This window comes from Nonomuraea maheshkhaliensis (assembly GCF_039529435.1).
In the GTDB taxonomy this organism is placed as follows: domain Bacteria; phylum Actinomycetota; class Actinomycetes; order Streptosporangiales; family Streptosporangiaceae; genus Nonomuraea; species Nonomuraea maheshkhaliensis.
In genome coordinates this window covers 1-47351 of the sequence record NZ_BAAAMU010000080.1, presented here as the reverse complement: position 1 = coordinate 47351, position 47351 = coordinate 1, and the positions used below count along the sequence as shown (strand labels likewise).

The window sequence follows — 47351 nt, the reverse complement described above, 5'->3', positions numbered from 1 at the left end:
CCCCGCCGGCCGGGGCCGCCCCGGGGGGCCGGCCGCCCCAGGGCGGACAGCGACGAGGGCCGGCCGGCCGCGATGGCCTCCCGGGCGCGCTCGGCGATGGCGGTGCCGGACGCGTACGCCTCCAGGCAGCCCAGCCGGCCGCACGAGCACCCGCGCCCGCCCGGCCGCACCATGACGTGGCCCAGCTCGCCGCCGTTGCCCGCCGCGCCCCGGTGCAGGCGTCCGCCGATGACCGAGCCGCCGCCGACGCCGGTGGAGACGGTGAGGTAGAGCATGGTGCTGGTGCCGCGCCCCGCGCCGTACCGGAACTCGCCCAGCGCCGCGGCCGTGGCATCGTTCTCAAGCACGGAAGGGACGCCGAACGCCTCGGAGGCCATCGCCCCGACGGGGACGTCGATCCACCCCGGCAGGTGCGGCGGGCACTCCAGCACGCCGGTCCTGGTGTCCAGCGGTCCGCCGCAGGAGATGCCGACCGCGGCCACCTCGGGCAGCCCGGCCTCCGCGACCGCCTTCCTGCCCAGGTCGAACAGCCGGTCCAGGACGCGCCGCGGCCCCTCGTCCCTGCGGGTGGGGGCGACCTGCCAGCCGTGGATCAGGCCGTCGCCGGTGACCACGCCGGCGGCGAGTTTGGTGCCGCCGATGTCGAGCGACAGGACGGCGGGACGATCGTGCTGCATGGGACCTCCGGCGGGACCTCCGAAGGGAACGGCCGCCACATCCGCTGTGACATCGTTCCCACACGGATCCTAGGTGGAATTTTCCCCATGGGTCAACGCGCGCCAGGCCGGAAAGGTCAGAGCGCGGGCGGCGGCGCGGTGGATTCGCGCTGGACGAGCCGCACGTTGAGCACGGTCGTGACGGAGTCGGACTCGGGCCGCTCGATCCGCTCGTCGAGCCGGCGCACCGAGGTCGCGCCCAGGTTGAAGGTGTCCTGCGAGACCGCGCTGACCGTCGGCGAGACCATGCTCATCCACGGCGCGTCGTCGAACGCGACGAGGCTGATGTCGGCGGGCACGCGCAGCCCGAGCTCGTGGATCGCCCGCCAGACGCCCTCGGCGAGCACGTTGTTGGCGGTGAAGACGGCGGTCGGGCGGTCGGGGCCGCGCAGGATGTCGAGGGCCCTGCGGCGGGAGTCGGCGACGTCCCAGCCGGAGGAGACGACGAGATCGGGATCGACCGTGATGCCGCCGGCCGACAGCGCCTCCAGGTAGCCCTGGTGGCGCTCGTAGCCCGTGGTCCAGTCGGTCTCGTCGATGAACAGCGCGATCCTGCGGTGGCCCAGCCCGACCAGATGGGCGGTGGCGGTGCGGGCGCCGACGCGGTTGCCGACCACCACGCCGTCGGTGGAGCCGGCCGCGAACTGCCGGTCCACCTCGACGACCGGGATGCCGTGGGAGGACAGGTAGGTGGACACGGCCGACGAGGTAGGCGTGACGATGACGCCGGCCACCCGGAGGGCGACCAGCGCCTCGGCGGCCTCGCTCTCGGCCTGCGCCGACAGGCTCGTGTCGAACAGCACCATGGTGTAGCCGCGTTCGCGGGCCTCGCTGCTGGCCCCGGCGGCAAGTTCGGCGTAGAACGGGTTGCGCAGATCGCTCACCAGGATCCCGACCGACCGGCTGACCTGCTGCTTGAGCGTGCGGGCCATGACGTCGGGGACGTAGCCCAGCTCGGCGGCGGCGCGCAGGACGCGCTCGCGAACGTCGCTGGCGGCGTAGCCGCGCCCGGTCAGCGCCCGCGAGACGGTGGAGCGCGAGACGCCGGCGGCCTCGGCCACGTCCTTGATCGTGGGACGGCGGGAACGGCTGAGGGGAGTGCTGCGCCGTTCTACGGTCATGTGTTCCCTTCCGGTACCACGTCCACCAGCGCCTCGGCGTGCTGTCCGAGCCGCAGGTCGCCGATGGTCAGGTCGACTGCGAGACGAACGCGGCGTCGCGGCACGGTGTCGGCGCCGAGACGGAGATGCACCTGCTCCACGCCCCCCGCGGGCAGCTTGAGCGTCAGTGATCCCCGTTCGCGCCTCCAGCCGGCCGGAACCACCGGTTCGATGGTCGCGACGGCCTTGTCCGGCCACGGGTTGCGCACGGTGGCCGTCAGCACGACCTCGCCGCCCGCGGGGACGCTCGTATAGTACGGCGTCAGTCGGCACAGCACCCCGTCGGCGCCGAGGTCGAGCCGGTCGAGCGGGAGCAGGTCGTGGTGCAGCGCCACCAGCTCCTCCCCTCGTCCGGTCAGGTGGCGCAGGTAGTCGTCGTCCACCCAGCGGGGCCGCCAGTGGCCGCTGACCATGAGGTCGGGGCGCAGGCGCCGGTACAGCGCGGCGCTCTTCCGGTAGTCCTCGATCTGGAATCTATTCTTGTACTGAAAATTCAGGATCTCCTGGCGTTCTTCCGGAATGCCCATTCCGTCCTGCTGGTCGCCGGTCACCAGCACCCGGTGCCCGTCCACCTCGAACTCGTACGCCGCCGCGAACAACGTGTGCCCCGGCAGGTCGTGCACCGTGATCTCGTACTCGCGCCAGCGCACCGTCTCCCCCAGCCCGAGCACCCGGTCGGCGGGGATGGGGTCGAACCACTGGCAGGGCAGGTCGTGGTGGAGCGGCGTGGCCAGGATGGGCGCGATGTGGGACGGCGCCCAGATCTCGGTGCCCTCGACGTCGCGCAGCAGCGGCATGCCCGCCACGTGGTCGTCGTGGTAGTGGGTGGGCACGGCCACCTCGACGTCGGTGACGCCGTAGTGCTCGCGCAGCGCGGGCAGCGAGGCCAGCCACGGCCGCCTGGCCTCGCGGGCCGTGCTCTTGACCAGACCCGTGGACATGTCGTAGCCGAAGTCGAACACCATGGCCGCGCCGGACTCCGACAGCAGCACGTAGCTGTAGGACTGGCTGCTCCTGTTCATCAGCAGATGCGGCGTGACCTGGATGAAGGGGTTCTCCAGCAGGCCGCGCACGTCCCAGGGGTGGGGGCGGCGGAAGTCCACGTACCGCTGCATCGCCGTCGAGAGCCGGGCGAGCGCGTCCTTCGGCTCCGTCATCGGGTCGCCGTGGGAGGGCAGCAGCACGTCGAGCTCCTCCCGCTGGAGCAGCTCGGCGCTGATGACGACCATGGCAGGGCCCTCGTTCTCGGTGTAGGACCACTGGGTGGCGGCCAGGGACCACACCTTGCCGGAGGCGTAGATCAGGTCGCCGGTGAAGGCGATCCGGCCGACCACGTACGTGACCGAGCCCGGCGTGTGCCCCGGCGTGGGCAGGACACGCACATCGACCCCGCCGTATCTGGCCGTCCGGTATTCCGGCACCACGCCCGCCACCGGCACGGGGTCGAGCAGGGAGAAGCGGTCGTCGCGCAGGTCGTAGTCGTTGAGGATCTGGCGCCCCTGCCACATCTCGCCGACCTTCTCGAACAGGTCGCGCTCGACCGGCGGCACGTGAACGGCGACGCCCGCCGCGGCCGCCCGGTGCAGGCCCTGCGCCTGGTCGCGGTGGTGGTGGGTCATCAGCACGTCGGTGATGCGATCGAGGCCGAGCTCGTCGAGCAGGTCGAGCACCCGCCCGGAGCCGAAGTCGATCGCGATCCCGGTACGCTCCTCACCCGGCCGGCCGGGAGCCCTGACGACGTAGACGTGACAGGTGTCCTCGACGCGGAGCACCCCGGGCGCGACTTCGATGACTTCCATCCTCACGACGCCGCATCCTATCCGGAATCGTTCCCACAGCCCATGCCCGGGAACGCCTCATCCCCGCCACCACTCCGCCACCCGGCGCAGGTCGGCGCCGGTGATCGGCTCGCCGGTGTTGTCGATGGACTCCACGTAGTACAGGGCGGGAACGCCCAGCTCAGGCTGGACCTCGGCGTACGCGAGCCAGTCGGCGCGGCTGGGCATGGGCCACTGGTCGGTGTCGATCAGGTGGCCCGGCATGGCGCGAGCGGCCACGGCATGGCGGTAACGGAGCTGGTCGACGGCGGGGACGAGGTCGCCGGCGACGTCGTACTCCAGCACGTCGTTGAGCCTGATCATGTCGCTGACGTCGGCGAAGGCCGGGTGCGGAGTGTGCGTGATCATGAGGGAGTCGGGTTTGACGGCCTTGGCGAGGTCGTACAGGGTGGCGAGCAGTTCGTGCAGGAGCGCCGGGCCCCAGGCGGAGCCGTACGCCTTCAGGTGCGCGCCGCTGGGCGACCACTGGGTGAAGTCGACCTTGAAGCCGTCTGCGCCGAGATCGCCCAGGAGGCGCTCCATGACGGCCCTGATCCGCCGCCGGTAGGCCGGGTTCGACGGGTCGGCGGCCACGGCCCGGCCGCCGGCGTCGGTCACGCACTCCTGCGCCGGCAGCCCCTCCGGCGACCAGGCCCGCCACCAGAGCAGCACCCGCTGGCCGCGCGCGTGCCTGGCGGCGATCCACGCGCTCAGGTCGGGCCACTTGGCCTGGTCCGGCTCGGGGTCGCCGTAGGTGAGCTGCCAGCGGTCGTCGATCACGATCGTGCCGGGCACGATGCCGTGCTCCTCGATCCTGGCCAGCCACTCGTCGTACAGATCCTGCCGGGACAGCTCGACCGGCGAGCGGCCGGCGGCCCTGGCGCACTGGGCGCCCCAGCCGCAGAAGATCGGCTCGCTCCACCACGCGTGCCGCTCCCGTGCGGGCCCGCGCGGTGCCAGGCCGTGGGCGACGAGGTCGTCGCGGTGGTGGGTGATCGCCTCCCAGGGCGAGGCGGCGGCGCGGAACACGACGGCCGGAGAGGTCCACGCCCCGCGCACCTCGGTGTGGCACTCGTAGTCGAACCGCAGCAGCGCCCCGCCGTCCAGCGGCTCGTACGCGAGCTCGGTGAAGGTCAGCTCGGCGATCCCGGCGCGTACGGAGGCGCCCAGCCACTCGCCGCCCGGCACGTCGGTGGCGCCGGCGGGGGCCTCCTTGCCGAAGGCCAGGACCAGCGGCGGCGGGGAGAAGACGGCGTGCAGCCGCCCCGGCGAGGCGTCGCCGACGACGGTGAGCGCGACCGGGACGGAAAGGGGCCGCACGACCTGGATCGGGTGCGCGGGCGTGGGGCTGAAGACGCCGCGCGCGTGCAGGCCCGTTCTGAACGTGCCCGACGCCCCGGTGTTGAGCACGGCCCGGCCGCCCATGAGGGTCACGTCGCTGAGCACGCCGTCCCCCTCGACCCGCACCTCCAGCGCGATGGTCTCGGGGGTGCAGGTCAGCCGGACCGTCTTGGCCTCCCACCCGGTCGTGCGCTGCGGGAAGTCGAAGACGACCGTGTCGCCGCGCTCGGCAAGGACAGGCGGCAGCGTCTCGTACGTCTCGTCGCGCCCGGCCGCGGTGCTGACCGAGGCGAGCAGGTTGAGCGTCATCCAGCCTTCGAGCTCGGCGCTGGGGTCGGTGCGGGAGACGGTCAGCCGGTAGTGGCCGCTGTCCAGGTGGTGAGCGGTGTCAGTGGTGGTGATGCGCATGGGTCGGCCGGATGCCTCGATCGTCGTGATGAGCTGGGCGGGGGTGGTCGTTCATCCCTTGCTGCCGGTGGTGGCGATGCCGCGCACGAAGTGCTTCTGGCCGAGGAAGAACAGGATGATCATGGGGATGGTGGTGATCACGCTGGCCGTCATGACGATCTCCCAGTGCCACTCGCCGCCGAACCCGAACTGGTCGAGCAGCGCCTTCAGCCCGCGCGGCACGGTGAACGTGCTGGAGTCGCGCAGGTAGATGAGCGGGCGCATCAGGTCGGTCCAGGCCGCCTGGAACTCGAACAGCAGCGTCACCACGATCGCCGGCCGGCACAGCGGCAGCGCGATCTTCGTGAAGATCTTCCAGTTGTTCGCCCCGTCCATCTTCGCCGCCTCGAACGGCTCGCGCGGCAGCCCGAGGAAGAACTGGCGCAGCAGGAAGATGTAGAACGCGCTGCCGAACAGGTTCTGGGCCCACAGCGGCGTCAGGGTGCCGACCATGCCGAGCGAGTTCCAGATGAGGAACACCGGCACCATGGTGACCGCGCCGGGCAGCATCATGGTGGCCAGCAGCAGGCCGAACAGCGGCCCCCTGCCGGGAAAGCGGAAGTAGGCGAAGCCCCAGGCCACCATGGCGCTGGTGACGGTCACCGCGACGGCGGCCAGCACCGTCACCAGCAGCGTGTTGACCAGCCACAGCGCCAGCGGCGCCTCCTGCCACACCCGGATGTAGTTGTCGAAGGTGAACGTCTCGGGCAGGATCCGGTGGTCGAACACCTCGCTGCGCGGCTTGAAGGAGGCGCTGAGCAGCCAGACGAACGGGTAGACGAACGCGACGGTGAACGCGCCCAGCACGGTGTAGGTCAGGATCCGCCTGGCCCGCCTCACGGGTTGCCTCCTTCGTAGTGGACGAACCGCCTGGTCACCAGGATCTGCACGCCGGTGATCGCCATGATCACGACGAACAGCAGCCAGGCCAGCGCGGAGGCGTAGCCCATGTGCAGGAACTCGAAGGCCTGCTGGAACAGGTAGATCGCGTAGAACAGCGCGGCGTCGTTGCTGTAAGTCGTGTTGCCCGCGCCGAAGAAGGCGGTGTACGCCTCGGTGAAGGACTGCAGGGCGTTGATGCTGTCCACGATGAACAGGAAGAACAGCGTGGGGCTGATCATCGGCACGGTGATCCGCAGGGTGCGCTTCCACCAGCCGGCGCCGTCCACGAGGGCGGAGTCGTACAGTTCCTGGGGCACGCCGCGCAGGGCCGCCAGGATGATGACCACCGAAGCGCCGACGGTCCACAGGCTCATCAGCACCAAGCCGGGCTTGACCCAGCCGGGGTCGGTGGTCCAGGCGGGGCCGTCGATGCCGAAGACGCCGAGGAGGCCGTTGATCAGGCCGCTCTGGCCGTTGAACAGCATCAGCAGCAGGATGCCGATGGCGACCGGCGGGGTCATCTTGGGCAGGAAGAAGGCGGTGCGGAAGAAGCCGGTGGCCCGGGCGGCGCTGTTGAGCAGCAGCGCCAGCCCGAGGGAGACGACGAGCTGGGTGGGCACCGACATCACGGTGAACAGGAACGTGTTGCGCAGCGCCAGCCCGACCTTGGGGTCCTCGAAGAGGGTCACGTAGTTGTCGAAGCCGACGAACGACGGGTCGTTGATGACGTCGTAGTCGGTCAGCGACAGGTACGCGCTGTTGATCACGGGCCACGCGGTGAAGATCAGGAACCCGAGGATCCACGGGCTGATGAACAGCAGCGCCGCCCTGGTCTCGATCCACTGCAACGACCGCCGGCGCGAGGCTCTGGTACGGGAGCGGGACATCTCAGTTCGTACGCTTCGTCCAGCCGGCCCATGCCTCGTCCAGCGCCTTCTGGGCCTCCTGCTGGGCCCGGTCGAGTGCGGCCTTCGGCTCGTCCTGGCCGTTGAGCACCCGGTTCACCGCGCCCTGCCAGGCGTCCTTGAACTCCTTGTCGGCCGGGTTCGCGGGCAGGCTGAAGGTGTTGTCGTTGGCCTCGTAGAAGGCCTTCACGCCGGAGTCCCACGGCTCGCCGCCGGAGGTGAGCAGCTTCTCGATCTCCTCGTCGGCCTTGACGTTGCCGGTGAGGATGCCGGTGAGGATGCCGGTGAACGGCTTGTCGTCCGCCTCGCGCTTGTCCAGCCGGGCCTGGGCGGCGGCCTTCCACGTGTCGACCAGGGTCATGGTCTTGGCGAAGCGGCAGGCGGCGCCGGGGTTCTCGGCGCCCTTCGGGATGGCCCAGGACGGGCCGGAGGAGTAGGCCAGCGGCTTGCCCTCGGGCGTGCGGAAGGTGTCGAAGACCATGGGCGCCTTGGGCGAGACGTCGTTGAGCACGTTGACGTACCACTGCTCCATGGGCATCGCGCCGAGCTCGTCGCCGGCGAACTGGTTGCCCTTGCCGAAGAAGTCGGCCGCGTCGCGCACGGCCTTGACCTTGGCGAAGCCGCCCTGCGCGTCGTAGATGGAGACGGCGAACTCCAGCGCCTTGACCACCTGCGGGGAGTTGAGCTGCGCGGTCCTGCCGTCGGCCGAGAGCAGGTCGGCGCCGAGGGACTTGGCCCACAGCGGCAGGAACTCCGGCAGCTTGCTGTCGTAGCCGATCACCCGGAGCCTGCCGCCCGGCGCCTTGAGCAGCTTCTTCGCCGCGGCGGTGATCTTGTCCCAGTCGGAGCCGTTGACGTCCGCGATGGTCAGGCCCGCGTCCTTGAGCAGGTCGGCGTTGGCCATGGTGATCTGGACCTGGTTGAACTCGGGGATGGCCCACACCTCGCCGCCGAACGTCACCTGGCTCAGCGCGTCCTTGTTGTACATCGAGGTGTCGATCCGCTCGCCCTGGACGCACGCGGTCAGGGGGATGATCGCGCCGCGCGAGGCGAAGGTGCCGATCTGGTCGCGGTTGGCGTAGATGAGGTCAGGCGGGTCGCCCGCCGCCACCGACGACAGGAACTGCTGGATGTCGAGATCGCCCTCGACGAGCTTCACGTCAGCGCCGCCGAGCGCCTTCTTGGCCAGGTCGACGCGGGTGCTCCCGATCTCGTCGGTCGCGCCGAAGCCCATCGCGGAGATGGTGCCCGAGTAGGTCGCGCCGGGGTTGAACTGGCCGGCCGAGGGGGCCGGGGCCGACGCTCCGCCGGTGCCCCTGGCACAGGAGGTGAGCGCGAGCGCCAGCGACACCGACAGCACCGACCAGCGGACGAGCGGGGTTCTCATGGGGGGTTTCGCCTCCACACTGATCAAGCGGGGCATCAAGCATGCTGATGACGGCCACGTGGCGCCAGGCCAGTGTGGCAACGTTCACACATCTGAGAACGTACCCATATCGCAGAAAAAACGTCAACCACTCCTTTCACTGCGTTTCCTTGTCGTTAAGGAGGTGCGACGGTGTGGAACGCCTGCGGAACGGCCGACGCCGCCTGCCCCGCGGTCGATCCCGCACACGCGAGAGGGCCCGGCCGGGAAGTCCGGCCGGCCCCTCATCGGGCAGGCGCCCCAGGGGCAGGGGGGTACGGGCGCCCTGTTGGTCGTCGGGTCCTGTTGATCAGGCCCCGCCGTGGTCGGGAAGGGTCAGTGCTTCGACGCCTTCTCCGCGCCGACGCCGGTGAGCGAGCGGACCTCGATCTCGGCGTACTTGGCCGCGTTGTACTCCTTGCTGAGCACGGTGCCGATCCAGCCGCACAGGAAGCCCAGCGGGATGGAGACGATGCCGGGGTTGCTCAGCGGGAAGATGGCGAAGTCGGCCGTCTTGAACAGCGCCGTCGGGCCGCCGGACACCACGGGCGAGAAGATCACCAGCACCAGCGCGGAGACCAGACCGCCGTAGATGGCCGCGACCGCGCCGGCCGTGTTGAACCTCTTCCAGAACAGGCTGTAGAGGATCGCCGGCAGGTTGCCCGAGGCCGCCACCGCGAAGGCCAGCGCCACCAGGAACGCCACGTTCTGGCCCTGGGCGAGGATGCCCAGGCCGATCGCGGCGGCGCCGATGACGAAGGCGGAGATGCGGGCCACCACGACCTCCTGGCGCTCGCTGGCCTGGCCGCGTTTGAAGACGTGCGCGTACAGGTCGTGCGAGAAGCTGGAGGAGGATGCCAGCGTGAGTCCGGCGACCACGGCCAGGATCGTGGCGAAGGCCACGGCTCCGATCAGCGCCAGCAGGATCGTGCCGCCCACCGAGCCGAAGATCTCCTCACCGATCCGTTGCGCCAGCATCGGCGCCGCGGTGTTGCCCGCCGCGTCTCCCTCGGCGATCGCCGTCTTGCCGACCAGCGCCGCCGCGCCGAAGCCGAGGACCAGGGTCAGGAGGTAGAAGACGCCGATGATGCCGATGCCCCACAGGACCGACTTGCGGGCGTCCTTCGCGGTGGGAACGGTGTAGAAGCGGATGAGGATGTGCGGCAGGCCCGCCGTGCCCAGCACCAGGGCCAGGCCCAGGCTGATCAGGTCGATCTTGCCCGCCAGGCCCTGGGCCTCGGTGCCGTACTTCAGGCCCGGGCTGAGGAAGGACTCGGGATTGGCCTTGGGGCCGCTGACCGTGGCGGCCTGGCCGAGCAGGGCCGACAGGTTGAAGCCGAACTTGCCCAGCACCAGCAGCGTCACCAGGGCGGCGCCGCTCATGAGCAGCACGGCCTTGACGATCTGCACCCAGGTGGTGCCCTTCATGCCGCCGAAGACCACGTACACGATCATGAGGGCGCCGACGCCGACGATCGTCCACGCCTTGCCGGCCGGGCTGTCGATGCCGAGCAGCAGGCCGACCAGCGCGCCCGCGCCCACCATCTGCGCCAGCAGGTAGAAGATGCTGACCACGATCGTGGACACGCCGGCCGCCGTGCGGACCGGGCGCGGGCTCATCCTGAACGCCAGCACGTCGGCCATGGTGAACTTGCCGGAGTTCCGCATCAGCTCGGCCACCAGCAGCAGCGCCACCAGCCAGGCGACCAGGAACCCGATGGAGTACAGGAACCCGTCGTAACCGGACAGCGCGATGATGCCCGCGATGCCGAGGAACGACGCGGCCGACATGTAGTCGCCGCCGATCGCCAGGCCGTTCTGCACGCCGCTGAACGACCGGCCGCCCGCGTAGTAGTCGGCGGCCGTCTTGGTCTGACGGCTCGCCCAGAAGGTGATCGCCAGGGTGGCGGCCACGAAGGTGAGGAAGAGGATCATCCCCAGGGTCGTCGAGGTCACTGGGTCTTCTCCTCCACCTCGTGGCGCAGCTTGTCGGCGATCGGGTCGAGCGCCTTCTCCGCGTGCCTGGCGTACGCCCACGCGATGAGGAACGTCGAGACGAACTGCAGCAGCCCGAAGACGAGCCCCACGTTGATCTCACCGATCAGCTCGATGGCCATGAACCCGCGCGCCCAGCCGGACAGCACCACGTAGAGCAGGTACCACACGAGGAACGCCACGGTCATGGGAAAAGTCCAGCGGCGGAAACGCCGTTTCAGTTCCTGGAACTCACTGCTCTCCTGCATTTGCTCATAGACCGATGCGTCATGTTCTTGTGTCGTCACGAGACCTCCACTGTGATGCGGATCACGCCCAACGTAAGAGCGCAACCTACCTGTCGTGGAGATCCGAAGGAGGGTTGTTCGCCGAGCCGCTGTGGGCGGGCGATTAGTTGGGGATGGCCTGCGGTGAAAGGTCCGTATGGCGCGATGAGCGGTCGGCTATCCCAATCACCCCTTTACGGCTCCCGCCGTCAGCCCTTCGACGATATAGCGCCGGATCGCGGCGAACAGCACCAGCGTGGGCACCACCGACACGACCGTGGCCGCGGCCATCGAGCCCCAGTCGATGTCGTACTGGGTGATGAAGGAGTTCATGGCCACGGGGATCGTCTTGGCGTCCTCGCTGTCGATGAACGTGATCGCCAGGAACAGCTCGTTCCAGCACTGCACGAACGCGAAGATGAACGTGGCCGCGATCCCCGGCAGCATCACCGGGATGACCACCCGCACCATCGCCACCAGCCGGGAGGCGCCGTCCACCTGCGCGGCCTCCTCCAGCGCCACCGGCACCCGCTCGTAGAAGCCGCGCATGATGATGGTGGCGAACGGCACCAGCATGGCCACGTACACCAGCATCAGCCCCGACAGGCGATTGAGCAGGTCGAGGTCGGACATCAGCAGGTAGAGCGGCCCGAGCGCGATGAACAGCGGGATCATCTGGGTGACCAGGAACGCCAGCATCAGCATGCCGCGCCCGGGAAAGGCGAAACGGGCCAGCGTGTAGCCCCCCAGCACGCCGATCGCGGTCACCGCCGCGGCGGCGGAGAGCGAGACGAGCAGGGAGTTGAGCAGGTACGCGCCGAAGTCGGCGAAGGAGAACAGCTCCGCGTAGTGCTCGAAGGTCGGGTTCGCCGGCCAGTACCGCAGCGGCACCGAGAAGATCTCCGGCTTGGGCTTCAGCGAGGTGACGACGATCCAGTACAGCGGGAACAGGGTGATCAGCAGCCAGGCGCCGAGCACGACGACCTTGGCCGCGAGCGCGAGCCGCCTCATCGGGCCTTCTCGAATCTCGTGGCGTTCAGGTAGAAGACGCTGAAGGCCAGCAGCAGGCCCAGGATGAGCAGGCCGACCGCGCCCGCCCGGCCGTAGTCGCCGCCGATGACCTGCTGGATGAGGAACGTGGTGATGATGTCGGTGCTGCCGGCCGGGCCGCCGCCGGTCATCGAGTAGATCAGGTCGGGGAAGTTGAGGATCCAGATGATCCGCAGCAGCACGATCAGCGCCAGAGTGGGCCTGATGTGCGGCAGCGTGACGTGCCAGAACTGGCGCAGCCGGGAGGCCCCGTCGACGGAGGCCGCCTCGTAGAGCTCCTTGGGCACCGACTGCAGCGCGGCCATGATCATGATGGCGAAGAACGTGACGCCGTACCAGATGTTGGCCACGATTACCGAGGTCATCGCCCAGCCCGGCGTGGCCAGGAAGCCGATGCGCCCGTCGATGAGCCCCGCCTTCAGCAGCAGGTCGTTGATCACGCCGAACTGGCCGTTGAACATCCACCGCCACAGCAGCCCGATCAGGAACCCCGACATCGCCCAGGGGAAGAACACCCACGCCTGGTACAGCCCCCGGCCCCGGAAGTGGCGCCGCAGCAGCAGCGCCAGCCCGAAGCCGAGGAAGAACTGGAAGAACAGCGACACGGCGACCCACGTGCCGGTGTTGCGCAGCGCCGTCCAGAACCGGTCCTCCCCCAGGACGGCCCGGAAGTTCTCCAGGCCGACGAAGGGCGTCGAGGTCAGGTCGAACAGGTTGTAGCGCTGGAACGCGATCACCGCGCCGCGGATCATCGGGTAGTACGTGAACAGCACCACGAACACCACGCCAGGCAGCAGGCACAGCGCGATGAACCGGGCCCTGCGGACGGTGAAGGCGCGGTTCACGACACCTTCTTGGCCTGGTCCGCCCAGAAGGCGTCCCACGCCTTCAGCACCTCGGCCGTGCTCTTCTTGCCGGTGATCAGGGCCTGGACATCACGGTCGGAGTCGACCAGGAACTGGCTCCAGCCGGGGTAGTCGACCGGCCTGATCGTGATCACCTGCTTGGGGTCCTGCTGCGCCTCCAGGTACGCCTTCCACGCGCCCTGCGAGAACTGCGGGTCGCTCTGGGCCTGCTTGGAGATCGGGATGAGCGAGTTGCCCTTGGCGAAGGCGATGCTCTGCTTGGCCTCCGACAGGAACTGCACCAGCTTGACCGCCTCCTTCGGGTGCTTGGTGAAGGAGGTCGCGCCCCAGCCGGCGTAGCCGACGGGCTGGTAGGCATACCCGCTGGGGCCCTTGGGGATGGGGGCGGTGGACCAGGCCGTGACTCCGCTCTCCTCGACCGTCTTGATCACTTCGGGGTCCTGGATGAGCATGCCGGTGACGCCCGAGGTGAAGCCCTGGACCATCTCCGGGTAGCCCCAGGAGACGGAGTCGGGGGGCGACGCCTCCTTGAAGATCTTCACGTAGAGGTCGAGGGCCTGGGCGGCCTCCGGGGTCGAGAAGATCGTCCGCTTGTCCTTCAGATAGAAGGATTTCTCAGGATCCAGGGCCTCACCGTTGTACGCGCTGATCATCATCACCGCGTAGTCGGCCCCGCCCTTGCCGCCCCTGAACGAGTAGCCGAAGCGGTCGCCCGAGGTCATCTGCTTGCCCGCCTCGTACAGCTCCTGCCAGGTGGCCGGGGGCTTGGTCATGCCGTAGTCGGTCCGGTAGAACAGGGTCCGCTGGTAGAACCCGTACGGGATCAGGTAGGGCTTCCCGCCGACCTCGACCGCCTTCTTCTGGGCCAGCTCGGTCAGGTCCGGCCAGCCGGCCCAGTCCGTGGTGGGCAGCTCGGCCAGCCAGCCGTTGTTGGAGAAGGACTTGGCCGTGTGGTCGCGCACTTCCAGCACGTCCAGGTCCTTCTTCGTCTGCAGGATCTGGGTGATCTTCTGGTCGGCGCTGTCGAGGGGCGGGGAGACGAGTTCGACGGTGACGCCGGGGTTGGCCTTCTCGAAGTCGGCGATCAGGGACTTGATGAGCTTCGTACGTTCCGGGCTGGTCAGGCTCTCGATCATCCGCAGCCGTACCTCGCCCGAGGACGACGAGCCGGAGCCGCCGCACCCGGCGGACACCAGCGTCACGGCGACCACGGCCGCCAGGAGGAGGGGGTTTCTCACGACGAGCCTCCCGCGATGGTTCAGACAGCGCTGTCAGTCACGCGCTGTGAGCCAACCTAGGCGACCAGCCCCTCAAGCGCCAGACCGAGGTCCTTGATCAAAGTGTCGGCGGGCTCCAGGCCGACCGAGAGCCGCACGAGACCGACGGGGATGCCCATCGTGGCCCGCACGCTCTCCTCGGTGGACAGCGCGGGTGCGTTCACCAGGCTCTCGAACCCACCCCACGACACCCCGATCCTGAAATGTCGCAATTTATCGAGAAAAGCTGCGACCTTCTCCCGCGACTCCGTGTCGAGCTCCACGCTGAACAGGCTGGAGAACCCCGACATCTGCCGCAACGCGATCGCGTGCCCCGGATGCGACGGCAGCCCAGGATGGTTCACCGCCCGCACCCCCGGATGATCGTTCAGGAAGGCCGCCACCGCCAGGCCGCGCTCCTGGTGCGCCGCCATCCGGACCGGCAGGGTGCGCAGGCCCTTGATCACCTTGGCCGCGTCGTGCGGCGACATGGCGGCCCCGTAGAGCTGGTACTCGGTCAGCGCCAGCGGCCTGACCAGCCGGGCGGACCCCACGACGACCCCGCCCACCAGGTCGCTGTGCCCGCCGATGTACTTCGACAGCGAGTGCACGACGAGGTCCACCCCCATCGTCAGCGGCTTCTGGAACAGCGGCGTGGACCAGGTGTTGTCCATCACCGTCACCAGCCCGCGCTCCCGCGCCCACGCGGTGATCCCGGCGATGTCCACGACCTGGTAGGCCATGTAGGAAGGGGACTCGAAGTAGAGTAGGCGGGTGCTCCCCCTGATTGCGCTGTCACATTGCGCGAGGTCCTCGACATGCGTGTGCGTGACCCCGAACTTCTCCAGATAGCGCAGGAACTGGGTGGTGGGTCCGTAGACCGCGCCCAGCACCAGCACGTGGTCGCCGGCCGACACGAGGGAGGAGATCGTCGCCGAGATGGCTCCCATGCCCGAGCCGAAACACTTCGCCCGCTCTCCCCGCTCGAGCGCCGCGAGCTTACGCTGGGCGAGGTCGACCGTCGGGTTGGTCCCCCGCCAGTAGACGTAGCGCTCGTCCTCGTTCTTGATCGCCTCGCCGAGCTCCTCCGCGGTCTCGAACGTGAACACCGAGTTCTCGTACACCGGCGGGTTGACCGCGCCCAGCACCCACGGCTCGTCCTCGCCCAACCGGCTACAGATCCAATCGTCATCCATGGGGGCAGACTATGACAGCTCGCACGCCGAAGCCGACGATGGCCGACGTGGCCCGGCACGCGGGCGTGAGTCTCAAGACCGTCTCCCGGGTGGTCAACCAGGAGCCGCACGTCAGGACGTCGCTGCAGCAGCGGGTGCAGGCGGCGATCAGCGCGCTCGGCTACCGCCGCAACGAGGCCGCCGCCCGGCTGGCCAGGGGCGCGACCATGCTGACGCTGGGGCTGGTCATGGAGAACATCTCCAACGAGTTCTACTCCCGCCTCGCCGCCGCCGTCGAGGCCGCCACCGCCGAGCACGAGGCGCTGGTCGTGTTCGGCTCGTACGAGGAGAGCGCCGCCAAGGAGCGCATGCTCATCGAGTCCATGTACGCGCGGGGCGTCGACTCCCTGATCGTCGTTCCCTCGGCGGCCGACCACGGCTGGCTGGCCGAGCACGCCGGCCTGACCACCGTGTTCGTGGACCGGGTGCCGTCCGGGCTGCAGGCGGCCGACGTCGTCCTGCTCGACGACGTGTGGGGCGGCCGGGCCGCCACCGAGCACCTGCTGGCCCACGGGCACCGCCGCATCGCGCTGATCTCCGACGACGACGGGCTGAGCTCGGTGCACGACCGGGCCATCGGCTACCGTACGGCGCTGGCCGGGGCCGGGGTGGCGGCCGACGACGAACTCGTGGTGTGCGGGGTCTTCGAGCCCGCGCGGGTCGCCCACGAGGTCACCAGGCTGCTCGGGCTGCCCGAGCCGCCGACCGCGTTCTTCGCCACCAACAACCGGGCCGCGATCGGGATCCTGCAAGCCCTGCGGGAGCGGCCCGAGCGGCCGGCGTACGTGGGGTTCGACGACTTCGCCCTCGCCGACGTGTTCAACCCCGGCGTCACCGTGGTCCGCTACGACGTCGCCCGGCTGGCCCGCAGCGCGGTCGACCTCCTGCTCAACCCCTCGCGGGTGGCGCGGCGGGTGAAGGTACCGGTCGAGCTCGTGGCGCGCGGCTCGGGAGAAATCCCGGCCTGACTCCAAGACGGAGTCAGGTCTCGGCATGCCCTCGTCTGAATCGTGCCCTGGGCGGGTAGCCACCCGGCTGTACGACTTCGGGGCCGGCTCAAGGAGAAGAGCGATGTCCGAGAGCGACGATGCCGAGACCTCGTGGGAGGCCGCCGATCCGGACGTCTACCTGGACGTGCCCATGGTCAAGGTCGAGGAGCTCGACCTTGACGTGCAGGACCTGCGGGCCAAGGTGTCGCTGCAGGCCGAGGTGCTGGACCTGCTCCGGCTGAACGTGGGCGCGGACGTGGTGCTGGGGAGCGTCAACCTGACCATCAAGGGCGTGGAGGCGCAGGCGGTGCTGCAGGTGCGGCTGGACAACGTCGCGCGGATCATCGACCGGGTGCTGACCACGATCGACGACAACCCGCAGATCCTTGAGCACGTGACGCGCGAGCTCGGGGCCGCCGTCCACGACCTCGGCACCGGCGCGGGGCACGCGGTGCGGGACGTGGGCGTGGGCGCCGGCCACGCCGTCCGCGATCTCGGGGCCGGCACAGGGGGCGCCGTACGGGACGTGGGGGCGGGCGCGGGCACGGCGGTCCGCGACGTCGGGGCAGGGGCGGGGGAGGTCGTCCGGGATGTGGGCACGGGCGCCGGTGGCGCGGTGCGGGACGTCGGCCCCGGAGCCGGAGAGGTCGTGCGGGACGTGGCGGCGGGGGCCGGACCTGTCGTCGAGAAGCCCGGCGGCACGAGGCCGGATGAGGGGACGGCGGCGGGGCACGAGGTGGAGGCGATGAGCGCGCCCGAGCTGGCCGCCGCCCTGGCCCGCAGGACCTTCAGGGCCGGCCGCGACTGGCTCGACCACCTCACCGGCGGCCCGGGACACGCGGCCAAGCGTCATCGCAGGCGCAAGTGAGGACTCACCGTGCCGGTGCCTGAGCGCCCGGAGGTGCCGGACGTCGAGATCAGGGCCTCGGTGAAGGCCCGCGAGCTCCGCTTCCGTGCACGCCCCGAGGTGCGCACGCACGCGGAGACGGAGCCGTCCGGGGAGCACGCCTCGGGCAGCGACCGCACGAACCTGCCCGCCCAGGTGGCGGCCGGCGTGACCTATCACGACATCCAGCTCGACTTCCGCATCGCCGCCCGCCTGACCGACCCCGATCTCTCATCCCCACATGCGGGCGAGCGTCACGCTGAGGCGCCTGAACCGGGATGAGTGGTGCGGCCGGCTTCGAACGCGTCGTGGAGGACCGTCGCCAGTTCGTCGGCCAGCTCCGCGCTGGCCGCCACCACGCCGCTCCAGCGCCGGGTCAGGTCGATGTCCAGGACGATCGGGCGGCCGAACACGTCCCTGACCGCCCCGCCGCCCGCCTCCGCGAGCACCACGGAGGCGGCGATGTCCACCAGCCGATGCGTGTCCGTGGCGGCGTCGGCGAAGGCGTCCGTCGCCCCCTGAGCGACCAGGGCGCCCTCCAGGCAGCTCGTGGACAGGATCCGTACGCGTCCCGCCCGGCGCGCCACCTCCCACCACGCCGAGGCCGCCCCCGGATCGGCGGGATGGGGGCGCAGCAGGGAGACGGCCGCGCCGGGCAGGGACGTGCGGCCGGTGGTGCGCAGCGGGGACGGCGTGCCCGCCCTCGCCCACCAGCTCCGCCCGGTGTCCAGCCAGACGGTCAGCCCCTCGGTGAACGTCCCGTCCACGGCCACGGCGGCCGAGAACGCGGACAGGGGCACGCCGGCGGCGGCGTTGTTGGAGCCGTCCACGGGGTCCATGACCAGGGTCAGCGCCGAGCCGTTGTCGACCCAGCCGGTCTCCTCGGTCAGCACGTTGACCGGATGGCGGGACAGCGCGGCCAGGATGGCGTTCTCCACCAGCAGGTCGATGCGCATGGTGGGCGTGCCGTCGGCGCCCTCCGCCACGACCTCGGCCAGGGTGGCGCGGTCGTGCTCGGCGGTGGCGGCCGTGTACTCCTCCAGCGCCGCCACCGCGGCCGCGGCCAGCGCGGGATGGGCCTGCGCGGGCACCCCGGCCACCCACCCGCGCCCCTGCGGCACCGAGGAGCCGATCCGCCTGCGCTCGGAGGAACCGCCGGCGTCCGGCACGGACGTACCACCGGTATGCGGCGCGGAGGAGCCGCCATCGTGCGGCGCGGAGGGATCGTGGTCCCGTGCCGCTGGAGCGGGGTTGGGATCGCCGGGTCGTTCGGGCCCGTCCGCTTCCGGCATCGCCGTCCTCCCTCTCCGAGAAGTCCGCCCCGGCAAAGCCGCTCCCCAGGAATCCGTCACGCGAAGTCCAGTCACATGGAGGCGGCCCCGCCCTCGTCATACCCCCGCAGTCAGCAGGGTCTCACTCACCGTGATGGCCATGCGTACCTCCGGGTCTCATGATCGGGGCGGCGGGGCGTCACCCGGCGGACTACAGTCGGATCGTGGCTCTTCTCCCCCCGGCGCTGACCCAGATCCTCCGCAACAGGCCCGAGCTCGCCGGGGTGCCCTCCGTAGACCTGCTCGAACGGCTGCTGAAGCGGCCCGAGCTGGCCATCCCCGCCCTGCTCGACCTCGACGCCGACTGCCACGTCGTCAGCCAGGCCGTCCAGGCGGCGGGCGGCGCGGCCACCCGCGAGACGCTGGCCGGCCTGCTGCACGACCCTCTCGGCCGGCTCGGCGAGGTGCTGGACACGCTGGCGGGGCACGGCCTGATGACGCTCGACGGCGGCCCAGGCGGCGGCCCCGATGGCGGCCCCGGCGACGACACCGTGCGCTCGCGTCACCCCGCCGGCCTCTGGCAGCATCCGTTCGGGCTGGGCCGGCCGCTGCGGGAGTTCGGGAAGACGGTCACGGCCGAGACGCTGAAGACGATCGTCAGGACGTTCGGCGGGCAGCCGGCGGGACGCAAGGCCGACCTGGTGCGCCAGGCCGAGGAGCTGCTGGCCGACGGCGCGGCGGTGCGTGCCCGCGCGGCCCGGCTGCCGGCGCAGGCGCGTGCCGTGCTGGAGTCCATGGCCGCGGGGCCTCCCGTGCTGGCCGGCACGCAGTTCGGCTACGGTCCCGTCCCCCGTTCGCAGCCTGTCGAGCGCCTGGTGCAGGCCGGGTTCGTGATCCGTGACGGCTGGGAGTACGAGCTGCCCAGGGAGATCGCGCTGGCCCTGCGCGGCGACGGCTCGAAGCCGGCGCTGACCGGGCCGCCCCACGTGCCGGCCGGCCCTCTCCCCCCGGGCGACGGCGTGGACACGGCGCTGGCCGCGATCGAGCGGGCGCGGGCCCTGGCGGAGCTGGCCGCGACGGAGTCCGTGGCCGAGCTGAAGGCGGGCGGCGTGGGCGTGCGCGAGGTCAGGCGGGTGGCCAAGGCGCTCGGCCTGCCGGAGCAGGAGGCGGGGCTCTGGCTGGACGTCGCCTTCGAGGCCGACCTGATCGGCTCGGAGCAGGGCGAGCGGCTGATCGCCACCACGTTCCTGGACGACTGGCTGGAGCGTCCTGCGGGCCGGAGGTGGCGGGTGCTGGCCGAGAGCTGGCTGAGGCTGCCGCAGGCGCCCACTCACCGCGTCGTGGGGTGCTGCGAGGAGCATATGACGCCGCTGCCGCCGCCGTACGGGTTCGCCTGCGAGGCGGGCCGGATCCGGCGCGCGGTGCTCCAGACGCTGCGTACACTGCCTCCCGGCTTGGGCGCGGAGGCGGACAGGATGCGCGAGGCGGTGGCCTGGCGCACGCGGGCGATGGCGGAGGTGCCGGAGGCGGCCGGCGCGTTCGTCGCCGCGGCCCTGCGCGAGGCCGAGTGGCTCGGCATCGTGTCCGGCGGAGCACTCACCACGCTCGGACGGGCCCTGCTCGACTCCGGCGACTCCGGCGGAGCGCGCCCGACATCCGGAAGCACCCGGCTCGACTCCGGCGAGACGCACACGACACCCGGACACACCCTGCCCGGCTCCGGCGACGTGGACGCGCTCTTCCCCGCCCCGGTCACGACCGTGACCCTGCAGAACGACCTGACCGCCGTCGTCACCGGCGTCCCCTCCCCGGAGCTGGCCGCCTTCCTCGACCTGGCCGCCGACCTCGAATCGCGCGACCGGGCGAGCGTGTGGCGCTTCTCGGAGTCGAGCGTGCGCAGGGCGCTCGACCAGGGCACGGGCGCCGAGACACTGCTGTCAGGGCTGGCCCGTTTCGCCGCCAAGGCGATCCCGCAACCGCTGAGCTACCTGATCACCGACACGGCCCGCAGGCACGGCACCGTCAAGGTCGGCGCGGCCCCGTCCGTCGTGATCGCCGACGACCCCGCCGTCATCGCCGAGTTGTGCGCCGCGAAGGCGCTGCGCAAGGCGGGCCTGCGGCGGATCGCGCCGACGGTCGCGCTCGGCCCGCTGCCTCCCGGCGAGACGCTGCGGCTGCTGCGGCAGGCCGGTCACGCCCCGGTCGGCATGGCCGCCGACGGGACGATCCAGGCCGAACGCCCCGAGCGCCGGCGCCTGCCCGTCGAGCCGGACCCCGGCGAGGCGGGCTTCGACGCCGAGGCCGCCGCCCTGCTCATGCTCGGGGGTCCCGGCCGGCCCGCGCCCGGCTCGGCCGAGCAGGCGCTCCAGGACGCGGCCGTGACCGGCGAGCCGATCGTGATCGTCTGGAAGCGGGGCGAGCACTACATGGACGACCTGGAGTTCGGGCCGGGCACGGTCATCGGCTACTGCCACGACTGCGACGAGGTCCACCGGATGGAGCGGGCCAAGATCAAGAAGGCGTACCTCCTGTAGGTCTACGACGAGCGGGGCCGCCAGTCGCCGCGGTCGAGGTCGAGGTTCTCCGGGGTGTGCAACCTGACCATGGTCCTGGCCGTGCCGGGCGGCACCCGGTGCGGGGTCAGGAAGGACACGGCCACCATCACCACGAACGCGATCGGCACGGTCCACGCCGCCGGCTGCGCGAGCAGGGCACCGGCCAGGCCCGACGCCGGACCGCCGATGATGGTCGCCAGCACCGCCGCGCAGGCCAGCCCGCCCCCGACGAAGAGCCCGGCCAGGGCCCCCGTCGTGGTCAGGCGGCGCCACCAGATGCCGAGGACGAGCAGCGGGCAGAACGACGAGGCCGCCACGGCGAAGGCCAGCCCCACCACGTCCGCCACCGGCAGCGCCCGCGCCCACAGGGCCAGGGCCAGCGGCACCGCCACCGCCATCAGGGTGGCGATCCTGAACGAGCGCACCCCGCCCTTGAGCAGGTCCTGGGCGATCACCCCTGCCACGGACACGGTGAGCCCCGAGGACGTGGACAGGAACGCGGCGAACGCCCCCGCGGTGACCAGCGCGGTGAGCAGGTCGCCGACGGTGCCGCCGATCATGCGGGCGGGCAGCGTGAGCACCACCGTGTCGGTGCGGACGAGGTCGGGGGCGTACATGCGGCCCAGCCAGCCGTACACGGCGGGCAGCAGGTAGAACGCGCCGAGCAGCGAGAGCACGACCAGCGTCGTGCGGCGCGCGGCCCGGCCGTCGGGGTTGGTGTAGAAGCGGACGAGCACGTGCGGCAGCCCCATGGTGCCCAGGAACGTGGCCAGGATCAGCGAGTACGTCGAGTAGAGCCCGTACTCCCTCACCCCGCCCAGCGGCGTCTGCCAGGTGAGCGCGTCCGCGGCGCTCACGGCGGGCGCGCCGTCGGCCCGCCAGGCCAGCAGCAGGAACACCAGCGGCACGGCCAGCGCGGTCAGCTTGAGCCAGTACTGGAACGCCTGCACGAACGTGATCGAGCGCATGCCGCCCGACAGCACGTTCACCGCCACGACGACGGCGACGAGCAGCCCGCCGACCCACACGGGCGCGCCGGTGATCGTGCGCAGCACGAGCCCGGCGCTCTGGAACTGCGGCATCAGGTAGAGCCCGCCGATGAGCACGACGAGCACGCTCGCCGTGCGGCGCACGGTCATCGACTCCAGCCTGGCCTCGGCGAAGTCGGGCAGCGTGTACGCCCCCGAGCGCCGCAGCGGCGCCGACACCAGCACCAGCAGCACCAGGTAGCCGCCGGTCCAGCCGACGGGCAGCCACAACATGTCCACGCCGAAGGACAGGATCAATCCGGCGATGCCCAGGAACGAGGCCGCCGACAGGTACTCGCCGCCGATGGCCGAGGCGTTCCAGAGCGGGCTGACCGTGCGGGAGGCGACGTAGAAGTCGGAGGTGGTGCGAGAGAACCTGATGCCGAACGCGCCGATGAGCAAGGCCCCCAGCATGACCACGAGCACCGCCGCCAGGCTCATCGGCGTTCGACCAGCTCGGCGAAGTGCCGCTCGTTGCGCTCGGCCTGGCGGACGTAGAGCCAGGCGCCGATGACGAAGGCGGGGTAGAGCAGCCCGCCCAGCACCGCCCACGGGAGCGGCACGCCGAGCAGGTGCACCTCGCGCAGGTCGGGCAGGAGCAGGAACAGCAGCGGCAGGCCGCCGATCACGCAGGCCAGCACCGTGCAGACGAACAGGGCCAGCCGGAACTGGGTGCGCAGCAGCGAGTGCATGTACACCTCGCCCAGCCGGGTCTGCTCGTCGATCTCGCGCAGGGCCGGATAGCGGGGCCGGCGGGCGGCGGCCGTCCTGGGGCTGGTGACGGTGACGCGGCGGGGCGCGTCGGCACGGCGGCGCGGTACCTGGCTCATTCCTGCCTGCCCTTCCTGGCCCGCCGCACCAGCAGGTCGCGCAGCTCGCGGGTGTGCCGCCGGCTGACCGGCAGCTCGGTCTCACCTACGCGCACGGTGCACCTGCCCGAGTCGATGTGCAGCTCCTCGATGTGTTTGACGGCCACCAGGTGGCTGCGGTGCACCCGGATGAAGCCCGCGGAGGCCCACCGTTCCTCCAGCGTGGCCAGCGGAATGCGGACGAGGTGGCTGCCCGCGGCAGTGTGCAGCCGCGCGTAGTCGCCGTGCGCCTCCACGTAGATGACGTCGGCGCTGGAGACGAATCGCGTCACCCCGCCCAGTTCGACCGGGATCGTGTCGCTCTCGCCGCCTTCGACGGGCACGTCGGCCGAAACCGCCACCCGCCTGATCGCCTCGGCCAGCCGCTCCGGCCGTACGGGCTTGAGCAGGTAGTCCTCGGCCTTGATCTCGAAGGCGTCCACCGCGTGCTCCTCGTACGCGGTCACGAACACCACGCGGGGCGGGTTGGCGAACTGCGACAGCAGCCGGCCGAGCACGACGCCGTCCAGGCCGCGCATCCTGATGTCGAGGAACACCGCGTCGATCGGCCGCCCGTCCGCGATGGCGCGGTCGAGCAGCCGCAGCGCGGCGGCGCCGTCCCTGGCCGTGGCCACCTCCCCGATGCGGGGATCGGCGCGCAGCAGGTACGACAGGTCTTCGAGGGCCGGCAGTTCATCATCAACCGCCAGTACCCGGAGTTGTGCCATAGACAGTGACTAAACCGACAACAAAGATCGAGGTCAACGGGCGGAGACGCCTGGGTGATATTTCGGCAACCTGATGTTGACCTTGGTGCCCGCGCCGCCGGCCGTTTCGACGACCAGACCGTACTCGTCGCCGTACACCTGACGCAGCCGCTCGTCCACGTTCGCCAGCCCGACGCCGCCCGCCGGAGCGATGTCACCTGCGAGAATGCGGCGCAGCCGCTCGGGGTCCATGCCGAGCCCGTCGTCCTCGACGCTGATGCGGCACTCCGCGCCCGCGTCCTCGGCGATGATCGTGATCCGGCCGACACCGTTCTTGCTCTCAAGCCCGTGCCGGACGGCGTTCTCGACCAGCGGCTGCAGGCACAGGAACGGCACCGCCACCGGCAGCACCTCCGGCGCGATGCGCAGCGTCACCTGCAACTGGTCGCCGAACCTGGCCCGCTCCAGGATCAGGTAGCGGTCGATCGAGCGCAACTCCTCGGCCAGGGTGGTGAACTCGCCGTGCCTGCGGAAGGAGTAGCGGGTGAAGTCGGCGAACTCCAGCAGCAGCTCCCTGGCCCGCTCGGGGTCGGTGCGGACGAAGGAGGCGATCGTGGTGAGGGAGTTGTAGATGAAGTGCGGGGAGATCTGCGCGCGCAGCGCCCGCACCTCGGCCTCCATCAGTAAAGTGCGCGAGCGGTCGAGCTCGGCCAGCTCCAGCTGTGAGTCCACCCAGCCGGCGACCTCCTGCGCGGCCCTGACGAGCCCGGCCGAGGTGTTCTGCCCGTAGGCGGCCAGCGCGCCGACCACGCGGTCGTCGGTGGTCAGGGGCACGACCACGGCGTGCCTGATGGGGCATTCGAGCAGGTCGCAGTCGATGGTCAGGACCTGGGTGCGGCCGTCCTTGAGCGTGGCCGCCGCGTGCTCGAACGCCCGGTCGGCGTGGTGGTCGTCGCCGGCGCCGTCGTAGACGAGCAGGCGTTCGCCGTCGGTGACCGCCACGGCGGCCGAGCCGAGCAGGGCGCGCAGGTGACGCGAGGCGCGCTCGGCGCCGTCCGCGGTCAGGCCGGCCCGCAGCGGCGGCCCGGCCATCGAGGCGGTGTGCAGGGTCTCGAACGTGGCCCGCTCCGCCGGGCTGGTGCCCAGCTCCCTGCGACCCCGCATGACCCGCCACAGCACGATCGACGGCACGCCGACGAGCACCGCCACGACGACCACGTCGACCAGGTATTCCACGCCGCCCGAGCCTAGCTCAGAGAGCCTGCTCGATGAGAGCGGCGTAGGACTCGGCCTCCTCGGCGGAGTCGTACGTGGTGCGCGGCCAGAAGAAGCCGCGCAGGCCGTCCTTCTTCTGGCGGGGCACCACGTGCACGTGCAGGTGGGCCACGCTCTGGCTGACCCGGTTGTTCATGGCGACGAACGTGCCGCCGGCCTTCAGCCCCTCCTCGACGGCGCGGGCCATGGCCTGGACGCGCTCGAAGAACGGGCCCACCTCGCGCAGGTCGGTGAGCGTCTCGACGTGCACGCGCGGCACGACCAGCACGTGGCCCTTGAAGACCGGCCGGACGTCGAGGAAGGAGACGGCCACCTCGTCGGAGCTCACCACGTGGGCGGGCCGCTCGCCGGCGATGATCTCGCAGAACAGGTCGCCGCTCACCGGCCGGCTCCCCCGGCAGGGTTGTCCCTGAAGGCGGTCCAGCTCGTCACGTTGGGCTCCGACCAGCGCTCGGGCGCGTGCAGGAAGTGCTCGCCGGCGCGTTCGCGCAGCCGCCCGGGCACCTCGGCCACCTTCGCGCCCCTGCAGTGGTAGACGAGCCCGCCGCCGCGCCGCCCCATCGCCATCCACGGCAGCCAGGGCGAGACCCGACACCAGGAGAACACGCACGGGACGTCCGGCACGCCGGACTCCAGGTCGGCGGCCGAGACGAAGAACTGGAACAGCTCCAGCGCCCGGTAGGTGTCGCTGGCCGAGTTGTCCGGATAGTCGGCGACCTTGAGCGGCGAGGGGTAGGCCAGCCGCACGTCCACGTTGTAGACGACCTGGCCGCCGAGCCGCGTCTCCGGCACCGGGTAGGCGCCGAGCCGCTGGTTGACCGGGTCGTTGAAGACGTGGCGCACCTCGACCGTGTGGCCGGTGAACGGGTTGTCCCAGGTGTCGAGCACCTGCCTGCTCGCCGGATCGAGGTAGAGCGCGGCCTCCCTGGTCAGGAGCTGCCAATCGGCGCCGGTCTCGACCGCCCTGGCCACGTTGAGCCCCTCGAACCCGAACAGGTGGTGCGGCCCGTCGTCGTCCTGGTGGCCGTAGACGTCGCCGGTCCAGTACGAGATCACCTCCGCGCCGTCGGACGAGGCGCGGACCCGGATGAAGTCCATGATCTGGAGACTAGCCGACCACTTAGCGACACTGTGTTGTTATGTTGGGGGACATGGTTGGGGACCTGGTGTCGCAAACAGGGCGGACCCAGCGGCAGAGCTGGCTCCCTTTTTGTCCTGGGCGTCGGCATGTCGGTGATCGTCATCGACGCCACGATCGTGAACGTGGCCGTGCCGGAGATCATGGGCGACCTGCGGCTCTCGGCCACGGGGGTCCATCATCGGCGGCATGGCAGCGCTCGGGCCGCTGCTCGGCGGGTGGGTGGTGACGGACTTCGGCTGGCGCTGGGTGTTCTGGGTGAACCTGCCGATCGGCCTGCTGGTCCTGCTCGGCACGCTCAAAGGTGCCCAGGTCGCGCGACCCGGCGGACGTGGCCGCCCCCGCCGAGGCCACCCGCCGGGTCACCGTCGTCACGGGGCTCGTGCTGTTCCCGGGGGTCGGAGCGACGCTGCTGCTGCCCGATACTGGAGGCCGGCGACCCGAGGAGGAGTGAGGCGGTGCCGAGGATCAGCGCGGCCACGGTGGCCGACCATCGTGCCGGCCGGCACGCGGCCCTGCTGGCGGCCGCGCTGGAGATCCTGGTCGCCGAGGGCACGGCCGGGCTGACCCCGGCCGCCGTCGGGGCCCGCGTGGGGCTGGCCCGCTCCAGCGTCTACCGCTACTTCTCCTCCACCGCCGACATCCTGGCCCAGCTCGTCGAGGACGCCGTGCCACGCTGGCGGGCCCGGCTGGAGGGCGTCACGTCGGGGCCGGGCGGCCTGCGGGAGCGGGTGCGGGAGTTCGGGGTCGTGACGCTGTCGTTCGTGGCGAGCCCCGACTACGCGGTGCTGCGCGCGGTGGTCTCGGCCGAGCTGCCGCCCGGCTGCCGGGTCCGGCTCGACGAGCTGCACGCGACGATGATCGCCCCGCTCCGCGACGTCCTGGCCGAGGCCGGCCACGAGCATCCCGACCTGGTCGCCCACCTGGGGTGGAGCATCCTGGGCGAGGGGCGGCGGCTCGCGGCGGGCGCCGATCCCGAGGTGGTCAGGGAGACGACGCTCGACGTGCTGTGCCGCGCGATGGCGGTCTGAGGGCTCCCGCTCCTGGGCCTGGGTCGCTCATTCCGCCACGGTGACGGCGAAGATCGCCTCGCCCGACTGCCTCTTGCTGTCCTCCGTGGACGGCGTCCTGGCCTGGCCGCACCGCCAGCAGTCGAACAGCCGCACCTCGGTCGTGCCCGGCCGCTTGCCGTTGAAGACGAAGTAGCTGGTGCCGCCGGAGCCCGGGGCGTCGCCCCGGCTCTCGCGCTCCTTGCTGATGAACGAGGCCACCTTCGCGTCCGGCACCTCCGCCAGCTCCCAGCTGTCGCCCACCGACGGGTTGTCGGGAACGGCCAGCGAGAACCGCTGTCCCGGGCGCACCCGCACCTGCACGGTCGCACCCTTCGAGCCCTTGATCACCTTGCCGTAGTCGTTCACCGCCGACCCGGCGCCGCACGCCGTCAGCGGCGCCACCAGGGCAAGGAGCAGGGCCGGCAGGACGGCGGCCGTCGCACGCATCACCCGGGCAGGCTATCGGCCTCCGGCGGCCCGCGCGGCACCGCGTCCGGCGAGCCGCCCACAGGGAGCATCGGCGGTCTGCCCGCCGCGGCTACTTATGGGGCCTACTTACGGGACCGCCGCCTCATCATGCGCCGCGCCACGAACGCGAACACCACGCCCGCCAGCGCGACGAGCACCATCGGCCGCTTCCTCGCCCCGGCCGCCACGTCCTTGACTTGGTCGGGCGTGCTCGTCCTGACCTTCTCCGCCACGTCCGCGGCCTTGCCCTTGGCCAGTTCCGCGGCATGTCCCGCCTTGTCCTTGGCCAGCTCCGCCGCGTGGCCGGCCCGGTCCTTGGCCAGTTCGGCGGCGTGCCCGGCGCGGTCCTTGGCGACCTCCGCGACGTGCCCCGCCCGGCCCTTCACGTCCGTCTTGGCCGCCAGCGCGCTGACGGTCTCGCCCAGCTCCCGCCGGGTCTTCTCGATATCCCTGCGCACGTCGTCCTCATCCTCCTGCTCGTCGTCCTGCCGGCGGGCTCCGCCCGCAGGCAGCTCTTCGGTCCGATGGCTCCCGGCGGCCTCGGACCGTTCGTCCGGGACGGGGGGCTCGGGAACGAACGTCTCGTGTTCCTGCCGGGCTTCCTCGGCCCGGTGCGCGTTCTCCGCCGCGCCCGGCCTGGTCGGGGGTACGTTGATCGACTCGCGCTCGGTCGGCGTGCCCACGGTCGCTCTGCGGGCGCCGACGTCGCCGGCGTGCTGCTCGCTGTATCCGGGGTCCGTCTCGCTCATCGCCGCGCCCTCTCCTTGACCATGTCGAAGTCGGCCTTGACGCTCGCGATGGTCTCTCGGGGCACCGGCGGCCCGGCCTGCTTGACCTCGTTCTTGCCGATGAGCCCGAGAAGGGCGGCGGCGATGAACAGCACGGCCGCCACGATGGCGGCGGCCGCCCATCCGGGCAGCACCAGGGCGAGGAGCATGACGACGGCGGCCACGAGAGTGGCACCGCCGAAGAACGCGGCCACACCGGCCGCACCGAACAGGCCCGCGCCGAACCCGGCGCGCTTGCCCTTCTCCGCCAGCTCCAGTCTGGCCAGGCGGAGCTCGTCCTTCACGAGCCGGGAGACCTGCCCGGAAAGGTCGTTGACCAGCTTGTGGGTGTCGTTCACGTCGTTCGCCTCCTCCGCTGAGGAAGGCGACTACCCAGACGGCCGGCCTTTTATCACGCGCCTGTCAGCGCTTGGCCACCCTGATCAGGAACTTGAAGACCGACGCCACGGGGTCCTTCTCGGTCTCGCACCAGTTGCCGGGCTGCTTCGGCCTGCTGAACGGGGACGGGAGCTCGCACGAGGGAGCCTGCGGCTTCGGCCGCTCACACCACGATCCCGGAGTCTTCATACCTCTATGGTACGACTTCGGCTGCCGCCGAGCCGGGCTTCGCCACCGGTCTGTCCGCCTGTCTCGCTCAGCCGTGCCTGACCTGGCAGATCAGATGGGTCAGGGCCGCCACCCGGCGGTAGGGGTCGGTCCTGCCCGCTTTCTCCTCGGCCGCCAGCAGGTCGTAGAGGTCGTCCGGTACGGGCTCGTCCTTGGGGACGGCGTCGCTGAACACGCGCACGCCGTACCACTGCCGTACCTCCAGCCCCTGGGCCCCCAGCCGCTCCGTCAGCTCGTCGAGCCGGTCGGCCCTGGCGTCCACGCCGAGCCGGTTGCGATAGCCCATGCCCTCGAACGCCCGCAGCGCCCCCGTCCAGTCGCGCGTCAGGCCCGGCCGCATGGCCAGGGCGTCGCCGTTGCGCACGAGCAGCGACAGCAGGCCGCCGGGGGCGAGCCGTTGGGCCAGGGCGGCGAGGAGGGGATCGGGGTCGTCGAAGTACATCAGCACGCCGTGGCAGAGGACCGCGTCGAAGCCGCCCGGCTCGAACAGCTCGCCCAGCCGCTCGGCCTCGGCGTGCACGGTCCTGACCCGCATGCCCGGCTGGATCCCGGCCTCCAGCAGGCCGAGCAGCTCACGCGACGCGTCGAGCGCGGTGACGTGATGGCCCCTGGCAGCCATCCTGAGCGCCTGCGTGCCCTGGCCGGAACCGACGTCGAGGACGCGGCAGGGGGTGGCGGGAAGGTGCTCGGCGAGCTGCCGGGTGACGAGATCCTGGCGGACGACGTCCCGCAGCGTTCCCAGCCCCTCACGCCATCTGTCCTCGGCCCCCGAGAATCTCATGACCGGATCCTACGGGAAACGATCTCCGCGCCTTCGCGGCGGTCCCCGATCTTCCGCTGGTGGCGGTAGCCTGCCCGGGTGCTGGTACACGGGGTGTGGACGACGGACGGCCTCGCCTTCTGGGCGGAGACCACCGACCCCACGTCCCCCGCACCCGGCGCGGTGCGGCCGCATCCCTTCGCCGCGCCGGCGGAGGAGGTCGCCGCCGAGCTCGGCCTGGACGACGCCCCGTCCCGGACGCTGGAGCTGCTGCTGCCCGGGTCGGCAAAGGAGCCGCTGCCGTCGCCGGAGACCGGGCGGCTGGCGGAGGTGTCGCGGCCGAGGCTGCGCCTGTGGCGGGTGCCGGTCGTGGTCCCCGCCGTCCCCGACGCGCTCGACGCGCTGGCCGCCCGCACCGGCACCGCGACGATGCGCCACTGGGCCGCCGTCGCCGCCTTCGCCCGCGACCTGGTACGCCGGGGCCGCGTCCTCCCCCGCCTGATCCGCCCCGAGCAGCCGGAGAGCACCCCGGCCGGAAACGATCCCGACGGCATGGGGATGTGGGCCGTCGCGCCCGACGACGCCAGGGCCGGATGGCGACCGGTGCTGACCGGGGCCGACGCCGCCTACTTCCGTGAGCTGGCCCTGGCCATGCCGCCCGCCTGCCGTACCTCCGCCACCGAACGCCCCTCCGCCGAGGTGCTCGGACAGGCCCTGGAGACGTTCGCCGACGCCGTGGCGCGCGCGACGCTGACCGCCCCGCTGATCGCCGGAAAGCCCAGGACCACCCGGGAACGCTGGCTGGCCGCGCTCTCCGGCGACGCCCCCGCCTGCCCCGACGACCCCGAGCTGCACGACGAGCTGGAACGCTGGCACGACTCGGTGGTGGCCGCCGAAGGCGCGACGCGCGTGTGCTTCCGCCTGCTGGAGCCGGAAGACACCGACGACTGGCAGGTCGAGCTGGCCTTGCAGGCCACCGACGACCCCAGCCTGTACGTCCCGGCCGCCGCCCTCTGGGACGGCGTGACGGGGCTGCCCGGAAGGCCGGAACGCGACCTGCTGACCGGGCTCGGCCGCGCGGTCAGGCTCTACCCCGAGCTCGACCGCGCCCTGCGCGTCCCCGAGCCGAGCGTGCTGGAGCTGGACACGGCGGGCGCGTTCGGCTTCCTGCGCTCGGCCGCGCCGCTGCTGCAGGCGGCCGGGTTCGGGGTGCAGCTGCCACGCTGGGCGGGCCGCACCCGGCTGGGGCTGAAGCTGACCACCAGGACCAAGACGCAGTCGGCCGCCGCCGGCCAGGGCTTCGGCATGGCGGAGCTGCTGGACTTCCGCGTCGATCTCGCGGTGGGCGAGGAGACGATCAGCGAGGAGGAGCTGGCCGAGCTGGCCCGCCTCAAGGTGCCGCTGGTCAGGGTGCGCGGCCAGTGGGTGGAGCTGGACGACAGGCAGCTCAAGGCGGCGTTGCGGGCCGTCGAGGGCGGCCGTACGGGTGAGGCGAGCGCCGCCGACCTGCTGCGCGAGATCGTCCAGAGCGACGACGAGCTGCCGCTGCTTTCGGTGGACGCCGACGGCGCGCTCGGCGACCTGCTGTCCGGGCAGGCCGAGCGGCGGCTGACCCCGCTGGCCACGCCGCCGGGCCTGGACGCCACGCTGCGGCCGTACCAGGAGCGGGGGCTGGCCTGGCTGAGCTTCCTGTCCGGGCTGGGCCTCGGCGGGGTGCTCGCCGACGACATGGGCCTGGGCAAGACGATCACCACGCTGGCGCTGCTCGTGCACGAAGGGCCCGGCGCGCCGACTCTGCTGGTGTGCCCGATGTCGCTGGTGGGCAACTGGCAGCGGGAGGCGGCCAGGTTCGCGCCGGACCTGCGGGTGTACGTGCACCACGGCAGCGGCAGGGACGCGGCCGAGATCGAGGGCGCCGACCTGGTGATCACCACGTACGGCACCGCCCAGCGCGACCTGGAGACGCTCAAGGAGCACACCTGGCGCAGGGTCGTGTGCGACGAGGCCCAGGCGATCAAGAACAGCGGCACGCTGCAGGCCAGGGCGGTGCGCGCGATCCCCGCGGAGAGCAGGCTCGCGCTGACCGGCACCCCGGTGGAGAACCACCTGGCCGAGCTCTGGTCGATCATGGAGTTCGCCAACCCGGGGCTGCTGGGGCCGCGCGCGCGGTTCAGGACCCGGTTCCAGGAGCCGATCGAGGCCCGCCAGGACGAGCAGGCGGCCAGGGCGCTGAAGCAGGCGACGGGCCCGTTCATCCTGCGCCGCCTCAAGACCGACAGGTCCATCATCTCCGACCTGCCGGAGAAGCTGGAGGTCAAGGAGTGGTGCCCGCTCACCACCGAGCAGGCCACGCTCTACCAGGCCGTCGTGGACGACATGCTGGCCAGGATCAACGACAGCGAGGGCATCGAGCGGCGCGGCCTGGTGCTGTCGGCCATGGCCCGGCTCAAGCAGGTCTGCAACCATCCCGCCCACCTGCTCAAGGACGGCTCCAGGCTGGCGGGCAGGTCGGGCAAGCTGGCTCGCCTGGAGCAGCTGGCCGAGGAGATCCTGGCCGAGGGCGAGAAGGCGCTGCTGTTCACCCAGTACGCGGAGTTCGGCACGATGCTCCAGCCCTACCTGGCCCAGCGGCTGGAGCGGCCGGTCCTGTGGCTGCACGGCGGCCTGCCGAAGAAGACCCGTGACCGCCTGGTGGACCGCTTCCAGCACGACGACGAGCCGACGCTGTTCGTGCTCTCGCTCAAGGCGGCCGGCGTCGGGCTCAACCTGACGGCCGCGAACCACGTCATCCACGTGGACCGCTGGTGGAACCCGGCCGTCGAGGACCAGGCGACCGACCGCGCGTTCCGGATCGGCCAGCGCAAGAACGTCCAGGTGCGCAAGCTCATCTGCGCCGGCACCCTGGAGGAGCGCGTGGACGAGATGATCGAACGGAAGAAGGCGCTGGCCGAGCGGGTCGTCGGCACCGGCGAGGAGTGGCTGACGGACCTGTCGACCGAGGAGCTGCGCGAGGTGTTCGCGCTGACAGCCGAAGGGGTGAGCTGATGCCCGGCTGGTACGGCGGCGGCGGCCCGATCAGGGTCGAGCACGGTCTCAAGGCCCGCACGCGGCGCGGCAGCATCGGCTCCACCTGGTGGTCGCGCCGGTTCATCGACATCCTGGAGCGCATCTGCGACAAGGGCCGCCTCACGCGCGGCCGCGCCTACGCCCGCCAGGGCCAGGTGCTGTCGATCGACCTGTCCGCCGGTGAGGTCAGGGCCGCCGTGCAGGGGTCGCGGCGGCAGCCGTACGCGGTCGTGGTGCGGATCGAGGCGTACGACGAGCGGCGCTGGACGGCCGTCGAGGAGTCGATCGCGGCGCAGGCCGTCTACCGGGCCAAGCTGCTGGCGGGCGAGATGCCGCCGGAGATCGAGGAGCTGTTCGCGGCGATGGGGCTCGACCTGTTCCCGCGCGACCTCGACATGGACTGCTCGTGCCCCGACTGGGGTTTCCCGTGCAAGCACCTGTCGGCGGTGCTCTACCTGCTGGCGGAGTCGTTCGACGACGATCCGTTCCTGGTGCTGGCCTGGCGCGGCCGGACCCGCGAGCAGCTGCTCGGCTCACTCGCCGACGAGCCGGCGACCGCCGGGCTGTCGGTGACGGACGTGCCGTTCGCCGACCGCCTGGCCGACTTCTACGCCCCCGGAGCCACGGCCCACCGCCCGGAACGACGCCCCACGCCGGCCGCCCCCGACCTGCTGCTGCGCGTCTTCCCACCGCCCGGCGACCTCACTCGCCCGCTCACGCGGGCCTACCAAGGCTTCGCCGACGCCTGACGCCGAGCCGGCGCCCGAGACGGAGCCGATCGCCTGAGGCCGGCCTTCAGGCGATCAGCGGTCGTCGAAGTCGGCGGGGACCATGACGCGGACCCCGTTCGGCACCACGCGGAGCCGGATCGGGGTGCGCAGCCGCACCTCGCCGTCCACGTCGGCGGCCATCGGCGGGTCGGTCTCCAGGAGCATCTCCCGCCCCGTCACGAACGGCCCGCCCGCGAGGCTGCGCCAGCGGCCGGTGGTCGCCCTGATCAGGGTCTCGCCGAGCAGGCGCAGCTTCTTGCCCGAGCCCAGCTGGTAGGCGACCAGCATGCCGTTGTCGATGCTGATGTCCCTGGCCACCTGCCAGCCGCCGTGGAAGCGGCCGTTGGCGATGTTGAGCTGGTGGGTGAGCAACTCGTGGCGCTCGCCCTCGACCGTGATGTAGGCGCGGAACGGCGTGTGGCCGGGCAGGATCGTCAGCGCCGTGAGCGGGTAGGCGGGGCGGCCCACGATGCGCTTGAGCCACGGCTTGACCTTGCCCGCCACCTCGACGGAGACGCCGAAGCTGGCCAGGTTGGCGAACGGCCGGTCGTCGGCCATGCCGAGGTCGATGTCGGCCACCTTGCCCTCGGCGAACACCTTGATCGCGCCGGCCAGGTCGAGCGGCAGGCCGAGGCTGCGGGCGAAGTTGTTGGTGGTGCCGAGCGGCAGCACGCCGAGCGCGACGTCGCGGTGGGCGACGTGGCGTACGGCGGAGGACAGGGTGCCGTCGCCGCCGCCGACGATGAGCAGGTCGGGGTCGGTGGCGAGGGCGGTGTCGAGCAGGTCGCGCAGCCGTTTGGGGTTGTAGACCGACAGCTCCGCCAGCGGCTCGAACCCGAGGTTGTGGATCTGCTCGATCACCTCGAAGTAGTGGCGGCGCCCGCGCCGCGAGCGAGTGTTCACCACCACCGCCACCCGGCGATCACGCTGGATCGCCTGGGTGTGCTCGTCTTTGGTGCGCAATTCGCTCATGGTCATCAATGTTAGGGCCGCCGGGCGGGCCCGGCGGCCCCTTGATTCACTTCTTCGGCGGGACCACGTGGACGATCGCGCCGAGGTTGCCCGGCAGCGGGCTCACCAGCTTGAACTGCACGCCCAGCGCCTTGCCCTCGTCACCGGGGTTTCCGGTGCCGAGCGTCGAGCCTGCGGCCACCTGGCCGTACAGCTCAGTGGCGGGGGTGCCGTCCTGGTGCACCACGCGGGTGGAGTAGCGCTGGTCGCCCTTGGAGGGCACGACCACCGAAGCGTCGACGTCCCGGTAGAACAGGCCGGTGCCGATCTGCTCGATGCCCGGGTACCAGGTCTTGGCGTCGGTGAAGGTGGAGACGCCCTTCTGCGCGGGGAAGTCCGTGCAGTAGGCGCTGTACGGCTCGTCCGCCGCCTCCAGGCACTCCTTGAACGGGTACGTCTTGCCGAACCCGAACGCGGCGTTCGAGGTCTGGACGCGCCCTTGCAGGTTCTTGTTGAGCGTCGGGTCCTTCGTGGCCGCTGTGCCGGTGCGGCGGAGCGGCTCGTAGTGGGAATCGACGACCAGCAGGCTGCCCTTGGGGCCGATGCTCGGCGACTGCGTGACGGTCGATCCGACGTTGTTGTTGACGAACGTCGAGTCGCGGTACCACACCAGCAGGCCGGGCGCGTTGTACTTCACCTTCTGCACCTTCCACGCCCCCTCGCGGAGGTAGTCGGTGTCGTAGGTGTACTGCAGGCCCTTGTCGAAGCCGTCGAAGTTGCGCCACTCGGCGAGGTAGAAGCGGGAGATCTCGCGCTCGCCGTTGTTGCGGGTCCAGCCGGCTCCGCTGGTGTTGGTGAACGTGCCGCCGACGGGCTTCCAGCCGGCGTCGCTCTCGACGTCGTCGCTCCAGACGGAGGTGCCGCCGTTGGTGAGCTCGAAGTCGTCGGCGTGCCAGCCGCGCTCCTGGAAGGCGGCGTCGGAGTTGAACGTCAGCCGCAGCTTGACGCTCTGCCCGGCGAACGGCGTGAGGTTCACGTAGTCGTGCCGCCAGCCGCCGCTGTCACCGGTGAGGCCGTACTTCTTGTCGCCGAACGTCTTGAGGTTCTTGTTCGGGTCCGGGTAGTCGTCGGCCGTGCTGACCTCGTTGCCGGCCTCGTCGAAGACCTTCTGCTGGGTCCACGTCTCGCCGCCGTCGGTGGAGACCTCGACGAAGCCGAAGTCCCAGTCCTGCTCGATGACGTAGTTGTTCCACATCCAGAACTTCACGTCGGTCCCGGCGGGGACGGGCACGTCGCGGGTCAGAGTGAGGTTCGCCCAGTCCTGGTCGAGGCCGCTCCACCAGGCGTTGGAGCCGCTGTGCACGTCGATCATCTTCAGCGGCGTGGAGGCCAGGTTGACCCGGACGCCGTCCTCGGTGAGCTTGGGCGTGCGCGAGGACTGGCCGACCGTGACGAGCTTGGCGGCGTCACCCGGGTTGAACGTCTTCGGGTTGGCCCAGCCGAGGACCCACTTGTCCCACAGGCCCATGTGCGTCGGCATCGACTGGAAGATCGGGCCGGAGTGGGAGCCGCTGGACATGAGGTCCCAGAAGTCCACGGCCGAGCTGGCCGCGCCCGAGGTGTCGTACAGGTCGGGCAGGCCGAGGTCGTGGCCGTACTCGTGGGCGAAGACGCCGACGCCGGAGTCCTCGGGCTGCACGATGTAGTTCGAGATCTTCTTGTCGGTGCCGGGGATCTTGTAGCCGCCCGCGACCGCGCTGGAGTGCGCCCAGATCGCGTACGTGCCCTGGGCGCCGCCGTCGGAGGACTTGTCCTTGCCGGCGTGCACGAGCACCAGGTGGTCGATGACGCCGTCGGGCTCGGTGAAGTTGCCGTCGCCGTCGGCGTCGGAGATGTCCTCGACGTCGTAGTCGGCCCACGGGAAGTCGGGCTGCGCGGCGGCCAGGGCCTCGACCGTGTCGATCGGCAGCTGCTGGGCGCCGAGCGGGTTGTCCGGGTGGCCGGACATGTCCTGCGGCGCGCCACCGCAGGCCGCGGCGCCGTAGTACGCCTCGGAGTGGGGCACCTTGATCCAGCCGACCGCGGAGCCGGTGACGGAGTAGGCCCCCTTCGACATCTCCTCGTACATCTTCTTCATGGTCTGGCCGGAGATGTCGATGCCGCGCTTGCCGTCGCGCGGGTCCTTCAGGTCCGGGCGCACGCGCTCGGTGATGCCCTTGTCCGTGTAGAGCATCTTGTTGAAGTGCGCGGTGCTGAAGTCCTTGACCCAGAAGGAGTTGTTGTCCTTCTGCGGCAGCGTCGCCGGGTCGGGGATGTTGTTGTGCAGCGGGCCGTTGAGCAGCGTGCCGGCCGGCTCGACGGCGCAGTCGTTCGGCGCGCTGTTGACCGTGCGCAGCCGGTTGAAGCCGGAGAAGTCGTCGTTGGCCTGGTCGTTGAACTCGACGAGCACGGTGAGGAGCTTGGCCGTGCGGGTCTGCTTGGAGTTCTTGAAGATCCATTCAGCGGGGTTGCGGCCGGACTTGACGGCCTGCCGCTCGCGGGCGGCGAGAATGCGGCCGGCCGCCGGGTTTCCGCTGCTGAACTTGCGGTCGAACTTCTGCGCCGGGCTGAGCGAACGGGCCCGCTGGTCGGCGACCGCGGGGTCCTTTACTTCCTTCTCCACCTGCGGAGGCGCGTAATTGATGTAGAAGTCGGAGGCCGTGGGCTCGTAGACCGCGACGGAGCTCGCCTGCGCGGCGGGCACGGACAACGCGGCGCCGAGCAGGGCCACCGCGGGAAGTGTTGCTAACAGGCGCTTTGTGCTGGGCACCAGGAACCCTCTCTGCCCGGGATCGCCGGGCGCATGGCCATAGGGTGTGCAATGCCGGACGTTAGAGGGTGCGTCAACGAGTCGTAAAGTACGTTGTTGAAACGTGATAAAACTACGACATTTCCACCATCAATGCAGCGGCGACCACCCCGCCCGCGACGGCTCCGCCGTAACAGAGCAGCGCGATCAGCGGGTCGAACCTGGCGATGCCGAAGAGCTCCTCGCTGGTGTGCCGGATGCGGTGCGCGGCGTGGAAGAGACACAGCACGACGACCACCACCAGCCCCACCCGGACCAGCACGCCGTCCAGCAGCGCCCGCAGGTGCTCGGCCGTGGGCCAGGCCACGACGCCGAGCGGCATGAGCACCCCGAACAGCAGCACCAGCATGGGCAGCAGCAGCGCCGCCACCACTCCCCCGCCGCTGAACAGCAGCCACAGGTACGGCTCCGGCGTGCGCCTCGCCGAGCCGCCTCCACGCCCCACCGGACCCCTCTCGCGCCTCACTGGAACCCCCTCAGGACGAAGAACGCGATGATCGCCGACACCGCCAGCCACAACGAGTGGTTGCCGCCCTGGATCAGCCACGCGGGCAGCCGGTAGCCGTCCAGCCGCACCACGGTGGCCTTGGGCGCGAGGTTGAGGAACGTGATCGCGTGGAAGCACGTCGCGGCCAGCGCCAGCACGTTGATCGCGATCATCCACGGACGGGCGGCCAGCGCCGCGAACTCCGCCAGGCTCCCGCCCAGCACCGCGTCCACGAGCAGCAGCAGGAAGACGACCGCCCAGGCCACGAAGACGCTGGTCAGCTCGCGCAGCACGAAGACGGTGTAGGCGCGGCTGCGGGCGAACCAGAAGGCGTCGCGCCGCGGCCGGTAGTCGCCGGGGGTGACGGCGTTCTTCATCGCCGGCTCCACGGCAGCACCGAGCGCAGGGCCGCGGTCAGCTTGTAACGCTGGATGGCCTCGGCCGGATCCACGTGCTTGGGGCAGACGCTGGTGCACTCGCCGACGAACGTGCAGCCCCACACCGAGTCCTCCAGGTTGAGCACGTCGAACCGGTCGCCCATGTCCCGCGAGTCCAGGTTGTAGCGCTGGGCGAGCGCCATGGCCGCCGGGCCGAGGAAGTCGGGGTCGAGCACGTAGACGGGGCAGGCCGAGTAACACAGCAGGCAGTTGATGCACATGCTGTACTGCTTGTACGCCTCCAGCTGCTCGGGCGTCTGGGCGTACTCGGCCGTCAGCGGCGGCTCCTCCCCCTCCCTGATCAGCCAGGGCCGCACGGACGACAGCTTGGCCAGGAAGTCGTCGATGTCCACGACCAGGTCCCTGATCACGGGGAAGCCCTTGAGCGGCTCGATCCTGACCGGCCCCTCGCCGTACTCGGTCAGGAAGGTGCCGCAGGTCAGCCGGGGTTCGCCGTTGACGTTCATGCCGCACGAACCGCACACGCCCATCCGGCACGACCACCGGTAGGACAGGCTGCCGTCGAGCCGGTCCTTGATGTAGTTGAGCCCGTCGAGCACCGCCCAGTCGGCCATGAGCGGCACCTCGTAGTCCTGGAACACCGGCTCGGCGTCCTCGCCCGGCCGGTAACGGGAGACCTCCATGCGGATCGTGCGCGTGCCCGCCCGGCGTACCGCCTCGGTGGTGTCAGTCACGGCCGTAGACCCTTTCTCCCGGAGGCCAGCGGGTGATCGTCACGGGCAGCAGCCCGACGGACGGTGCGCCGTCGGGCGCGCGGTGCACGAGCGAATGGGCCAGGTACGTCTCGTCGTCCCTGGCGGTGAAGTCGGTGCGCTGGTGCGCGCCGCGCGACTCCTGCCTGTTCAGTGCGCAGGCCACCACGGTCTGCGCGATCTCCAGCATGGCGTGCAGCTCCTGAAGGCTGATCAGCTCGGTGTTGAAGGCGGTGCTGGTGTCGTCGACGCGCGCCTCCTGGGCGCGCTCACGCAGGTCCGCGAGCGTGTCGGCGGCCTTGGCCAGCACGTCTCCCGCGCGGTAGATGCCGGCGGCTCCCTCCAGCGTGTGCTGCATCCGCTCGCGCAGGTCGGCGATCCGCTCACCGTGGCTGCTGCCCCCGCGCACGCGTTCCAACCGCCGCCGCTCGTCCTCCCCCTGGGCGCGTACGGCCGCCACCTGCGCCGCGCCGGCGTGCGACCTGGCGAACGCGGCGGCGGCGATCCCGGCCCTGCGGCCGAAGACGAGGATCTCCGGCAGCGAGTTGGAGCCGAGCCGGTTGGCACCGTTGATGCTCACGCACGCCGTCTCCCCGGCCGCGAACAGGCCGGCGATCGGGGTGGCGCCGTCGATGTCGGTGTGGACGCCGCCCATCATGTAGTGCGCGACGGGCCGCACGGGGATGAGGTCGGTGGCCGGGTCGAGGTTCTGGTAGCTGCGGCACAGCTCGCGCACGAACGGGATCCTGGTGTCGATCTTCGACTCACCGAGGTGGCGCAGGTCGAGGTAGACGACGGGCCCGTACGGGGTGTCCACCGTGCGGCCTTTCTCCTGCTCGTGCACGAACGCCTGCGACAGCCGGTCGCGCGGCCCGAGCTCCATGCTGCGCAGCTTCGGCGTGGGCGTGGGACTGCCGAGGTCGTAGTCCTGGAGGTAGCGGTAGCCGTCCTTGTTGATCAGCCAGCCGCCCTCCGCCCTGGCCGCCTCGGTGATGAGGATGCCGGTGAAGGGCAGGCCGGTGGGGTGGTACTGGACGAACTCCATGTCCTTCAGCGGCGCGCCCTCGCGGTAGGCCAGGGCCATGCCGTCGCCCGTCTTGATGGCGGCGTTGGTGGTGAAGGGGAAGATCCTGCCGCAGCCGCCGGTGGCCAGCACGACGGTTCTGGCGGGGATGGTCTCGATGCGGCCGGTCCTGATCTCGACGGCCACGACGCCGTGGACCCGGCCGTCGTCGACGACGAGCTTGGTGACGTACCACTCGTCGTACCTGATGATGTCCTGATATTTCAGGGTGGTTTGGAAGAGCGTGTGCAGGAGGTGGAAGCCGGTCTTGTCGGCGGCGTACCAGGTGCGCATCTTCTTCATCCCGCCGAACGGGCGCACCGCGACCCGGCCGTCGCTCTCCCGGCTCCACGGGCAGCCCCAGTGCTCCAGCTGGATCAGCTCCTTGGGCGCCTCCGACACGAACGCCTCCACCGCGTCCTGGTCGCAGAGCCAGTCGCCGCCCGAGATCGTGTCGTAGCAGTGCTCGTCGAGCGTGTCGCCGGCGCCGATCACGGCGGCGGCGCCGCCCTCGGCGGAGACGGTGTGGCTGCGCATCGGATAGACCTTCGACACGACCGCCACCCTGAGCGAGGGATCGGTCTCGGCGACCGCGATCGCCGCCCGCAGCCCCGCTCCGCCTCCCCCGACGATGAGCACATCGATCATTGGGGTCACACTCCGTGGTCCGGTTGGATCGGGTCCTTCACCCGCTTGCCGTCGTGGCGGATGGCGGACAGGTGGATGCTGCCGTCGTGGTACTCGTGGCGGATCCTGCGGCAGCCGCAGTCGAAGAGCTGATCCCGGATGACCAGGCCGTAACCGTCGTCGTCGAGAAGACGTTCACCGCCCGACTTCTTCCCGCAGGGGGCCGTCTCGGGGTCGAAGGGAGTCTTCGTGCCGGTCATCGCCGATCTCCTTAGATGGGCGAAACATGGGGGGTCAGCCGGGCTCGTCCTGACGCGGCAGCAGCTCAGGGGCGCCGTCCGTGCTCTCCTGGCCGCTTGCCGGGGTCTCGTCCGGCTCGTGCGGGTAGTGCAGGTCGAACGCGGGCCGCTCGGAGCGGATGCTCGGCATGCTGGTGAAGTTGTGGCGCGGCGGCGGGCAGCTCGTGGCCCATTCCAGGGACCCGCCGTAGCCCCACGGGTCGTCGAGCGTGACCTTGGGCGCGTGCCTGGCGGTCTTCCAGACGTTGTAGAGGAACGGCAGCGTCGAGGCGCCCAGCAGGAACGCGCCGACCGAGGAGATCTGGTTGAGCGCCGTGAAGCCGTCGGCCTGGCTGTAGTCGGCGTAGCGCCTGGGCATCCCGGCCTGGCCGAGCCAGTGCTGGATGAGGAACGTGGTGTGGAAGCCGAGGAACAGCGTCCAGAAGTGCACCTTGCCCAGCCGGTCGTCCAGCATCCGGCCGGTCATCTTCGGCCACCAGAAGTAGAACCCGGCGAACATGGCGAACACCACCGTGCCGAAGACCACGTAGTGGAAGTGGGCGACGACGAAATAGCTGTCGGTGATGTGGAAGTCCAGCGGCGGCGAGGCCAGGATGACCCCGGTCAGCCCGCCGAGCAGGAACGTCACCAGGAAGCCCACCGCGAACAGCATGGGCGGCTCGAAGCTCAGATGGCCCCGCCACATCGTGCCGATCCAGTTGAAGAACTTCACGCCCGTCGGCACCGCGATGAGGAACGTCATGAACGAGAAGAACGGCAGCAGCACCTGCCCGGTCGGGAACATGTGGTGCGCCCAGACGGTCATCGACAGCCCGGCGATGGCGATGGTGGCGCCGATCAGGCTCATGTAGCCGAAGATCGGCTTGCGGCTGAAGACCGGGATGACCTCGGTGACGATGCCGAAGAAGGGCAGCGCGATGATGTAGACCTCGGGGTGGCCGAAGAACCAGAACAGGTGCTGCCAGAGCAGCGGCCCGCCGTTCTCGGCCAGGAAGACCTGCGTGCCGAGCTTGCGGTCCGACTCCAGCACCAGCAGCGCCGCCGCCAGCACGGGGAAGGCCATCAGCACGAGCATGCTGGTCAGCAGCACGTTCCAGGTGAAGATCGGCATCCGGAACATGGTCATGCCGGGCGCGCGCATGCCGATGATCGTGGTGATGAAGTTGACCGCGCCGAGGATCGTGCCGAGGCCCGACAGGGCCAGGCCCATGATCCACAGGTCCGCGCCGACCTGCGGCGAGTACACGACGTCCGACAGCGGCGTGTACGCGAACCAGCCGAAGTCGGCCGCCCCGCCCGGCGTGAGGAACCCCGCCACCACCATGAGCCCGCCGAACAGGAACAGCCAGTAGGCGACCGCGTTGAGCCGGGGGAAGGCCACGTCGGGCGCGCCGATCTGCAGCGGCATGACCACGTTGGCGAACCCGGCGAACAGCGGCGTGGCGAACAGCAGCAGCATCACCGTGCCGTGGATGGTGAACAGCTGGTTGTACTGCTGCTGGTTGACGAGCTGCATGCCGGGCGCGGCCAGCTCGGCCCTGATGACCATGGCCATGACGCCCGCCAGGAGGAAGAACCCGAACGAGGTGATCAGGTAGAGGTAGCCGATGACCTTGTGGTCGGTCGTCGACATCCAGGAGGCGATGACGGTCCCGGTGCGGCGGCGCCTGACCTGCTCGATCGAGGTCTCGCGAACAGTCGTCACGGGTGCTCCCTCCGACGCGGAGTTGTGCCTGCCCCGATCTACCCATTCCACGTCAACGATCGCCGCTCGGGAAGGCGTTCTTTGACATTCGCCACCGAAAGCTTTGGCGATCACCCCCGGAGCCCCCCGGCGGGGGGGCCGCCGGGGTGTCCAGATGGCGGATATCGAGCGGTCCACCTGGCGGCGTCTTCTATCCTTCGATAGCCGAAGCCGAACCGAGGAGATGATCGTGACCGCTCAGCGTGACTACGCCGACCTCGTCCAGCGGGGCCTCTCGCTCGACCTGACCCGGGGCAAGCCGTCACCGCGCCAGCTCGATCTCTCCAACGCCATGCTCACGCTGCCGGCGTCCTACCGGGCGGCAGACGGCAGCGACGGCCGCAACTACGGCAACCTCCAGGGGCTGGCCGAGCTGCGCGAGCTGTTCGCGCCGCTGATCCAGGTTCCGGCCGGTCAGCTCGTCGTCGGGGGCAACGCCAGCCTGGCCCTCATGCATGACACGATCGTGCACGCGCTGCTGAGCCCGGTGCCCGGGGCCGCGCGCCGGTGGATCGAGGAGCCGGAGATCACGTTCCTGTGCCCGGTCCCTGGCTATGACCGGCATTTCACCATCTGTGAGCGGCTCGGGATCAAGATGGTCAGCGTCCCGATGACCGCCGACGGCCCCGACATGGACGTCGTCGAGCGCCTGGTCGCGAGCGACGCGAGCGTCAAGGGCATGTGGTGCGTGCCGAAGTACAGCAACCCCACCGGCGTCACCTACAGCGACGAGACCGTGCGCCGGCTGGCCGCCATGACCACCGCCGCCCCCGACTTCCGCGTCTTCTGGGACAACGCCTACGCCGTCCATCACCTCACCGACACCCCCGACGAGCTGGCCGACCTGCTCGCCCTCAGCGCCGAGCACGGCCACCCCGACCGCGTGTTCGTCTACGCCTCGACCTCGAAGGTGACGCTGGCCGGCGCGGGCGTGTCGTTCTTCGGCTCCTCGCCGGAGAACGTGAAGTGGTTCCTGCACAACACCTCGAAGCAGTCCATCGGGCCCGACAAGATCAACCAGCTTCGCCACGTGGAGTTCCTGCGCGACGGCGCCGGCGTGGCCGGGCACATGCGGCGGCACGCCGAGCTGGTCGGGCCGAAGTTCGAGCTGGTGGACAAGGTGCTGAGCGAGCGGCTCGGCGGCCTGGCCACCTGGACCAGCCCCAAGGGCGGCTACTTCGTCAGCCTGGAGGTGCCGCACGCCGCCGAGGTGGTGGCCAGGGCCAAGGCGGCCGGGATCGCGCTGACGCCCGCGGGCGCCACGCACCCGTACGGGAAGGACCCTGACGACCGCACGATCAGGATCGCGCCGACCTTCCCCGAACTGGACGAGCTGGAGCAGGCCATCGACGGGCTGGCGACCTGCGTGCGACTGGTCGCCGACGAGCGGGGCTGAGCCCGCCCGCCGTCATCTGGGGGCGCCGCCGTTCCTGAAGCCGAAGATGTACTCGCGCGTCTCGCTCGGATGGAACGGGACGCCGACACCCGGCTCGAAGGCGACGTTGTCGCGGGGGCAGTAATGGAGGCGTTCCCAGACGGCCAGGGCTTTCTCCCTGGCCGGCGCCTCCTGCGTGTCGCGCTTGCGGGCGCCGTACGAGCCGAGCACGTTCAGCAGCCCGAGCCCCCAGAACAGGCCCGTCAGGCAGAACGGCGCCAGCAGCACCTCGCCCCAGCGCGGGTCCTGACCCATCGCGATCACCAGCGACACGACCAGATGCACCAGGGCCGCCACCAGCAGCAGCACGTAGCCCTGGTTCCTGGCCCACGGCGTGTAGTGGCGGGCGGGGAACGACAGCCAGACCGCGAGCTGCGTCCGGCTCATGACGTGTTTCGACGCGCCGAGCGAGGCCGCCGTCGGCAGATCGGCGATCTCACGCGTCCCCGGTAACCTGACCCGCCCGATCCTGTACGTGGTACCGGCGGCGACCGCCCCGGGAACCGCAACGACCTGGCCGGTCTCCGAGCACACCGGGCACCTGACTTCCACCCGGGCAGTCTGGCCTTAAGGAACGCACTGCGCAAACCGTCCGTCACACCGCGCGGGCGGGCGGCGCCGCCCGGCGCTTTCCCGCGCCGGGAGTGCGCCTAGGGTGCATAGTGTGAGACCGATCGATGCCCTGGTGAACTCCCTGCCCGAAGCCCGCGTCATCACCGACCCCGACGTGATCGACTCCTACGCCCGTGACCGCACGTTCCTGGAGCCGGGCAAGCCGCTCGGCGTGGTGCTCGCCGCCTCGCGCGACGACGTGGTGACCACCCTGCGCTGGGCCACCGAGCACCGGGTGCCGGTGGTGCCCAGGGGCGGGGGCACCGGACTGGCCGGCGCCTCGGTCGCCGGTGACGGCTCGATCGTGCTGTCGCTGGCCAGGATGACGGCGATCAGGGAGCTGTCTCCGGCCGACGAGATCGCCGTCGTCGAGCCCGGCGTCATCACCGCCGACCTCGACCGGGCCGCCAGGGAACACGGGCTCATGTACGCGCCCGACCCGTCCTCGTACGAGATCTCCACCATCGGCGGCAACCTGGCCACCAACGCGGGCGGGCTGCGCTGCGTGAAGTACGGCGTGACCAGGGACTCGGCGCTCGGCCTTGAGGTCGTGCTGGCCGACGGCCGGGTCATGAACACCGGCCGGCGCACGATGAAGGGCGTCACCGGCTACGACCTGACCGGCCTGTTCGTCGGCTCGGAAGGCACGCTCGGCGTGATCACCGCCGCCACGGTGCGGCTGCGCCGCGCGCCGGCCGCGCCGCCCGCGACGTTCGCCGCCGAGTTCGGGTCGCTGCGCGACGCGGGCGCGGCCGTCTCGGCGATCATGGCGGCCGGCTGCCAGCCGTCGCTCATGGAGCTGCTCGACCGGGCCACCCTGGAGGCCATCGACGAGTGGCGCAACATCGGCCTCGAACCCGGCACGCAGGCCATGCTGATCGGCCAGTCCGACGCCGCCGACAGCCAGGCCATGGCAGCGCGCATGGAGGCGATCTGCACCGCGAACGGGGCCTCGTTCGTGGCCGTGTCCTCCAGCCCGGAGGAGGCCGACGAGCTGATCGGGCTGCGCCGGCTGGCGTACGGGGCCAAGGAGCGGCAGGGCGCGTGCCTGGTCGAGGACGTGTGCGTGCCCCGGTCGGCGCTGCCCGACATGATCACCGCGATCGAGGCGGCGGCGGTCAGGCACGGGGTGCGGATCGCCACGGTGGCGCACGCGGGCGACGGCAACGTGCACCCGGTCTTCATCTTCGAGCACGGGTCCGTGGAGCCGCCGCCCGAGGTGTGGGCGGCGGCGGACGAGGTGTTCAAGCGGGCGCTGGAGTTCGGCGGCACGCTCACCGGGGAGCACGGGGTGGGGCTGCTGAAGCGGCGCTGGCTGGGGCTGGAGGCCGGGCCGGTGGCGGAGGAGGTGCAGCGGGGCATCAAGGCCGTCTTCGACCCGCTCGGCATCCTCAACCCGGGCAAGGCGATCTGACGTACGCCGGCCCGATCGGCGTTCGCCGCCCCCGGCGCGTTCGAGCGCTCGTTGATCGCGGCCACGGTGAGGCGATCTGACGTCCGACGCAAATCGATCTTGCCTTGACCAAGCCGTGACTTCGGTCACTGATGCGCACTCGACCTGCGACGAAACGCTGACTTTGCCCGTCAAAACATGAATCTTCTGACAGGTCCGGCAGACGCCCCGTCTGTCGCGCTGGTAGCGTTTTGCCTCATCTATTGGGTGGTAATGGGGGTCCGACGTGAATCAGTTCCAGCCGTTGGCGGCGGACGACCCGCGGCGGCTGGGGGCGTTCGACATCGTCGCCCGGCTCGGCGAGGGCGGCCAGGGCGTTGTCTATCTCGGCAAGAGCGACTCCGGTGAGCAGGTCGCGGTCAAGCTGCTGCACCACGCTCTGGTGGCCGACACCGACGCCAGGACGCGGTTCCTGCGCGAGGTCGCGGTGGCCCAGCGGGTGGCCAGGTTCTGCACCGCTCCAGTGCTGCACGCCGACCTCGACGGGAGCCGGCCGTACATCGTGAGCGAGTTCGTCCCGGGGCCGTCGCTCCGGGAGCTCGTGATCAACGAGGGGCCGCGGCGGGGCGCGGCGCTCGAACGCCTGGCGATCAGTACGGCCACCGCGCTCGCGGCCATCCACCGTGCCGGGATCCTGCACCGCGACTTCAAGCCCGCCAACGTCCTCATGGGGCCCGAGGGTCCCGTCGTGATCGACTTCGGCATCGCCCGCGCCCTCGACTCCCCCGGCGCGACCGCCACCGGCATGGCCATGGGGACGCCCTCGTACCTGGCGCCCGAGCAGCTCAGCGGGGCGGCGGTGTCCGAGGCGGCCGACGTGTTCGCGTGGGGCGTCACGATGGTGTTCGCCGCGACGGGCAAGCCCGCGTTCGGCGCCGACTCCATCCCCGTCGTGATGAACCGGATCCTCAACGAGGAGCCGGAGCTCGAGCAGATGGAGGGCGGGGTCCTCGGAGACCTGGTGGCCGCCTGCCTGTCGAAGGACCCGTCCCAGCGGCCCAGCGCCGACGAGCTGATCGTGCACCTGACCGGCCAGCCGGCCCCGAACGCGGCCGTCGAGCCGGTCACGGGCCGCCAGAAGACGGCCGGCGCCGCCGCGGCGGGTGCCGCCGCGAGTGGCGCGGGCGGCCAGGG

The 47351-nt window shown here is 70.9% G+C and carries 45 protein-coding genes and 1 pseudogene; 12 read left to right on the top strand and 34 right to left on the bottom strand.

From position 1 onward, the window contains the following. The 13 genes from ABFX54_RS38360 to ABFX54_RS38300 form a co-directional block, all read right to left on the bottom strand. A partial coding sequence (locus ABFX54_RS38360) for an ROK family protein (protein WP_346111686.1) occupies positions 1 to 677 on the bottom strand: 677 nt, incomplete at its 3' end. Positions 678 to 793: 116 nt separating this feature from the next. Next, on the bottom strand, positions 794 to 1837 hold the full coding sequence (locus ABFX54_RS38355; protein WP_346111684.1) for a LacI family DNA-binding transcriptional regulator: 1044 nt from the start codon (positions 1835 to 1837) through the stop codon (positions 794 to 796). Beyond that, entirely contained in the window at positions 1834 to 3675 is a 1842-nt protein-coding gene (locus ABFX54_RS38350) for an MBL fold metallo-hydrolase (RefSeq protein WP_346111691.1), read from the bottom strand. Before ABFX54_RS38350 ends, ABFX54_RS38355 begins: the two co-directional genes overlap by 4 nt. Positions 3676 to 3732: 57 nt before the next feature. Continuing rightward, complete coding sequence (locus tag ABFX54_RS38345; protein WP_346111683.1) at positions 3733 to 5442, bottom strand: alpha-amylase family protein; 1710 nt, start codon at positions 5440 to 5442, stop codon at positions 3733 to 3735. A gap of 51 nt (positions 5443 to 5493) precedes the next feature. Next, on the bottom strand, positions 5494 to 6321 hold the full coding sequence (locus ABFX54_RS38340; protein ID WP_346111682.1) for a carbohydrate ABC transporter permease: 828 nt from the start codon (positions 6319 to 6321) through the stop codon (positions 5494 to 5496). Next, positions 6318 to 7250: a carbohydrate ABC transporter permease gene (locus ABFX54_RS38335; protein WP_346111681.1), complete on the bottom strand. Its 933-nt coding sequence runs from the start codon at positions 7248 to 7250 to the stop codon at positions 6318 to 6320. The genes ABFX54_RS38340 and ABFX54_RS38335 overlap by 4 nt, the downstream gene beginning before the upstream one ends. 1 nt (position 7251) lies before the next feature. After that, a complete protein-coding gene (locus tag ABFX54_RS38330) occupies positions 7252 to 8655 on the bottom strand; it encodes an ABC transporter substrate-binding protein (protein ID WP_346111680.1) in 1404 nt (467 codons plus the stop codon). Positions 8656 to 9009: 354 nt separating this feature from the next. After that, positions 9010 to 10608, bottom strand: coding sequence for a solute symporter family protein (locus ABFX54_RS38325; RefSeq protein ID WP_346111690.1), 1599 nt, complete (start codon positions 10606 to 10608; stop codon positions 9010 to 9012). Positions 10609 to 10625: 17 nt separating this feature from the next. Then, positions 10626 to 10856 (bottom strand): DUF485 domain-containing protein, encoded by a 231-nt coding sequence (locus ABFX54_RS38320; protein WP_428834618.1) that lies wholly within the window; start codon positions 10854 to 10856, stop codon positions 10626 to 10628. Positions 10857 to 11120: 264 nt separating this feature from the next. Beyond that, complete coding sequence (locus tag ABFX54_RS38315) at positions 11121 to 11945, bottom strand: carbohydrate ABC transporter permease (RefSeq protein WP_346111678.1); 825 nt, start codon at positions 11943 to 11945, stop codon at positions 11121 to 11123. Beyond that, positions 11942 to 12829, bottom strand: coding sequence for a carbohydrate ABC transporter permease (locus tag ABFX54_RS38310; protein ID WP_346111676.1), 888 nt, complete (start codon positions 12827 to 12829; stop codon positions 11942 to 11944). The genes ABFX54_RS38315 and ABFX54_RS38310 overlap by 4 nt, the downstream gene beginning before the upstream one ends. Further along, complete coding sequence (locus tag ABFX54_RS38305) at positions 12826 to 14088, bottom strand: ABC transporter substrate-binding protein (protein ID WP_346111675.1); 1263 nt, start codon at positions 14086 to 14088, stop codon at positions 12826 to 12828. Before ABFX54_RS38305 ends, ABFX54_RS38310 begins: the two co-directional genes overlap by 4 nt. A gap of 56 nt (positions 14089 to 14144) precedes the next feature. Continuing rightward, positions 14145 to 15302 carry a trans-sulfuration enzyme family protein gene (locus tag ABFX54_RS38300; RefSeq protein ID WP_346111674.1) on the bottom strand — a complete coding sequence of 386 codons (1158 nt, stop codon included), beginning with the start codon at positions 15300 to 15302 and terminating at the stop codon, positions 14145 to 14147. An 11-nt stretch (positions 15303 to 15313) separates the two neighbouring features. Here ABFX54_RS38300 and ABFX54_RS38295 point away from each other — a divergent pair, with 11 nt between their 5' ends. From ABFX54_RS38295 to ABFX54_RS38285, 3 genes are all read left to right on the top strand, one after another. Next, positions 15314 to 16309 carry a LacI family DNA-binding transcriptional regulator gene (locus ABFX54_RS38295; RefSeq protein WP_346111673.1) on the top strand — a complete coding sequence of 332 codons (996 nt, stop codon included), beginning with the start codon at positions 15314 to 15316 and terminating at the stop codon, positions 16307 to 16309. Positions 16310 to 16412: 103 nt separating this feature from the next. Then, positions 16413 to 17198 (top strand): TrbL/VirB6 family protein, encoded by a 786-nt coding sequence (locus ABFX54_RS38290; RefSeq protein WP_346111672.1) that lies wholly within the window; start codon positions 16413 to 16415, stop codon positions 17196 to 17198. Positions 17199 to 17207: 9 nt separating this feature from the next. Further along, entirely contained in the window at positions 17208 to 17498 is a 291-nt protein-coding gene (locus ABFX54_RS38285) for a hypothetical protein (protein ID WP_346111671.1), read from the top strand. Here the strand turns inward: ABFX54_RS38285 and ABFX54_RS38280 are convergent. Then, entirely contained in the window at positions 17471 to 18508 is a 1038-nt protein-coding gene (locus ABFX54_RS38280) for an inositol monophosphatase family protein (RefSeq protein ID WP_346111670.1), read from the bottom strand. The genes ABFX54_RS38285 and ABFX54_RS38280 overlap by 28 nt on opposite strands. 203 nt (positions 18509 to 18711) lie before the next feature. Here ABFX54_RS38280 and ABFX54_RS38275 point away from each other — a divergent pair, with 203 nt between their 5' ends. Next, positions 18712 to 21021 (top strand): helicase-associated domain-containing protein, encoded by a 2310-nt coding sequence (locus ABFX54_RS38275; protein WP_346111669.1) that lies wholly within the window; start codon positions 18712 to 18714, stop codon positions 21019 to 21021. A gap of 2 nt (positions 21022 to 21023) precedes the next feature. Here the strand turns inward: ABFX54_RS38275 and ABFX54_RS38270 are convergent, their stop codons facing one another. From ABFX54_RS38270 to ABFX54_RS38245, 6 genes are read right to left on the bottom strand one after another with little or no spacing between them, the layout of a single operon-like run. Next, entirely contained in the window at positions 21024 to 22511 is a 1488-nt protein-coding gene (locus tag ABFX54_RS38270; protein ID WP_346111668.1) for a sodium/solute symporter, read from the bottom strand. Beyond that, complete coding sequence (locus ABFX54_RS38265) at positions 22508 to 22900, bottom strand: hypothetical protein (protein ID WP_346111667.1); 393 nt, start codon at positions 22898 to 22900, stop codon at positions 22508 to 22510. Before ABFX54_RS38265 ends, ABFX54_RS38270 begins: the two co-directional genes overlap by 4 nt. Then, the gene (locus ABFX54_RS38260; RefSeq protein ID WP_106234564.1) at positions 22897 to 23646 is read right to left on the bottom strand and encodes a LytR/AlgR family response regulator transcription factor; all 750 of its coding nucleotides are present in this window, start codon (positions 23644 to 23646) and stop codon (positions 22897 to 22899) included. The genes ABFX54_RS38265 and ABFX54_RS38260 overlap by 4 nt, the downstream gene beginning before the upstream one ends. Positions 23647 to 23679: 33 nt before the next feature. Continuing rightward, the gene (locus tag ABFX54_RS38255) at positions 23680 to 24861 is read right to left on the bottom strand and encodes a sensor histidine kinase (RefSeq protein ID WP_346111665.1); all 1182 of its coding nucleotides are present in this window, start codon (positions 24859 to 24861) and stop codon (positions 23680 to 23682) included. Between the two features lie 16 nt (positions 24862 to 24877). Further along, on the bottom strand, positions 24878 to 25282 hold the full coding sequence (locus ABFX54_RS38250; RefSeq protein ID WP_346111664.1) for an HIT family protein: 405 nt from the start codon (positions 25280 to 25282) through the stop codon (positions 24878 to 24880). After that, positions 25279 to 25998 (bottom strand): DUF1838 family protein, encoded by a 720-nt coding sequence (locus ABFX54_RS38245; RefSeq protein WP_346111663.1) that lies wholly within the window; start codon positions 25996 to 25998, stop codon positions 25279 to 25281. Before ABFX54_RS38245 ends, ABFX54_RS38250 begins: the two co-directional genes overlap by 4 nt. Before the next feature lie 229 nt (positions 25999 to 26227). Between ABFX54_RS38245 and ABFX54_RS57175 the strand changes: the two are divergent. The 3 genes and pseudogenes from ABFX54_RS57175 to ABFX54_RS38235 form a co-directional block, all read left to right on the top strand. Beyond that, a pseudogene (locus tag ABFX54_RS57175) lies at positions 26228 to 26317 on the top strand (hypothetical protein); the annotation flags it as partial. A gap of 25 nt (positions 26318 to 26342) precedes the next feature. Continuing rightward, a complete protein-coding gene (locus tag ABFX54_RS38240; RefSeq protein ID WP_346111662.1) occupies positions 26343 to 26492 on the top strand; it encodes a hypothetical protein in 150 nt (49 codons plus the stop codon). 4 nt (positions 26493 to 26496) lie between these two features. After that, on the top strand, positions 26497 to 27069 hold the full coding sequence (locus ABFX54_RS38235; RefSeq protein WP_346111661.1) for a TetR/AcrR family transcriptional regulator: 573 nt from the start codon (positions 26497 to 26499) through the stop codon (positions 27067 to 27069). Positions 27070 to 27096: 27 nt separating this feature from the next. Here the strand turns inward: ABFX54_RS38235 and ABFX54_RS38230 are convergent, their stop codons facing one another. The 5 genes from ABFX54_RS38230 to ABFX54_RS38210 all read right to left on the bottom strand — a co-directional run bounded on the left by ABFX54_RS38230 (position 27097) and on the right by ABFX54_RS38210 (position 29733). After that, on the bottom strand, positions 27097 to 27537 hold the full coding sequence (locus ABFX54_RS38230) for a protease inhibitor I42 family protein (protein ID WP_346111689.1): 441 nt from the start codon (positions 27535 to 27537) through the stop codon (positions 27097 to 27099). Between the two features lie 104 nt (positions 27538 to 27641). After that, positions 27642 to 28307 (bottom strand): DUF3618 domain-containing protein, encoded by a 666-nt coding sequence (locus tag ABFX54_RS38225; RefSeq protein ID WP_346111660.1) that lies wholly within the window; start codon positions 28305 to 28307, stop codon positions 27642 to 27644. Then, entirely contained in the window at positions 28304 to 28684 is a 381-nt protein-coding gene (locus ABFX54_RS38220) for a phage holin family protein (RefSeq protein ID WP_346111659.1), read from the bottom strand. Before ABFX54_RS38220 ends, ABFX54_RS38225 begins: the two co-directional genes overlap by 4 nt. A gap of 64 nt (positions 28685 to 28748) precedes the next feature. Next, a complete protein-coding gene (locus ABFX54_RS38215) occupies positions 28749 to 28913 on the bottom strand; it encodes a hypothetical protein (protein WP_346111658.1) in 165 nt (54 codons plus the stop codon). 67 nt (positions 28914 to 28980) lie between these two features. Continuing rightward, complete coding sequence (locus ABFX54_RS38210; protein WP_346111657.1) at positions 28981 to 29733, bottom strand: methyltransferase domain-containing protein; 753 nt, start codon at positions 29731 to 29733, stop codon at positions 28981 to 28983. Positions 29734 to 29811: 78 nt separating this feature from the next. Between ABFX54_RS38210 and ABFX54_RS38205 the strand changes: the two genes are divergently transcribed. Further along, positions 29812 to 32757, top strand: coding sequence for a DEAD/DEAH box helicase (locus tag ABFX54_RS38205; RefSeq protein WP_346111656.1), 2946 nt, complete (start codon positions 29812 to 29814; stop codon positions 32755 to 32757). Continuing rightward, a complete protein-coding gene (locus ABFX54_RS38200) occupies positions 32757 to 33527 on the top strand; it encodes an SWIM zinc finger family protein (protein ID WP_346111655.1) in 771 nt (256 codons plus the stop codon). Before ABFX54_RS38205 ends, ABFX54_RS38200 begins: the two co-directional genes overlap by 1 nt. Before the next feature lie 54 nt (positions 33528 to 33581). Here the strand turns inward: ABFX54_RS38200 and ABFX54_RS38195 are convergent, their stop codons facing one another. The 8 genes from ABFX54_RS38195 to ctaD form a co-directional block, all read right to left on the bottom strand. After that, a complete protein-coding gene (locus ABFX54_RS38195; RefSeq protein WP_346111654.1) occupies positions 33582 to 34520 on the bottom strand; it encodes a diacylglycerol/lipid kinase family protein in 939 nt (312 codons plus the stop codon). 46 nt (positions 34521 to 34566) lie between these two features. Further along, positions 34567 to 37308 carry an immune inhibitor A domain-containing protein gene (locus ABFX54_RS38190; RefSeq protein WP_346111652.1) on the bottom strand — a complete coding sequence of 914 codons (2742 nt, stop codon included), beginning with the start codon at positions 37306 to 37308 and terminating at the stop codon, positions 34567 to 34569. 112 nt (positions 37309 to 37420) lie between these two features. After that, the gene (gene frdD / locus ABFX54_RS38185; RefSeq protein WP_346111651.1) at positions 37421 to 37792 is read right to left on the bottom strand and encodes a fumarate reductase subunit FrdD; all 372 of its coding nucleotides are present in this window, start codon (positions 37790 to 37792) and stop codon (positions 37421 to 37423) included. Positions 37793 to 37809: 17 nt separating this feature from the next. After that, positions 37810 to 38211, bottom strand: a complete 402-nt coding sequence (locus ABFX54_RS38180; protein ID WP_346111650.1) for a hypothetical protein — start codon at positions 38209 to 38211, stop codon at positions 37810 to 37812. Further along, positions 38208 to 38966, bottom strand: a complete 759-nt coding sequence (sdhB, locus tag ABFX54_RS38175; protein WP_346111649.1) for a succinate dehydrogenase iron-sulfur subunit — start codon at positions 38964 to 38966, stop codon at positions 38208 to 38210. Before sdhB ends, ABFX54_RS38180 begins: the two co-directional genes overlap by 4 nt. Then, positions 38959 to 40695 carry a fumarate reductase (quinol) flavoprotein subunit gene (frdA, locus tag ABFX54_RS38170; protein ID WP_346111648.1) on the bottom strand — a complete coding sequence of 579 codons (1737 nt, stop codon included), beginning with the start codon at positions 40693 to 40695 and terminating at the stop codon, positions 38959 to 38961. The genes sdhB and frdA overlap by 8 nt, the downstream gene beginning before the upstream one ends. A 5-nt stretch (positions 40696 to 40700) precedes the next feature. Next, on the bottom strand, positions 40701 to 40934 hold the full coding sequence (locus tag ABFX54_RS38165; RefSeq protein WP_346111646.1) for a hypothetical protein: 234 nt from the start codon (positions 40932 to 40934) through the stop codon (positions 40701 to 40703). A gap of 34 nt (positions 40935 to 40968) precedes the next feature. Beyond that, the gene (ctaD, locus tag ABFX54_RS38160; protein ID WP_346111688.1) at positions 40969 to 42606 is read right to left on the bottom strand and encodes an aa3-type cytochrome oxidase subunit I; all 1638 of its coding nucleotides are present in this window, start codon (positions 42604 to 42606) and stop codon (positions 40969 to 40971) included. Between the two features lie 226 nt (positions 42607 to 42832). On the opposite strand from ctaD, the gene ABFX54_RS38155 reads away from it, so the two are divergent. Then, a complete protein-coding gene (locus ABFX54_RS38155; RefSeq protein ID WP_346111645.1) occupies positions 42833 to 44113 on the top strand; it encodes an aspartate aminotransferase type Ic in 1281 nt (426 codons plus the stop codon). Positions 44114 to 44125: 12 nt separating this feature from the next. Here ABFX54_RS38155 and ABFX54_RS38150 read toward each other — a convergent pair whose 3' ends face one another. Next, entirely contained in the window at positions 44126 to 44704 is a 579-nt protein-coding gene (locus ABFX54_RS38150) for a hypothetical protein (RefSeq protein WP_346111643.1), read from the bottom strand. 112 nt (positions 44705 to 44816) lie between these two features. Here ABFX54_RS38150 and ABFX54_RS38145 point away from each other — a divergent pair, with 112 nt between their 5' ends. Further along, positions 44817 to 46178, top strand: coding sequence for an FAD-binding oxidoreductase (locus tag ABFX54_RS38145; RefSeq protein WP_346111642.1), 1362 nt, complete (start codon positions 44817 to 44819; stop codon positions 46176 to 46178). A gap of 265 nt (positions 46179 to 46443) precedes the next feature. Next, positions 46444 to 47351 (top strand): serine/threonine-protein kinase (locus ABFX54_RS38140; RefSeq protein ID WP_346111641.1); only part of this gene is annotated, 908 nt, incomplete at its 3' end.

Coding starts and splice junctions, on each gene's coding strand:
- ABFX54_RS38355 (WP_346111684.1), bottom strand. CDS start 1,837: ATGACCGTAGAACGGCGCAGCACTCCCCTCAGCCGTTCCCGCCGTCCC.
- ABFX54_RS38350 (WP_346111691.1), bottom strand. CDS start 3,675: ATGGAAGTCATCGAAGTCGCGCCCGGGGTGCTCCGCGTCGAGGACACC.
- ABFX54_RS38345 (WP_346111683.1), bottom strand. CDS start 5,442: ATGCGCATCACCACCACTGACACCGCTCACCACCTGGACAGCGGCCAC.
- ABFX54_RS38335 (WP_346111681.1), bottom strand. CDS start 7,250: ATGTCCCGCTCCCGTACCAGAGCCTCGCGCCGGCGGTCGTTGCAGTGG.
- ABFX54_RS38330 (WP_346111680.1), bottom strand. CDS start 8,655: ATGAGAACCCCGCTCGTCCGCTGGTCGGTGCTGTCGGTGTCGCTGGCG.
- ABFX54_RS38325 (WP_346111690.1), bottom strand. CDS start 10,608: ATGATCCTCTTCCTCACCTTCGTGGCCGCCACCCTGGCGATCACCTTC.
- ABFX54_RS38320 (WP_428834618.1), bottom strand. CDS start 10,856: ATGACCGTGGCGTTCCTCGTGTGGTACCTGCTCTACGTGGTGCTGTCC.
- ABFX54_RS38315 (WP_346111678.1), bottom strand. CDS start 11,945: ATGAGGCGGCTCGCGCTCGCGGCCAAGGTCGTCGTGCTCGGCGCCTGG.
- ABFX54_RS38300 (WP_346111674.1), bottom strand. CDS start 15,302: ATGGATGACGATTGGATCTGTAGCCGGTTGGGCGAGGACGAGCCGTGG.
- ABFX54_RS38295 (WP_346111673.1), top strand. CDS start 15,314: ATGACAGCTCGCACGCCGAAGCCGACGATGGCCGACGTGGCCCGGCAC.
- ABFX54_RS38290 (WP_346111672.1), top strand. CDS start 16,413: ATGTCCGAGAGCGACGATGCCGAGACCTCGTGGGAGGCCGCCGATCCG.
- ABFX54_RS38280 (WP_346111670.1), bottom strand. CDS start 18,508: ATGCCGGAAGCGGACGGGCCCGAACGACCCGGCGATCCCAACCCCGCT.
- ABFX54_RS38270 (WP_346111668.1), bottom strand. CDS start 22,511: ATGAGCCTGGCGGCGGTGCTCGTGGTCATGCTGGGGGCCTTGCTCATC.
- ABFX54_RS38265 (WP_346111667.1), bottom strand. CDS start 22,900: ATGAGCCAGGTACCGCGCCGCCGTGCCGACGCGCCCCGCCGCGTCACC.
- ABFX54_RS38260 (WP_106234564.1), bottom strand. CDS start 23,646: ATGGCACAACTCCGGGTACTGGCGGTTGATGATGAACTGCCGGCCCTC.
- ABFX54_RS38245 (WP_346111663.1), bottom strand. CDS start 25,998: ATGGACTTCATCCGGGTCCGCGCCTCGTCCGACGGCGCGGAGGTGATC.
- ABFX54_RS38230 (WP_346111689.1), bottom strand. CDS start 27,537: ATGCGTGCGACGGCCGCCGTCCTGCCGGCCCTGCTCCTTGCCCTGGTG.
- ABFX54_RS38225 (WP_346111660.1), bottom strand. CDS start 28,307: ATGAGCGAGACGGACCCCGGATACAGCGAGCAGCACGCCGGCGACGTC.
- ABFX54_RS38215 (WP_346111658.1), bottom strand. CDS start 28,913: ATGAAGACTCCGGGATCGTGGTGTGAGCGGCCGAAGCCGCAGGCTCCC.
- ABFX54_RS38210 (WP_346111657.1), bottom strand. CDS start 29,733: ATGAGATTCTCGGGGGCCGAGGACAGATGGCGTGAGGGGCTGGGAACG.
- ABFX54_RS38200 (WP_346111655.1), top strand. CDS start 32,757: ATGCCCGGCTGGTACGGCGGCGGCGGCCCGATCAGGGTCGAGCACGGT.
- ABFX54_RS38195 (WP_346111654.1), bottom strand. CDS start 34,520: ATGAGCGAATTGCGCACCAAAGACGAGCACACCCAGGCGATCCAGCGT.
- ABFX54_RS38180 (WP_346111650.1), bottom strand. CDS start 38,211: ATGAAGAACGCCGTCACCCCCGGCGACTACCGGCCGCGGCGCGACGCC.
- frdA (WP_346111648.1), bottom strand. CDS start 40,695: ATGATCGATGTGCTCATCGTCGGGGGAGGCGGAGCGGGGCTGCGGGCG.
- ABFX54_RS38165 (WP_346111646.1), bottom strand. CDS start 40,934: ATGACCGGCACGAAGACTCCCTTCGACCCCGAGACGGCCCCCTGCGGG.
- ctaD (WP_346111688.1), bottom strand. CDS start 42,606: ATGTCGACGACCGACCACAAGGTCATCGGCTACCTCTACCTGATCACC.
- ABFX54_RS38155 (WP_346111645.1), top strand. CDS start 42,833: ATGGCGGATATCGAGCGGTCCACCTGGCGGCGTCTTCTATCCTTCGAT.